Source organism: Pseudomonas tructae (assembly GCF_004214895.1).
Classification (GTDB): domain Bacteria; phylum Pseudomonadota; class Gammaproteobacteria; order Pseudomonadales; family Pseudomonadaceae; genus Aquipseudomonas; species Aquipseudomonas tructae.
In genome coordinates this window covers 1,083,795-1,141,465 of sequence record NZ_CP035952.1, presented here as the reverse complement: position 1 = coordinate 1,141,465, position 57,671 = coordinate 1,083,795, and the positions used below count along the sequence as shown (strand labels likewise).

At 62.6% G+C, this 57,671-nt stretch carries 49 protein-coding genes and 3 pseudogenes (2 of these 52 cut by a window edge); 18 read left to right on the top strand and 34 right to left on the bottom strand.

Annotated features, from left to right (window positions below):
• From yjiA to EXN22_RS05115, 3 genes and pseudogenes are all read right to left on the bottom strand, one after another.
• Positions 1–809, bottom strand: partial view of a GTPase gene (yjiA, locus tag EXN22_RS05125; RefSeq protein WP_130263047.1) — the 5' portion only. It extends 169 nt beyond the left edge of the window; 809 of the gene's 978 nt are visible here — the first part of the coding sequence; the start codon lies at positions 807–809; its stop codon lies off the left edge, out of view.
• A 90-nt stretch (positions 810–899) separates the two neighbouring features.
• Entirely contained in the window at positions 900–1,097 is a 198-nt protein-coding gene (locus EXN22_RS05120) for a YbdD/YjiX family protein (RefSeq protein WP_130263046.1), read from the bottom strand.
• Between the two features lie 18 nt (positions 1,098–1,115).
• Positions 1,116–3,182 (bottom strand): annotated as a pseudogene (locus tag EXN22_RS05115) (carbon starvation CstA family protein).
• A gap of 182 nt (positions 3,183–3,364) precedes the next feature.
• Here EXN22_RS05115 and EXN22_RS05110 point away from each other — a divergent pair.
• Positions 3,365–3,730, top strand: a complete 366-nt coding sequence (locus EXN22_RS05110; RefSeq protein WP_130263045.1) for a PilZ domain-containing protein — start codon at positions 3,365–3,367, stop codon at positions 3,728–3,730.
• A gap of 261 nt (positions 3,731–3,991) precedes the next feature.
• Positions 3,992–5,512 (top strand): nucleobase:cation symporter-2 family protein, encoded by a 1,521-nt coding sequence (locus EXN22_RS05105; RefSeq protein WP_130263044.1) that lies wholly within the window; start codon positions 3,992–3,994, stop codon positions 5,510–5,512.
• Positions 5,513–5,571: 59 nt separating this feature from the next.
• Here EXN22_RS05105 and EXN22_RS05100 read toward each other — a convergent pair whose 3' ends face one another.
• Positions 5,572–6,738, bottom strand: coding sequence for a Fic family protein (locus EXN22_RS05100; RefSeq protein ID WP_130263043.1), 1,167 nt, complete (start codon positions 6,736–6,738; stop codon positions 5,572–5,574).
• Between the two features lie 190 nt (positions 6,739–6,928).
• Here EXN22_RS05100 and EXN22_RS26600 point away from each other — a divergent pair, with 190 nt between their 5' ends.
• Complete coding sequence (locus EXN22_RS26600) at positions 6,929–6,988, top strand: hypothetical protein (protein ID WP_407691960.1); 60 nt, start codon at positions 6,929–6,931, stop codon at positions 6,986–6,988.
• Between the two features lie 2 nt (positions 6,989–6,990).
• On the opposite strand, the pseudogene EXN22_RS05095 reads toward EXN22_RS26600, so the two are convergent.
• The 14 genes and pseudogenes from EXN22_RS05095 to radA form a co-directional block, all read right to left on the bottom strand.
• Positions 6,991–8,238 (bottom strand): annotated as a pseudogene (locus EXN22_RS05095) (TolC family outer membrane protein); the annotation flags it as partial.
• A gap of 14 nt (positions 8,239–8,252) precedes the next feature.
• A complete protein-coding gene (locus EXN22_RS05090; RefSeq protein WP_130263041.1) occupies positions 8,253–9,587 on the bottom strand; it encodes an HlyD family type I secretion periplasmic adaptor subunit in 1,335 nt (444 codons plus the stop codon).
• Between the two features lie 2 nt (positions 9,588–9,589).
• Positions 9,590–11,359, bottom strand: a complete 1,770-nt coding sequence (locus EXN22_RS05085; RefSeq protein ID WP_130263040.1) for a type I secretion system permease/ATPase — start codon at positions 11,357–11,359, stop codon at positions 9,590–9,592.
• A 160-nt stretch (positions 11,360–11,519) separates the two neighbouring features.
• Positions 11,520–12,137 (bottom strand): heme acquisition protein HasA, encoded by a 618-nt coding sequence (locus EXN22_RS05080; RefSeq protein WP_130263039.1) that lies wholly within the window; start codon positions 12,135–12,137, stop codon positions 11,520–11,522.
• A gap of 82 nt (positions 12,138–12,219) precedes the next feature.
• Positions 12,220–14,910 carry a TonB-dependent receptor gene (locus tag EXN22_RS05075; protein WP_130266759.1) on the bottom strand — a complete coding sequence of 897 codons (2,691 nt, stop codon included), beginning with the start codon at positions 14,908–14,910 and terminating at the stop codon, positions 12,220–12,222.
• Between the two features lie 139 nt (positions 14,911–15,049).
• Positions 15,050–15,190, bottom strand: a complete 141-nt coding sequence (locus tag EXN22_RS26145; RefSeq protein ID WP_165392185.1) for a hypothetical protein — start codon at positions 15,188–15,190, stop codon at positions 15,050–15,052.
• 72 nt (positions 15,191–15,262) lie between these two features.
• Positions 15,263–16,261, bottom strand: a complete 999-nt coding sequence (locus tag EXN22_RS05070; protein WP_233281680.1) for a FecR family protein — start codon at positions 16,259–16,261, stop codon at positions 15,263–15,265.
• A 68-nt stretch (positions 16,262–16,329) separates the two neighbouring features.
• Positions 16,330–16,833, bottom strand: a complete 504-nt coding sequence (locus tag EXN22_RS05065) for an RNA polymerase sigma factor (protein WP_130263037.1) — start codon at positions 16,831–16,833, stop codon at positions 16,330–16,332.
• A 153-nt stretch (positions 16,834–16,986) separates the two neighbouring features.
• Positions 16,987–18,009: a calcium-binding protein gene (locus EXN22_RS05060; RefSeq protein ID WP_177413993.1), complete on the bottom strand. Its 1,023-nt coding sequence runs from the start codon at positions 18,007–18,009 to the stop codon at positions 16,987–16,989.
• Between the two features lie 353 nt (positions 18,010–18,362).
• Positions 18,363–19,007, bottom strand: a complete 645-nt coding sequence (locus EXN22_RS05055) for a hypothetical protein (RefSeq protein WP_130263036.1) — start codon at positions 19,005–19,007, stop codon at positions 18,363–18,365.
• Positions 19,008–19,091: 84 nt separating this feature from the next.
• Positions 19,092–20,513 (bottom strand): HlyD family type I secretion periplasmic adaptor subunit, encoded by a 1,422-nt coding sequence (locus EXN22_RS05050; RefSeq protein WP_130263035.1) that lies wholly within the window; start codon positions 20,511–20,513, stop codon positions 19,092–19,094.
• A gap of 4 nt (positions 20,514–20,517) precedes the next feature.
• Entirely contained in the window at positions 20,518–22,656 is a 2,139-nt protein-coding gene (locus EXN22_RS05045; RefSeq protein ID WP_165392184.1) for a type I secretion system permease/ATPase, read from the bottom strand.
• A 79-nt stretch (positions 22,657–22,735) separates the two neighbouring features.
• Positions 22,736–24,178 (bottom strand): TolC family outer membrane protein, encoded by a 1,443-nt coding sequence (locus tag EXN22_RS05040; protein WP_407691944.1) that lies wholly within the window; start codon positions 24,176–24,178, stop codon positions 22,736–22,738.
• A gap of 163 nt (positions 24,179–24,341) precedes the next feature.
• Positions 24,342–25,709, bottom strand: coding sequence for a DNA repair protein RadA (gene radA, locus EXN22_RS05035; RefSeq protein ID WP_130263033.1), 1,368 nt, complete (start codon positions 25,707–25,709; stop codon positions 24,342–24,344).
• A gap of 174 nt (positions 25,710–25,883) precedes the next feature.
• Between radA and mscL the strand changes: the two genes are divergently transcribed.
• Complete coding sequence (gene mscL, locus EXN22_RS05030; protein ID WP_130263032.1) at positions 25,884–26,297, top strand: large-conductance mechanosensitive channel protein MscL; 414 nt, start codon at positions 25,884–25,886, stop codon at positions 26,295–26,297.
• Positions 26,298–26,344: 47 nt separating this feature from the next.
• On the opposite strand, the gene EXN22_RS05025 is transcribed toward mscL, so the two are convergent.
• Positions 26,345–27,121: a ferredoxin--NADP reductase gene (locus EXN22_RS05025; RefSeq protein WP_130263031.1), complete on the bottom strand. Its 777-nt coding sequence runs from the start codon at positions 27,119–27,121 to the stop codon at positions 26,345–26,347.
• Positions 27,122–27,407: 286 nt separating this feature from the next.
• Between EXN22_RS05025 and EXN22_RS05020 the strand changes: the two genes are divergently transcribed.
• Positions 27,408–28,109 carry a LuxR family transcriptional regulator gene (locus tag EXN22_RS05020; RefSeq protein ID WP_130263030.1) on the top strand — a complete coding sequence of 234 codons (702 nt, stop codon included), beginning with the start codon at positions 27,408–27,410 and terminating at the stop codon, positions 28,107–28,109.
• Between the two features lie 90 nt (positions 28,110–28,199).
• Positions 28,200–29,324 (top strand): methyltransferase, encoded by a 1,125-nt coding sequence (locus EXN22_RS05015; RefSeq protein WP_130263029.1) that lies wholly within the window; start codon positions 28,200–28,202, stop codon positions 29,322–29,324.
• Positions 29,325–29,466: 142 nt separating this feature from the next.
• Here EXN22_RS05015 and EXN22_RS05010 read toward each other — a convergent pair whose 3' ends face one another.
• Genes EXN22_RS05010 through EXN22_RS05000 form a run of 3 tightly spaced genes read right to left on the bottom strand, consistent with a single transcriptional unit; the run spans position 29,467 to position 32,085 of the window.
• Entirely contained in the window at positions 29,467–29,622 is a 156-nt protein-coding gene (locus EXN22_RS05010) for a DUF2474 domain-containing protein (protein ID WP_130263028.1), read from the bottom strand.
• 12 nt (positions 29,623–29,634) lie between these two features.
• Complete coding sequence (gene cydB, locus EXN22_RS05005; RefSeq protein ID WP_130263027.1) at positions 29,635–30,642, bottom strand: cytochrome d ubiquinol oxidase subunit II; 1,008 nt, start codon at positions 30,640–30,642, stop codon at positions 29,635–29,637.
• A gap of 3 nt (positions 30,643–30,645) precedes the next feature.
• On the bottom strand, positions 30,646–32,085 hold the full coding sequence (locus tag EXN22_RS05000; protein ID WP_130263026.1) for a cytochrome ubiquinol oxidase subunit I: 1,440 nt from the start codon (positions 32,083–32,085) through the stop codon (positions 30,646–30,648).
• A 333-nt stretch (positions 32,086–32,418) separates the two neighbouring features.
• Here EXN22_RS05000 and EXN22_RS04995 point away from each other — a divergent pair.
• A pseudogene (locus EXN22_RS04995) lies at positions 32,419–32,607 on the top strand (hypothetical protein); the annotation flags it as partial.
• Between the two features lie 58 nt (positions 32,608–32,665).
• Here the strand turns inward: EXN22_RS04995 and EXN22_RS04990 are convergent.
• Entirely contained in the window at positions 32,666–33,214 is a 549-nt protein-coding gene (locus EXN22_RS04990; RefSeq protein ID WP_130263025.1) for a DJ-1 family glyoxalase III, read from the bottom strand.
• A gap of 230 nt (positions 33,215–33,444) precedes the next feature.
• Here EXN22_RS04990 and EXN22_RS04985 point away from each other — a divergent pair, with 230 nt between their 5' ends.
• Positions 33,445–34,740, top strand: a complete 1,296-nt coding sequence (locus tag EXN22_RS04985; RefSeq protein WP_130263024.1) for an NCS2 family permease — start codon at positions 33,445–33,447, stop codon at positions 34,738–34,740.
• Positions 34,737–35,822, top strand: coding sequence for a tRNA (uridine(54)-C5)-methyltransferase TrmA (gene trmA, locus EXN22_RS04980; RefSeq protein ID WP_130263023.1), 1,086 nt, complete (start codon positions 34,737–34,739; stop codon positions 35,820–35,822). The genes EXN22_RS04985 and trmA overlap by 4 nt, the downstream gene beginning before the upstream one ends.
• A gap of 41 nt (positions 35,823–35,863) precedes the next feature.
• Here the strand turns inward: trmA and EXN22_RS04975 are convergent, their stop codons facing one another.
• Positions 35,864–37,024, bottom strand: a complete 1,161-nt coding sequence (locus EXN22_RS04975) for an alkaline phosphatase family protein (protein WP_130263022.1) — start codon at positions 37,022–37,024, stop codon at positions 35,864–35,866.
• Between the two features lie 172 nt (positions 37,025–37,196).
• On the opposite strand from EXN22_RS04975, the gene EXN22_RS04970 reads away from it, so the two are divergent.
• Positions 37,197–38,057, top strand: coding sequence for a shikimate dehydrogenase (locus EXN22_RS04970; RefSeq protein WP_407691943.1), 861 nt, complete (start codon positions 37,197–37,199; stop codon positions 38,055–38,057).
• Between the two features lie 61 nt (positions 38,058–38,118).
• On the opposite strand, the gene EXN22_RS04965 is transcribed toward EXN22_RS04970, so the two are convergent.
• Complete coding sequence (locus EXN22_RS04965; RefSeq protein WP_130263021.1) at positions 38,119–38,787, bottom strand: TetR/AcrR family transcriptional regulator; 669 nt, start codon at positions 38,785–38,787, stop codon at positions 38,119–38,121.
• A gap of 77 nt (positions 38,788–38,864) precedes the next feature.
• Positions 38,865–40,775, bottom strand: a complete 1,911-nt coding sequence (quiC, locus tag EXN22_RS04960) for a 3-dehydroshikimate dehydratase QuiC (RefSeq protein ID WP_130263020.1) — start codon at positions 40,773–40,775, stop codon at positions 38,865–38,867.
• Positions 40,776–41,008: 233 nt separating this feature from the next.
• Here quiC and EXN22_RS04955 point away from each other — a divergent pair, with 233 nt between their 5' ends.
• A complete protein-coding gene (locus EXN22_RS04955; RefSeq protein ID WP_233281716.1) occupies positions 41,009–42,325 on the top strand; it encodes an MFS transporter in 1,317 nt (438 codons plus the stop codon).
• On the opposite strand, the gene EXN22_RS04950 is transcribed toward EXN22_RS04955, so the two are convergent.
• The 4 genes from EXN22_RS04950 to pcaH form a co-directional block, all read right to left on the bottom strand.
• Positions 42,322–43,200 carry a DMT family transporter gene (locus tag EXN22_RS04950; protein WP_130263018.1) on the bottom strand — a complete coding sequence of 293 codons (879 nt, stop codon included), beginning with the start codon at positions 43,198–43,200 and terminating at the stop codon, positions 42,322–42,324. The genes EXN22_RS04955 and EXN22_RS04950 overlap by 4 nt on opposite strands.
• 108 nt (positions 43,201–43,308) lie before the next feature.
• Positions 43,309–44,085 carry an IclR family transcriptional regulator gene (locus EXN22_RS04945; RefSeq protein WP_130263017.1) on the bottom strand — a complete coding sequence of 259 codons (777 nt, stop codon included), beginning with the start codon at positions 44,083–44,085 and terminating at the stop codon, positions 43,309–43,311.
• A gap of 119 nt (positions 44,086–44,204) precedes the next feature.
• Positions 44,205–44,810, bottom strand: coding sequence for a protocatechuate 3,4-dioxygenase subunit alpha (gene pcaG / locus EXN22_RS04940; RefSeq protein ID WP_130263016.1), 606 nt, complete (start codon positions 44,808–44,810; stop codon positions 44,205–44,207).
• 11 nt (positions 44,811–44,821) lie between these two features.
• Complete coding sequence (gene pcaH / locus EXN22_RS04935; RefSeq protein ID WP_130263015.1) at positions 44,822–45,541, bottom strand: protocatechuate 3,4-dioxygenase subunit beta; 720 nt, start codon at positions 45,539–45,541, stop codon at positions 44,822–44,824.
• 200 nt (positions 45,542–45,741) lie between these two features.
• On the opposite strand from pcaH, the gene ypfJ reads away from it, so the two are divergent.
• Both ypfJ and EXN22_RS04925 read left to right on the top strand, forming a co-directional pair.
• On the top strand, positions 45,742–46,626 hold the full coding sequence (gene ypfJ / locus EXN22_RS04930; protein ID WP_130263014.1) for a KPN_02809 family neutral zinc metallopeptidase: 885 nt from the start codon (positions 45,742–45,744) through the stop codon (positions 46,624–46,626).
• 210 nt (positions 46,627–46,836) lie between these two features.
• Positions 46,837–48,750, top strand: coding sequence for a methyl-accepting chemotaxis protein (locus EXN22_RS04925; RefSeq protein ID WP_130263013.1), 1,914 nt, complete (start codon positions 46,837–46,839; stop codon positions 48,748–48,750).
• A gap of 79 nt (positions 48,751–48,829) precedes the next feature.
• On the opposite strand, the gene ggt is transcribed toward EXN22_RS04925, so the two are convergent.
• From ggt to EXN22_RS04910, 3 genes are all read right to left on the bottom strand, one after another.
• A complete protein-coding gene (gene ggt / locus EXN22_RS04920) occupies positions 48,830–50,497 on the bottom strand; it encodes a gamma-glutamyltransferase (RefSeq protein ID WP_130263012.1) in 1,668 nt (555 codons plus the stop codon).
• Between the two features lie 118 nt (positions 50,498–50,615).
• Positions 50,616–51,512, bottom strand: a complete 897-nt coding sequence (locus EXN22_RS04915; protein ID WP_130263011.1) for a LysR family transcriptional regulator — start codon at positions 51,510–51,512, stop codon at positions 50,616–50,618.
• Positions 51,513–51,579: 67 nt separating this feature from the next.
• Positions 51,580–52,170, bottom strand: coding sequence for an NAD(P)H-dependent oxidoreductase (locus tag EXN22_RS04910; protein ID WP_130263010.1), 591 nt, complete (start codon positions 52,168–52,170; stop codon positions 51,580–51,582).
• Between the two features lie 191 nt (positions 52,171–52,361).
• Here EXN22_RS04910 and EXN22_RS04905 point away from each other — a divergent pair, with 191 nt between their 5' ends.
• Positions 52,362–52,676, top strand: coding sequence for a putative quinol monooxygenase (locus EXN22_RS04905; RefSeq protein ID WP_130263009.1), 315 nt, complete (start codon positions 52,362–52,364; stop codon positions 52,674–52,676).
• Here EXN22_RS04905 and EXN22_RS04900 read toward each other — a convergent pair.
• Positions 52,666–53,430: a sulfite exporter TauE/SafE family protein gene (locus EXN22_RS04900; protein ID WP_130263008.1), complete on the bottom strand. Its 765-nt coding sequence runs from the start codon at positions 53,428–53,430 to the stop codon at positions 52,666–52,668. The genes EXN22_RS04905 and EXN22_RS04900 overlap by 11 nt on opposite strands.
• 77 nt (positions 53,431–53,507) lie before the next feature.
• Between EXN22_RS04900 and EXN22_RS04895 the strand changes: the two genes are divergently transcribed.
• The 4 genes in view from EXN22_RS04895 to EXN22_RS04880 are tightly spaced (at most 46 nt apart) and all read left to right on the top strand, a layout consistent with a single transcriptional unit that may run on beyond the window.
• Positions 53,508–54,440, top strand: a complete 933-nt coding sequence (locus EXN22_RS04895; RefSeq protein ID WP_130263007.1) for a LysR substrate-binding domain-containing protein — start codon at positions 53,508–53,510, stop codon at positions 54,438–54,440.
• A 46-nt stretch (positions 54,441–54,486) separates the two neighbouring features.
• Positions 54,487–55,092 carry a CDP-alcohol phosphatidyltransferase family protein gene (locus tag EXN22_RS04890; protein ID WP_130263006.1) on the top strand — a complete coding sequence of 202 codons (606 nt, stop codon included), beginning with the start codon at positions 54,487–54,489 and terminating at the stop codon, positions 55,090–55,092.
• Positions 55,093–55,122: 30 nt separating this feature from the next.
• Positions 55,123–56,877 (top strand): bifunctional alpha/beta hydrolase/class I SAM-dependent methyltransferase, encoded by a 1,755-nt coding sequence (locus tag EXN22_RS04885; RefSeq protein ID WP_130263005.1) that lies wholly within the window; start codon positions 55,123–55,125, stop codon positions 56,875–56,877.
• Positions 56,877–57,671 carry the 5' portion of a phosphatase PAP2/dual specificity phosphatase family protein gene (locus EXN22_RS04880; RefSeq protein WP_130263004.1) on the top strand. Its footprint extends 525 nt past the window's final position, so the window shows 795 of its 1,320 coding nt (coding positions 1–795); the start codon lies at positions 56,877–56,879; its stop codon lies off the right edge, out of view. Before EXN22_RS04885 ends, EXN22_RS04880 begins: the two co-directional genes overlap by 1 nt.

The window sequence follows — 57,671 nt, the reverse complement described above, 5'->3', positions numbered from 1 at the left end:
TCACCGGCGATGCTCAACACCCCCTTGTAACGCAGCAGTTGCTTGCCGTGGTCTTCAAGCAACTGATTCATGAAGTCACTGAGGCGATCGATATCCAGTGGCGTTTCGCTACGCAGTACCAGGCTGGAGATGCGGTCCGGAGTTGCCGTCTGGCCGGCCGGGCGCAGGCGCAAGCCGCCGCCCAGGTCGGCATTGAGATTGAAACCGCGGACATCGAGCAGCTCGGCCAGATCGATCTTGCCGTTGTCCACCACACGAATCGGCGCCCGGCGGTTGATCCGCCCCAGGCGCTCGCTCAGGGCCTGGAAGCTGGCCTCATCGACCAGATCGGTCTTGCTCACCAGCAGGCGGTCGGCAAAGCCCACCTGGGCCTGGGCGATGGCCTGGGTCAGATGCAGCTCGGCATGCGCCGCATCCACCAGGGTGATGATGCCGTCGAGGATGTAGCGCTCGCGCAGCTCTTCATCGATGAAGAAGGTTTGCGCCACCGGTGCCGGGTCGGCCAAGCCGGTGCACTCGATCACCAGGCGGTCGAAGGCGATTTCGCCGCTGTCCAGGCGCTCCAGCAGCAGGAACAGCGCCTTGGTCAGGTCAGTGTGGATACTGCAGCAGACACAGCCGTTGGCCAGGGTCATGACCTGCACCGGTTCATCACCCAGCAGCTGGGTATCGATGCCGGCATCGCTGAATTCGTTTTCGATGACGGCAATCTTCAGGCCGTGCTCGGCCTTGAGCAGGTGGCGCAGCAAGGTGGTCTTGCCGGCGCCGAGAAAGCCGCTGAGCACGGTAACGGGAATGGGAGGTAACAAACCGAATACTCCTGAACGCTGAAAATGACTGTGGGAGCCCGGCGCTGACCGGGCTCCCACAGCTTTGTCACAGGCCTGGCGCGCTGTCTTTCAACAGCACTTGGGCCCACCCTTGCCGCCGTAACGGGCCTCCTGGCGTTCGCGGAAGAACGCCTCGTAGGTCATCACCGGCTTGTCCGGGTGCTTGGTCTGCATATGCTCGACGTAGTTGTCGTAGTCGGGCATGCCGACCATCAGGCGGGCTGCCTGGCCCAGGTACTTACCCAGTCGACCGAGATCGTTGAACATCACTGCATTCCTCTTGGCTTATGCATCCGGCAGGGCCTGGAACGGGGACTCTTTGTCAGTCCGCTCTTTTTTGTTCAAGGCGGCGATACCGACCTTGAGGGCAAAGAACAGAATGCTGAAGACCACGAACAGGAACAGCCCGGTCAGGGCCGCGTTGGTGTAGGCGTTGAAGATCACGTGCTGCATCTGGCCGATGTCTTTGGCCGGGGCCAGCACCTGACCGGCGTCGAGCGCCGCGCTGTACTTGTTGGCCAGGGCCAGGAAGCCGACGGCCGGGTTCGGGTCGAACAGCTTGATGAAGCCGGCAGTGGTGGTGCAGATCAGCAGCCAGACTGCTGGTAGCAGGGTGACCCACATGTAGCGCTGGCGCTTCATCTTGATCAGCACAACAGTACCGAGCATCAGCGCGATACCGGCGAGCATCTGGTTGGAGATGCCGAACAGCGGCCACAAGGTGTTGATGCCGCCCAGCGGGTCGATCACGCCCTGGTACAGCAGGTAGCCCCACAGCGCCACGCAGCCGGCCGTGGCGAGCAGGTTGGCGCCCCACGACTCGGTACGTTTGAGCGCCGGCACGAAGCTGCCCAGCAGGTCCTGGAGCATGAAACGCCCGGCACGGGTGCCGGCGTCCACTGCGGTGAGGATGAACAGCGCCTCGAACAGGATCGCGAAGTGGTACCAGAAGGCCATGGTGTTCTCACCCGGCAGCACCTGGTGGAGGATCTGCGCGATACCGACCGCCAGGGTCGGTGCACCACCGGCACGGGCCAGGATGGTGTGCTCGCCGATGTCCTTGGCCACCGCTTCCAGAGCGTCCGGGGTAATGGCAAAGCCCCAGCTGCTGACGGTCTGTGCAACCGAGACAACATCAGAGCCAACCACCGCAGCCGGGCTGTTCATGGCGAAGTACACCCCTGGCTCGATCACCGAGGCGGCAACCATGGCCATGATTGCCACGAACGACTCCATGAGCATGCCGCCGTAACCGATGTAGCGAGCGTTGACTTCGTTGTCCAGCAGCTTGGGCGTGGTCCCCGAGGAGATCAGTGCATGGAAACCGGACACCGCGCCACAGGCGATGGTGATGAACAGGAACGGGAACAGGGTGCCCTACCACACCGGGCCGGAACCGTCGGTGAACTGGGTCAGCGCCGGCATTTTCAGCTCTGGCGCGATGATCAGGATGCCGATGGCCAGGCCGACGATGGTGCCGATCTTGAGGAAGGTCGACAGGTAGTCACGCGGCGCCAGCACCAGCCACACCGGCAGCACGGCGGCCACGAATCCGTAGCCCACCAGCATCCAGGTGATCTGCACGCCAGTGAAGGTGAACGCCGGGCCCCACACTGGATCGGCGGCAACCTGGCCCCCCAGCCAGATCGACAGCAACAGCAGCACCACGCCAATCAGCGAGATCTCGCCGATGTGGCCCGGGCGGATGTAGCGCATGTAGATGCCCATGAACATCGCGATCGGGATGGTCGCCATCACCGTGAACATGCCCCATGGGCTCTCGGCCAGGGCCTTGACCACGATCAGCGCCAGCACCGCCAGGATGATGATCATGATCAGGAAGCAGCCGAACAGGGCAATGGTGCCCGGGATCCGGCCCATTTCTTCACGGACCATGTCGCCCAGCGAGCGACCGTTGCGGCGGGTGGACAGGAACAGGATCATGAAATCCTGCACCGCACCGGCCAGCACCACCCCGGCAATCAGCCAGAGCGTGCCCGGCAGGTAGCCCATCTGCGCTGCCAGCACGGGGCCGACCAGCGGGCCGGCACCGGCAATCGCGGCGAAGTGGTGGCCGAACAGAATGTGTTTGTTGGTCGGCACGTAGTCCAGACCATCGTTGTTAACCACCGCCGGGGTGGCCCGACGCGGGTCCAGCTGCATCACCTTGGTGGCGATGAACAGGCTGTAGTAGCGGTAGGCGACCAGGTAGATGGCCACCGAGGCGACGACGATCCACAAGGCGTTGATGGCCTCGCCACGACGCAGGGCGACCACACCCAGCGCACAGGCTCCTATGACTGCCAGCGCCAGCCACGGAATGTGGCGTAGCAGGCTATTATTGTTGTTCATGGTTTGCTTCCAGCTAGTGGATAAAAGACAGCCTTTCGAGTCTAGCGATACTGGCAGGAAAGGCCAGCCCCCACGTTGGTCTAGAGCCTTCAGCGTGGGCTGGACAGACCTCGTTATGCGCCCTTGCGTGGGCCTTGGCAAGTGCTGAGCTATAGTCAGGAAGAACCCCGGAGTGCCTGAACATGAGCGACCATCCAGATCGTCGACGTTTCCAGCGAATTGCCTTCGATGCCAGAACCCAATTGTGCCAGGGAGAGCGGTGCTGGCCGGTCGAACTGCTTGATCTGTCCCTCAAGGGCCTGCTGGTCAAGTGCCCCGAACCCTGGGACCCGGACCTGACCCAGGATTTCGAGGCCTACGTGTACCTGAGCGAGCAGGTCAAATTGCAGATGCTGGTCGAATTACGCCATGAAGAAGGCTGTCAGCTGGGTTTTGTCTGCTTGTACATTGACGTCGAGTCAATGAGCCATTTGCACCGTCTGGTCGAGCTGAACGTGGCCGACAGCACCGAAATGATGCGTGAGCTGCGGGAACTGATCGAAGATTAGAATCTGTTAGGCCCCTAACCACTCTTCACCCTCGCGCTTTTCTGTCCACCTGGACAGCTTTTTCAACCCTCCCACCTTTGTCACGCAGCCTTGCGAGGGCTGCGCGCGGCTGTTGCAACGATCTCTGCATCCAGCCCTGAAGCCAAACCATTGGTAGGACTGTTCCTACGCAAATCTAAAAATTGTATACAATTGTTCTGGCATTCACGTATAGGACTTGTCTACAGTAGCGCCACAACAATAAAACTGAGAACCAGCCCCATGAATACGTCCTCCCCTAGCACGTCTTCAGCCCAGCGTCCCGAAGACGAGAACCTGGGCCTTGGCGCCAACCTGGCTTATGGCCTGCAGCATGTTCTGACCATGTACGGCGGCATCGTCGCGGTACCTTTGATCCTCGGCCAGGCGGCCGGCCTGGGCCCTGCCGACATCGGCCTGTTGATCGCCGCGTCGTTGTTTGCCGGCGGCCTGGCGACCCTGCTGCAAACCCTCGGCCTGCCGTGGTTCGGTTGCCAGCTGCCGTTGGTGCAGGGCGTGTCGTTCGCCGGGGTGGCGACCATGGGCGCAATCCTCAGCAGTGAAGGCGGTGGCGGGTTGCCCGGGGTACTGGGCGCGGTCATGGCGGCTTCGCTGATCGGTTTTCTGATTACGCCGGTGTTCTCGCGGATCACCAAGTTCTTCCCGCCGCTGGTGACCGGTATCGTCATCACCACCATTGGCCTGACCCTGATGCCAGTGGCTGCGCGCTGGGTCATGGGCGGCAACAGCAAGGCCCCGGATTTCGGCAGCATGGCCAACATCGGCCTGGCCGGCCTGACCTTCCTGATCGTCCTGGTGCTGAGCAAGCTGGGTAGCGCGGCCATCTCGCGGCTGTCGATCCTCCTGGCGATGGTCATCGGCACCCTGATCGCCTGGTCGCTGGGCATGGCCGATTTCAGCAAGGTCCTCGACGGCCCGCTGGTCGCAATGCCGACGCCGTTCCACTTCGGTATGCCGACCTTCCACATCGCCGCCATCCTGTCGATGTGCATCGTGATCATGGTGACCCTGGTGGAAACCTCGGCGGACATCCTCGCCGTCGGTGAAATCATCGACACCAAGGTCGACTCCAAACGCCTGGGCAACGGCCTGCGCGCCGACATGGCCTCCAGCATCCTGGCGCCGATCTTCGGCTCCTTCACCCAGAGCGCCTTCGCCCAGAACGTCGGCCTGGTGGCCGTGACCGGGGTCAAGAGCCGCTACGTGGTAGCCACCGGCGGGGTCATCCTGGTGGTGCTCGGCTTGCTACCGATCATGGGCCGGGTGATTGCCGCGGTGCCGACCTCGGTACTCGGTGGTGCGGGCATCGTGCTGTTCGGCACCGTCGCCGCCAGCGGGATCCGTACCCTGTCCAAGGTCAGCTACAAGAACAACGTCAACCTGATCATCGTCGCCGCCTCCCTGGGCTTCGGCATGATCCCGATCGCCGCGCCGAACTTCTACGCGCAGTTCCCCTCCTGGTTCGAGACCATCTTCCACTCCGGGATCAGCTCGGCGGCGATCATGGCGATCGTGCTCAACCTGGTGTTCAACCACTTCACCACCGGCAACTCCGACCAGCAATCGGTCTTCGCTGCCGCCTATGAACGCACCATCCACTATTCGGACATCTCCGCCCTGCGCGATGGCGACTACTTCGAAGACGGCAAGCTGTTCAACGCCGAAGGCAAGGAAGTGCCGGTGATGAGCGAAGGCGAACATGGAGAGCCGCCGGCGCGACGAGAGGCGGTTTCGGAGCACTGAGGGAGGTTGCACAAGCATTAAAGACCGGGGCGAATGCCCCGGTCTTCGCTTTTGAGCGGCTACTGCCGCGCCGAAGACAACTGCTGGGTAATGAATCCTTCGGCCGTCAGGGCACGAATCACCCCGCGCAAAAGGTAGCTGTGCGAAAAACCCAGGGTGTATTGACGGGCGTTGGGTTTGATCGGTACCAGCATGCCACGCTCAACCAGCTTCTTGATCTGATACGTACGCTGAGGGCCCTTCAGTCCTGGCATCGCAGCGGCCAGATCACTTGACCTGGCAATGGCGCTATCACTGTCGAGCAGCAGCCGGAGTACGCCATACTCAAGGTCGGTCAGCAACGTCCGTTCACGGGCGTGGGCCAGTGCAGGTGACAGGATTGCCTGTTTCAGATAGCTGTAATCCAATAATCGATCAAGTTTCCTGAGTTCGTCCAGAATGCCCCGCAGAACGTACTCGCACCATCGCTCCAACCCTTCAGAGGTGCCTGCATCTGCTTGAGCAAGCATTTCGTAATAGCGCTCGCGGTCATTGCAAAACACCGCTGTCGGGTTGAGCAGACGCCCACCCGCCGCGACATTGAACCCATACTTGATCAACATTACGTAGGTCAGTAACCGGACCACACGGCCATTGCCATTGCTGAACGGGTGAATCCAGCCGAATCGATGATGAGCGATTGCCACCTTCATCAGATCGTACTTTTGCGGATCCCTTCGATTAATGAAGGCAACCAGTTCCTCCATGTAACCTTGAACCTGCACCGGATCGGGCGGGAGATGGTTCGACTGGGCGATACGTACGTGGCCCGCGCGAAAACTGCCAGGGGTTCGATCACCTTCCCTGTCGAGGTCATCAACGGTGATGGCATGCAGCTCACGCAGCAGATGCAAACCGACGTCTTCCGCCTCACTGAAGTGATCCTCGACGAACGTCATCGCCTTTTCGATATTGGATATCTCGCGAAGCTGGTCCGAGGTTGAATCGGTCCCCTCCACTTTGCTCTCGACATAGTCCGCAAGTGTGGTGTGGTTACCTTCGATGCGAGCCGAACCCAAGCTCTCCAGGAGGTGGAAAATGCTCTTGAGTTGGAAGAACAGACTGGAAGGCGTGGTGCCAGCAAGCCGGTAGCGACGCAGGTGCTCAAGCTCCGTCAAAACATCCACCAGTGGCGAGTCGAAGGAAGGATTAAGCAGTGCCAGTGCGTGGTGTTTGAAAGTCGGCATGTCCAATCATCTCAAAAGCATTTCCTCAGCAAGTCAAAACATAGCACATGAAAGACCAGTAAATACTGGACTTACCAAGAAATCAGTTCAGCAACTATGTCAAAACCTAGCGAGCTGCCAAGTCAAACGCCGGCTTGCTGTAAGTCAAAAGGCAAGCTGAACTCAGCGCGCAGCCAAGCCCGCCGACCGACTGGCAAAGTATCCATTCAATTGCTGCAAATCCTGCGGCTCCAGCACCCCGGCCAGATAGCGCAACTGCAACCAGGCACGCAGGTAGTCGTAGCGGGCCTGGGCCAGGTCGCGGCGGGCGCTGAACAGTTGCTGTTCGGCATCGAGCACATCGAGGTTGACCCGCTCACCACCGGCCACGCTCCTGCGGGTCGCTTCGATCAGGCCACTGGCCGATTTGACCGCCAGCTCATAGGCGCGAATCTTCGCCGTGCTGCTGGCGCACAAGTTGAATTGCTTGCGCAACTGGTTGAGCGTATCGGCAAGCTGCCCGTCCAGGCTGAAGCGCGCACTGTCCCGCTCGGCCGCAGCCTGGCGGGTAGCCGCCGAGACCCCGCCACCGGCGAACAACGGCAGGCTGACCTGGAGGCCGATGCTGTCGGTGTCATAGCGTTGGTCATAGCTGCTTTCGGAGCTGGAGCTGGATTTGCCGGTGCTGGCGTAGGCGCTCAGGGTCGGCAAGTGGCCGGCACGCTGACGCTCGACGGCATAGTCGGCGGCAACCAGGGCGTGGCGCTGGGAAGCCAGTTCGGCGTTGTGGGCCACGGCCAGGTCCCGCCAGCTTTCAAAGCGCAATGGCTGCAAGGGTTGAACCCGGAAATCGCCACTCAAGGGCGCAAGGTCAGCGACCTCCAGCGGCTCGCCGATGATCGCCTGCAGCACGCGCAGGGCGGCATCGAGGTTGTCGCTGGCTTCGATTTCCTGCGCCTGGGCCAGTTCGTACCGCGCCTGGGTTTCCAGCAGGTCGGTGCGGGTGCCCTCACCGCCCTTGAGCAGGCGCCGGTTCAATTGCAATTGCTCGGCATAGGCTCGGCGCTGGGCCTGGGCCAGGGCGATCTGCTCGTCAGCGAACAATGCCTCGCTGTAGGCGGCGAACACCCGCACCGCCAACTCCTGGCTGCGGCTGCGAAAGCGCTCATCGGCCAACAGCGCCTTGGCCACGCCCTGGCGGTATTCGGCCCAGGCACCATAGTCGAACAGTGGCTGTTGCAAGGTCAGGGTCGAGGAATAGCTGCGGTAGTCTCGCTGGCTGGTGACATTGCCGCGGACGTTGGTCTGGGTCACTTGCGAATCGTTGCGGGCATTGTTGTAGCGGTACGACAGGTTCGGCAACAGCGCCGCCCGGCCAATGGCGCGACTCTCAAGGCCGGCATCGCGCTCGGCGATGGCCGCATGGAAGGTCGGATCATTACGCAGTGCCAGAGCATAGGCATCACCCAGGTCCACGGCGGCGGCCGACAGGCTGGTGCCCAACAACAGCAGGCAACACATCACACGCATCGACATCATTCCTCCGCCAGGGCGACGTGCACCCGGTCGGTCAACGGCTTGAACAGATAATTGAGCATCGAGCGCTCGCCAGTGCGCACGAAGGCTTGCACCGGCATGCCGGGGCGGATGTCCTGGCCGGCCAGTTGCTGCAAGCCGGCATCACTGACCTTGGCGCGCACCTGGTAATACGGCTGCTGGGTTTTCTCATCGAGCAGGCGATCGGCCGAGACCAGGGTCAGCTCGCCTTCGACCCGTGGCGTCTTGCTCTGGTTGAAGGCGACGAACATGATTTCCACCGGCAGGCCCGGACGCAGACGGTCGACCAGTTCCACCGGCGCGCGGGCATCAATCAGCAAGGGCGTATCGCTGGGGACGATCTCCATCAGTTGCTGGCCGCGGGCGATCACCCCGCCATTGGTGAACACGCTAAGGCCTACCACCGTGCCACTGGCCGGTGCGCGCAGCTGGGTGTTGGCCAGTTCGAAGGCTGCGCTGCGCAGGCGGTTGCCGAGGTCTTCGGCATTGGACTGCATGTCGCTCAACTGCTGGCCGACTTCGCGCTGGTACTCTTGCTGGCGCTGGGCCATGCGCAGTTTCAGCTCCTGCACCTGGCGGCGAGTACGGCCGATATTGCCCAGGTCTTCGGAGATCGCACCGTTGATCTGCGCGTACAGACGCTCACTGTCGAGCAAGCGGTTGCGCGGGATGTAGCCGTCGCGGGCCAGTTCGCGCAGGCCTTGAAGTTGTTCGTCGAGCGCAGCGCGTTGTTCCTGCTTGTGGCTCATCGATCCCTGCACGCCGGCGAGCATGGCCTCGGCGCCAGCGATGTTTTCGCGCAGGCCGGCCAGCTCCATGTCCAGCGACTGACGCCGGCTGTTGCGCAACTGGCGCTGCAACTCCAGGGCGGTGGCGACCCAGGGTTCGCTGGCCAGGGCCTGCACATCGGCCGGGAAGCTGATACTTGCCAGCCCGTCACGCTCGGCTTGCAGGCGCGCTTCACTGGCCCGGGCGTTGACGTACTGCACCCTTAACGAATCATGTTGGGCCTGGGCCTGGGTGGCGTCCATCTGCACCAGCACCTGCCCGGCACTGACGCTGTCACCATCACGCACCAGCAAGCGCTCGATGGTACCGCCCGTAGGATGTTGCACCGCCTGGCGGCTGCCGGCGACCACCACGTTGCCCGACACCGGCACGCCCTTGTCCAGCGGCGCCAGGGCCGCCCAGAGGATGAAACCGCCAAAGCCGCCGATCACCAGCCAACGGCCCAGACGGCTATGGCGTCGGTCATCGAGGGTCAGCAGGTTGTCGGGAACGGCTTGCGCGTGATGCGACTGAGGAGCGGTCATGGTCAGGTTCTCGGGGTGCCGTAGCTCATGCTGACGCTGGCGGCGCTACGCAGTGCTGGAGTGGGGGTGGGAATACCGGTCGGCTTGTGGCTGCGCTGCAGGTCCTGCAACACCCGCGCGGTCGGGCCAAAGGCTTGCATCTGGCCGTTCTGCAGCACCAGCAACTTGTCCACTGCGGCCAGCAAGCTGGACTTGTGGGTGATCAGGATCAGCGTGCGTTGCTGTGCCTTGACCTGCTTGATCGCCTCCAGCAAGGCGCGCTCACCGAAGTCATCGAGGTTGGAGTTGGGCTCATCGAGCACGATCAGTGCCGGCAGGCCATACAAGGCCCGGGCCAGGCCGATGCGCTGGCGCTGGCCGCCGGACAGCCCCGCCCCGCCTTCGCCCAATTGGGTGTCATAGCCGTTGGGCAGCTTCAGAATCATCTCGTGCACACCGGCCAGTTGCGCGGCGGCCACCACCTGCTGCGAGTCGACCACGCCCAGGCGAGCGATGTTGTCGGCGATCGTACCGGCGAACAGCTGGACGTCCTGGGGCAAGTAACCGATGTGGGCACCGAGCAGGCCCTTGTCCCATTGCTGCAATTGGGCGCCATCCAGGCGCACCTTGCCGGCAGTGGGGGTGGCGGCGCCGACCAGCAAACGCGCCAGGGTCGACTTGCCCGAACCGGATGCGCCAATGATGCCGAGGCTGTCGCCAGCCGCGAGCTCGAAACCCAGGTTGACCAGGCACGGCTTGCGAGTGCCCGGCTGCACGGCGCTGAGCTGCTCGACCAGCAGGCACCCGGTCGGCGCCGGCAGCGGCATGCCAAGCGCTCGCGCGGGTTGCTCGCTGAGCAAGGTATGCAGGCGCTCATAGGCCTGGCGCGCCGAACCCCATTGGCGCCACACGGCGATCAACTGGTCGATCGGCGCCAGCACCCGGGCCATCAGAATGGAACCTGCGATCATCATCCCCGGGGTGATCAGTTGCTCGATCGCCAGCCATGCGCCCAGGCCCAGCACCAGCGATTGCAAGGCCAGGCGCAGGCTCTTGGACACGGCCGTTACCGCCGCCGTGCGCTCGCTGCCCAAGTTCTGGCGCAACAGAAAACCGTGGTGCAACGTGGCCCAGCGCTGGCGGACTGCCGCCAGCATGCCCATGGCCTCCATCACTTCGGCGTTGCGCAGGTTGGCCCCGGCCTGTTGCCCGGCCTGCTGCGACAACTGCCCGGCTTCGGCAAACGGCGCCTGGGTCAGGCGCTCGTTGACCCAGGCCAGGATCGTCAACAGCACCGCGCCCACCAGTGCCATCAGCCCCAGCCATGGGCTGAACAGGAACATCACCAACAGGTACACCGGGAACCACGGCGCGTCGAAAAAGGCGAACAGCGCCTGGCCCGTGGCGAACTGGCGCAAGGTGGTCAGATCGCTCAGCACCTGGTTCGCCGCGCCCTTGTGACCCGCCAGGCTGGCCTGATAGGCGGCTTCGAACACCCGCGGGTTGAGGCGCATGTCCATCTGCGTGCCGAGGCGGATCACCACCAGGCTGCGCACCCACTCCAGCAGGCCCATGAAGGCGAACAGGCCCAGCACCATCAGGCTGAGCATCACCAAGGTCATCTCGTTGCCAGAGGACAGCACCCGGTCGTAGACCTGCAACATATACAGCGCTGGCGCCAGCATCAGCAGGTTGATCACCGCAGTGAACAGGCCGATGTTGGCAAAGCCGGCGCGGCAGGCTTTGAGCGCCTGCAACACCTCGTTGCCAGGGCGGGAGCGGGTGGCTTTCATGATGGTCCTCAACAGAGCAAGCCTGCGGACGATTGACCTCGCCGACGCAGGCTCGCAGAATTCGCACCACCACCGTCTGGGCCCGGCAAAGACGCAGACGGTGGGGTAAGCAAGCAGCGAATGGAGGAGCGATCTTCCATTCGCTTTTTTTTGCCTGGGGTCAGGCGGCCAGGGCGAAGTCCTCGGCCAGGGCCTGGACACCCACCACATCGGCCGCAGCCACGCTCAGCGGGCCGCCGGCCAGCGCAGCGCTGACCACGTCGAAGCTGTCGTCGGTGGACACGCCGTAACCGGCCAGCAGGTTGTCCAGCACGCCTTCCAGCGCCGAGGTGTTGCCCTGCATCAGGCCGTAGATCACGCTCTGCACTTCGTTGCCGGCACGACCGGCGCCCAGCACCGAGTCCAGGTCCAGGCCGTTGAAGTTGACCACGTAGTTGTTCAGGGTGAAGTCGCTACCGCCACCGCCACCCAGCACTTGGCCCAGGGAAACGTTGTCCAGTTCGCCCCACAGGTAGTGGTTGAGGTTGTCACCGGCTGGCAGGCCACGGTCGAACACGTAGTGCAGGCCATTGCTGGTGTTGCTGTCGGCGATGAACGCGTAGTCGGAGCCCTGGCCACCGTGGGTTGCGTACTGATCGCCGCTCAGGCGGCCGTTGCTGAAGCCGCCGGTATTGCTTTGTCCATGACCTGCAGTGGCGAAACCCGCGGTCCAGAACGCCAGGTAGTCATCGATCGACGAGCTGGAGAAGGCGGCATCGTAAGTAACGGAAAGAGTCATAACGGTTCCTCGTTGCATTGCGTGATTGCGAAGGCGTGTTCCCTGCCTTCGTGTCGCCCGAGATGGGCAAACCCGGTGTGAATCAGAATTTGTATTCGAGCATCCCGCTCAAGGTCCGGCCGCGGGCCAGCGACAGGTTGTCGGTGTCGCCCATGGCCACGAAGTAGGCTTCGTCGGTGGCGTTCTCCAGCGACAGCGCCAGGTTCAGGCTCGGCGTCATCCAGTAGCTGGCGTACAGGTCGTAGACCTTGTATTTAGGCCACTGCGCCTGGTCGATCAGGCGATAGCCGTGGTCATTGAGGTTCTCGCCATTGCCTTTGCTGTAGCGCAGACGGGCGCCAACATCGAGGGTGCGGTCAAGAAAGCGCATACCGACCGTCAGCGAGCCACGGTCTGCCGGCATGTAGCTGGCGTTGCCCATGATGTGGCCGCAGTTGACGGTCTGGTCGAGATCGGTGGCGTCTTCGGCACGCGAAACCTGCACTGGCAACATAATGATGCGGTTGCCAACCCGAACCGGGCGCATCACCCTTCCGGCGTCAACCAGGCGCTGCCCGCCGCCCATGTAGAGTTGCTTCGAACAGAAGTCATTGCTGCCAATCATGTGGGTGTAGGCAAGTTGGCCGTAATAACGACCCGCGTCATAGTCGAGGCTGTACTCGACGCCTCGAAAGCGCGTCTGCTCAAGGTTGTTCTGATAAGCCGAGCGGCCCAGGGACGTGCCAAGTACAGAGCTTCCCGGAAGGTCAGCATTGACATCCATGAATGAAAAATTATCGATTCGGGTATCGAAATAGGCGACCTTGGCGCCGAAGCGATCACCTTCCTGCAGCAGCGACTCCTTGAACAGGTTCACCCCCAGTTCCCAGTTGTGCGACTCTTCCGCCTTGAGGAACGGGTTGGGATAGAGCATCTCGCTGCCTCCGCCATGGGGGCGGCCGCTCATGAACACTTCGGTCACTGACGGCGGACGCCAGCCACGTCCCCAGCGGGTATAGACCTGCATCCAGTCGACTCCCGGTTTCACCGCGATGCCGAAGGTGGGCGAGAAGCGGCCCTGCTCCTGATCCTCATCGAAGATCAAATGCGTCTGGACCCGGCGCAGGTTGGGCTCGGTGACACCGCGCGGATACATCCAGGCAGTGATACCTGTCTCACCTGTCAGGCGGTAGCGGTCGTAGCGCAGCCCGGCATCAACTTCCAGCCAGTCTCCATGCTCATATTTGGCGTCAGCAAAGAGGCTGGCCATAATGCGCTTACCTTCCGGCGTGGCGCCCTGGACATAGGGCAGGTTGGTTTCGAAAGCCGCCGGAACACGGTTTGTGCTGGGCTTGAAGCGGTCCTGAAACAGTTCGGTACCGTAGTTGAGGGTGACCTTGTCCGAATCGTTGAAGTAAAAACGCGAGCTGTTCTGCAATTGCAAGCCCCAGGTATCGGTCTGGAAGCGGTCGTCATACGCTGCAACCCGGTTGCCAGCCACCGAACTGTCATCGTTACCCACATTCCAGCGATCCTGCCGGGTCGAGACGAAGTACAGCTTGGCCTTCAGATCGACCAGGTCGTTGTCCGGGCTGTAGCTGTAATCGAGCGAGGCATTGCGAGCGTTGAAGTCACTGCTGCCGGTGCGTTTGTAATAGAACTGGCGGGTCTGATTGTCGTAATAGGTCCAGGCGTCCTTGCTGTCGGTGTCGGTTTCCATGTAGTTGAGCTGCAGGCGCTGGTCATTGGGCAGGTTCAGGCCGAGCTTGAGCAGTTGCGAACGGGTGACGCTGCCAGTCTCGCCGACTTCGGAGTGCAGCCAGTCTTTCCAGGCTTCGGGATAGCTGGTCTTGCCGCGGATCTGGGTGCCGAGGTTGTCGGCGTTGTTGGTCCCGGCGCGGTAGTCACCGAAGTGCCGCTCGCTGACGCCCAGCAAGACGTCGCCCAACTCGTTGCCGAAGGCAAACAGTGCACTGCCATTGAAGTTGGTACCGTTGCCCAGCTCACCGATGCCATTGCCTGCGCGCAACCGGCCACCGTACTCCTTGTCGGGGCCGAGAAAATCACTGGCCTGCACCGTGTTGAAACTGGCGATACCACCAATAACGCCAGCACCGCCCATGCCCGCCTGGGTGCCTTTTTCGATCTCGATGGAGCTGATGAACTCCGGGTCGACGAACATCACCCCGTTGCGCTGCTGGTGGCCGTTGACGTTGAAGTTCTGGCGCATGCCGTCGATGTTCATGTTGACCCGGCCATAGTCCTGCACGCCGCGAATGTTCACCGACAGGCCGGGGTCTCGCTGGTTGACGGCGGTATAGACGCCGGCGGTCTCTTCGAGCATGTCGGCGGCATGACGTGGCGGGCGCTTGTCGATCTGCTCGCGGGTGATGACGCTGACCGAGCGGGGCGTCTGGTAGACCCAATCGGCATCGCTGCTGGAATCGACATGGGTGGTGCCCAGCTCCATCGTCTGGCCATCGTCGCTGATGCGCTCAAGGCCAACCCGGTCAGTGCCAGTGAAGCGATAGCGCACGGGCGAGCCGCGCAACAACAGGCCAAGCCCTTGCTCTGCCGAGTGCTCACCGCGCAAGCCTTCGCTGCGCAGGCCGGCCAGCTTGCGGCTGTCGAAAAACACCTGGACCCCGGCCTGTTCGGCAAAAGCCAGTACAGCGCTGTCCAGGGCCTGGGCGGGAATGTCGAAGTGAATCAATGCGGAGCGCTGGCTTGGGGATGCGGCCTCGGCCGCCTGCACGCTGGCGATCCCCATCGGCAACATCCAGGGGCCCAACATCAGGCTGCTGGCAAGGGCGACCCGAGCCAATGGCCGGGTGCTTCGTTGTTGTTGATTGCTCACGTCTGGTGCTCGCTGTGTTGGCATTTTCTAGTAATGAAAATCAATCTCAACAAACAGACGTGCAACCCAGGAAAAGTCAGTAAAGAAAATTCAAAAGAATTTGCAGCGGTGAATTTCTGATGCCACAGGTGAGCGCCGACAGCCCTTGTTCGCGCGCTTTGTCGCTGGTTTCGATGATCGAGGCCGTCACCGCGACCTCATCATCGCTGGCCGACATGTCACCGTCTTCGGCCACGCGGTAGCCCAGTTGAAAAGCACCGCTACAGACAATCCAGCGTTCGCCCAGCGATCAATAGATCAGGGTCAGCCCCGGAAGATCGAGGCGACTGGCCTTGAGTTCATCGGTCAGCATGGCCAGCGCGGCGTCCAGGTTATCCAGGCGGAACATGCCGCTGACTTCACGCCGGGCCAGGGCCTGGTCGGTGATCAGCAGATGGCCGGCACGGTAGCGATTGAGTCGCGCGGCCACCTGCGCCAGTGATTCTCGCTCGAACACCAGCACGCCGCGCTGCCAGGCGCTGGCGCGACGTACGTCCTGTTCGGGCCACAAGCGAATACCGTGGCGTGTGTCGTAGCGCAGACTCTGACCTTGCTTGAGCACCTGCTCGGCGCTGCCGGCTGACGGGGCAGCCTGCAAGGTCACGGCAACACTGTGTTCGAGCATGCCGACCCAGGTGCCGCCACCAGGCTCGGGGCCCACCACGAAACGCGTGCCCAGGGCACGGCTGCTGCCCCCTGCCCGCTCGACCACGAACGGCCGTTGTTCATTGCCCGAGAGTGGCGCGACGGTAAATACCGCTTCACCGGCCAGCAAGCGCACGCGGCGTTCGCTGTCGCTGTAGGCCAGTTCGATGCCGCTCTGACTGTCCAGATCGACCTGACTGCCATCGGGCAGGGACACCTGGCGCACCTCGCCTTTGGCCGTGGCATAGTCGGCACGCAGCGCCAGCGAAAGGCTGGGCGCCTGCTCCACCCCGACCACCGCCAGCACCAGCATTGCCGCGGCACTCAAGGTCCAGCGCAGGCGTGAGCGACGGCGTCGCCCGGCCAGTGGACGGGCTGCGGGCAATGACGCAACAGGCGCCAGCGGGTCCATGGTGCCAAGGCGGCCAAGATCGGCCCAGGTTTTCTGGGCAAACGTCAGTGCCTGAGCATGGCGCGGATCACTGGCCAGCCATCGCGCCAGCGCCTGTTCCTGCTCGGGGGTCAAGGGGCCGGCGCTGCGCAGCACCGCCCACTCGGCGGCCTGCTCGCGAATGGCTTGCTCTGGCGAGTTCTGGCTGGTCACACGGTTCTCTCGAATTCTGGTTATGTGAGTGCTGACGTCTGAAGGCGCATTTCCCAGTAAACCGTTCGTCATCCTGGTTCCTGCAGACACTGCATCACATAGGCCAAGGCCTTGGCCAGATGCTTCTGTACTGAGCTGTCAGAAATGTCCAGCGCCCGCGCCACTTCGGCGTGGGTCATGCCCTCAAGACGATTGAGACGGAACACTTGCTGGGTTCGCGGCGGCAAATCAGCCAACGCCCGGCGCAGGCGACGCATGTGCTGTTCGGTGGCAGCACTTTCATCCAGGCCTGGGCTGTCTTCGACAATGGTTTCCAGTGCTTCGTGCGGTACCGAGTCGGTTTTGCGCCGCCGTTGCTGACGGACATGGTCGATCATCAGGTTATGCGCAGTGCGGTAGAGGTAGGCCGGGGTGTTGTCGATGCGTTCACGGCCCTGTTGCTCGGCCAGGCGCAGGAAGCTTTCCTGCACCAGGTCAGCGGCCAGCTGCGGGTCACGGACCTTGCGCGTCAGCAATCCCTGCAAGGTTTTGGCGTGCTTGAGGAACAGCCGCTTGAGGTCGGACTCCGCCACGCGAACTCCATGTGGATGGTCGGAAAGGAGGCGGTATGCTACTCGCTACTGAGAATCAGTAGCAATAAAATAAACCCCGTCCACTCCCAGGAGTGGACGGGGTCCGTTGCGCCGATTCGCTCTTGCCTGTGAACAGGCAAGCGCGACAACAGCTTACTTCCAGCTAGCCGCGATCACCGGCGCCAGGGCATCCTGGTAAGCCTGTGGCAGCGAGGTCTGGCCTGGCGCAGGTGGCGCGAAAGCAGCCATTGCAGCCACCAGTTGATCGACCTGGCCTTCGAGCAGAACACGACCGTCCGCCGTGCGGAACTCATCAATGCGCTGGGCCGTCTGGAAGTTGCCCGAGCCCCAGAACGACCACTTGTCGATCGTCACCTTGTCGCCGGTGCCAATCACGCTGACTTCCAGGTTATGGCCATCCTTGCGCAACCACAGCTGGTTGGCAGAGATGCCTGCGCCAAACTGCAACACGTCGGTGGCAAGCTCGGTGTCGAAGTTTTCGATGACATCCTGGCCGTCGCCGCGGCCGAACAGATAGGTGTCGGCACCGCCCCCGCCCTCGAGGCGATCATTGCCTTGCCCGCCCTCAAGACGATCGGCACCGGCACCACCCACCAGACGGTCGTTGCCCGCCCCTCCGAACAACTGATCGTCACCGGCCAGGCCGACGAGCAGATCATCGCCCCCACCGCCGCTCAGCGTGTTGTTCTGCTCATCGCCGAACAGCTCATCGGCCAGCTCGCTGGCGCTGCCACGGGTTGCACTGCGAATGTAACCGGCATCCCAGACCGTGCCATTGTCGAAACGAATCTGCTCGACCAGGTTGCTCGGGTTGGAGAACCAGCCCGACACCGTGAACTGCTCGGTACTGCCCTTGATGCCGACATACAGGTCGGACTCGCTACGCCGCAGGCTCACCTCAGCCGGCGCAATGCCGGCAGCCACCTTGATGACGTCGAGGTTACCGGCCGCGTTGTCGTAGTCGCTGATCCAGTCCTGGCCCATGCCGCGATAGAACAGGTAGGTATCGTTGCCGGCTTCGCCATACAGATAGTCGTTGTCTGCACCGCCGTCGAGCACATCGTTGCCGGCACCGCCGAACAACGTATCGCGCCCGGCACCGCCATCGAGCAGGTCGTTGCCCGACAGGCCGTAGAGCTTGTCGTCCCCACCCAACCCGAACAGCCGGTCATGGTCATGCGGTCCGAGGAGCCGCGTATTTCCATGATCAGGTCGGAGTCGGTCCGGCTCAGCACAATATCGGCCGGGCTGATGCCTTGCGCCACGACGATACGGTCAAGGCCGGGGAAGCTCATGCCCATGTCGGTGATGGTGTCCTGGCCCATGCCACGGTAGAACAGATAGGTGTCGCTGCCAGTGTAGCCGTACAGCGTGTCGTTACCCGTTTGTGCCGAGACCTTTTTGGCCCAGTCCCCGTGCTGTGCCGAAATCGTCGAGTGTTTTCTCCACATCAGGAGTAGAGCCGGTTGGGGATGCAGTTGGCGACTGGGCCATGGCGAAGATCCTTCTTACTTGAGAATTGAAAGTACAGCGGGCAGGCTGGTCAGGTAGGCTGCTTGCGCGGAATGCTTACCTTGCGCCAGCGCGAGCAGATACCCCAGGTGAGCCAGGTAGGCCCTTGCCATGAACGGTTTGTTGACGAAGTAGGTTTTGCATTCGGCCGAGTCCAGCACCCCCAGCACGCCGCCAGGCGCCTGGAACTGGGTGAAGGCTTGCTGGGCCGAGCGGGCACGCTCATCGCCCTGCAGGGTCAAGGCCTGACTGGAAGCCCGGACCAGGGCTGAAATCTCCTCGACTGCCGGACACCCCTTGCCCCCCTGGCTTTTCCAGTGGTTGATATAGGCATCGAGGGTTCCCAGGGTTGAAAACTTGCCCGGCATGTCGAGCATCATGAAGTTGAGCATGCCCAGGTTGACCAGGGCACAGTGCTCGTCCATGCTGCGGCAAATCTCGGGGTTCAGGACCCGTTCCCGCACGCTCGGCGTCGGGTTCAGCGACAACGCCTCCAGGAAGCGTTGTTCGTCATCGTCAGGTTGTGGCCGGGTGTCCTCAAGCACGGTATTGCCGCCAACCCGCTCGATGGCCCACTGCACGTGTTGCGCCTGGACCTGCAGCCAGCCAAACCAGGACAGCAGCCCCAGACCGACTGCCACACCCGTCACCAGCAACCCAAACAGGTACCTTCTTCTAATCCCTGACACTGCACAGACTCCTTTCTTTCGTTCGCTCGCCGGCTCTTAACGCTCGCGCAGACTCTCATCCACATACTGCTGCAAGGGGCTGAGGAAATAATCGATGACTTTGCGTTTTTCAGTCTTCACTTCCGCCGTCACCGACATGCCCGGCGACAAGCGAATTCGCTGGTCCTTGACCACGATGTCGTCGCGCAGCAGGCGAATGCGGCTGCTGTAGATCAGGCCGCGCTTCTCGTCCTCGATGGCATCGCTGGAGACGCTGAGCACTTCACCATCAACCGTCCCGTACTTGGTGAAGGTGAAGGTCTCGACCTTGACCGTCACCGCCTGCCCCGGGCGGACGAAGCCAACGTCCTTGTTCTCCAGCATTGCCTCCACCTCCACCGGCTGATCGGCGGGTACGACGACCATCAGCGGCTGGGCTGCGGTCACCACGCCGCCGACGGTGTGAATGGCCAACTGTTGTACCGTACCGTCCACCGGCGCGGTCAGGCTCATCAACTGGTCGCGCTGCTCGGCCTTGTTCAGTTCCTGCTTCAAGGCCGCAGCCTTCTGCAGCGATTGCTGTTGCAGGTCGAGCATGGCCCGGCGGTTCTGCGCCAAGATGCCCTGCCGTCGCCGTTCGGCCTCACGCCTGGACGCCTGCACTTCAACCAGCCGCGCATTCTGTACCGCCAGGTCACGCTCCTGGTCCAGTAGCGCCTGCTGCTTCTCCAGGTAGGCATGACGGGGTACGTATTGCTGCTGCAACAGCTCCTGGTAGTCATCCGCCAGGCGCCGGCTGATGGGCAAGGTTTTCTGCAAGGACGCGATCATTGCCCTGGCCGACTGGATTTCTGCGGCGCGCTGTTCGATCTCGGCATCGACTTGCTCCAATGCGCTGCGCATCTCCAGGTACTGGCCCAGCAACCAGTGCCGGGCTTCGCTTTGCTGGTGCTCGGTTGCGCCGACCGACTGCAGCACCAGGGTGGGCTCACGGCCCGTCTGGATCGACTCGAGCATGGCACCGGCCCTGGCCGCATCGACTTCGGCGGCCAGCCAGTCGACCTGCAGGCGCTTGACGTCCGCCCCGGTCATGCTGGTATCGAGCTCCACCAGCACATCCCCAGCCTTGACCTGCTGCCCGTCATAGACCCGGATCGAGCGCACCACTGCCACTTCGCTGGGCTGGATGGTCTTGCTCTTGCCACTGGCGACCACCTTGCCCCGGGCCGTCGCGACGACCTCGATCTCGCCGACACAGGCCCAGACCAGCGCCAGCACCGCGAACAGCAGAATCCCCCACTGGATATAGCGTGGCGCCGGGTGCACCGGTTGATCCTGCACCGCCAGCGCCGCCGGCAGGAACTCGACCTCATGGTCCAGGCGTGCCGGGCTGTCCATCTCCCGGCGGCGGCCCCAGGCCTCTCGCCAGGCCACAGCATAGCGCTGCAGGAGTGCGTGTCCCGCGGATAGTCGACTCATGAAATTATCCCTGTTGCAGGCGGTGCAAATGCGCGTAATGCCCACTGTCGCGCATCACTAGCTCAGCATGAGTGCCCTGCTCGACAATCTGGCCGCGGTCCATGACAACGATGCTGTGGGCATCGCGCACGGCGGACAGCCGATGGGCAATGATGATCACCGTGCGTCCTTTGCAGATCGCCTGCATGTTCTGTTGAATGATGCGCTCGGACTCATAGTCCAGGGCGCTGGTGGCTTCGTCGAAGATCAGGATCCGCGGGTTGCCCATCAGCGCCCGGGCGATCGCGATACGCTGGCGCTGGCCACCCGAGAGCGAGGCACCATGCTCGCCGACCATGGTGTCGTAACCTTCCGGCAGCTCGAGAATGAACTCGTGGGCCCCCGCCAGCCGGGCCGAGCGCATGACCGCTTCCAGTGGCGCTCCAGGGTCGGCCAGGGCGATGTTTTCGCGAATGCTGCGGTTGAACAGCATGTTGTCCTGCAGCACCACGCCGATCTGCCGACGCAGCGACGCGACATCGGCCAGGGCCAGGTCCATGCCGTCGACCAGCACGCGGCCACGCTCGGGCACGAACAGCCTCTGCAGCAGCCGGGTCAAGGTGCTCTTGCCCGAACCGGAGCGGCCGACGATGCCGATAACCGTGCCGGCCTGGATCTTCAGGCTGACGCCACGCAGGACTTCCGAGCCATCCGGACGATAGCGGAACTGCACCTGGTCGAACTCGATGTTGCCTTGCAGCGGGGGTAACGCACTGCGGGTGGCTTGGGCGATTTCGCTGCGGGTGTTGAGAATGTCGCCCAGGCGCTGGACCGACACCCCGGTCTGCTGGAAGTTGGTCCACAACTGGGCCAGGCGCATGATCGGCTGTGCCACGCGCCCGGCCAGCATGTTGAAAGCAATCAGCTGGCCAACGCTGAGCTGGCCATCGATCACCAGGCGTGCACCCAGCCACAAGGTGGCGACGGTCACCAGTTTGCCGATCAGCGAGACGCTTTCATTGGCGATGGTCGACAAGGTTTGCGTCTTGAAGCCGGCGCTGACGTAAGCGGCCAACTGGTTATCCCATTTGCGGGTGATCTGCGGCTCGACCGCCATCGACTTCAAGGTGTCGATGCCATTGACCGTCTCCACCAGGAACGCCTGGTTCTCCGCCCCGCGGGCGAAGCTTTCGTTCAGCCGCGCACGCAGCAAGGGGGTGATCAACACCGACACCAGGACATACAGCGGCAAGGACACCAGCACCACCAGGGTCAGCCAGCCGCTGTAGAACAGCATCACCGCGATGAACACCACCGAGAACAGTACATCCAGCAACAAGGTGATGGCATTGCCGGTGAGAAAGTTGCGGATGTTCTCCAGCTCCCGCACCCGGGCTACCGAGTCGCCGACCCGGCGCGCCTGGAAGTAGGACAGCGGCAGCATGATCAGGTGGCGGAACAGCCGCGCCCCCAGCTCGACATCGATACGGCTGGCGGTATGGGCGAATACATAACTGCGCAGGCCGCTGAGCACGGTCTCGAACACCATGATGCCGAGCAGGCCGATGGCGATCACATCCAGGGTGGTCAGGCCATGGTGCACCAGCACCTTGTCCATCACGACCTGGAAGAACAGCGGCGTCAGCAGGGCGAATATCTGCAATACCAGCGAGACCAGCAGAACCTCGCCAAGCAGTTTGCGGTACTTGACGATGGCCGGAATGAACCAGGTGAAATCGAACCGCGACATCTCGTCGGCCTGCGAGGCCTGCGAGCGCAACAGAATCATCTCACCGCCCCAGCGTTCGTCCAGGGCAGTCAGATCGATGCTTTCAGGCCGCTGGCTGAGCGGGTCATGGATCAGCGCTTTGCTCTTTTCCACCCGGGCAACAATGAAGAAGCTGCCGTCACGGGCGCGGGCGATTGCCGGCAAGGGCGTCTGCTCAAGCCGGTCGATGCGCGTGCGAATCGCCTTGGCCTTGAGTTTGCACTGGCGTGCAGCCAGGAGGATCTCGGCTGTGGCGAAGGCCTTGCCTTCAGCCAGGTGCTCGTGAGCCAACTGCTCCGGTGATACCGCCACGTTGTGATAACGCGCCAGCATCGCAAAGCAGGCAAGCCCGGTGTCCACGGGAGAAGACTGGAGGGAGGCCAGGGGATCTTGCATACACACATCCATGCCAGAAAAGGGATCGTTCAATCAACACGACGAACACAGCGACTTTCACGCCCATGGCGCCGCGCCGTTACCCTGAATGCTCACGTGCGCGCAGCTCGGGCGGAAGAAAATCCCGGCTCGGCTGGTAGTCGGTTTTCAGGTAGCCAGACAGCAGGATCAGGTCGCGTTCACTGAGCGTCCCCGCCACCTGCTGCAGTCGCAAGGTGTTGAGGATGTAGTCGTAGCGGGCGTTGTTGTAGTCGCGCACCGAGCGGTACAACTGCCGCTGGGCGTTGAGTACGTCGACGGTGTTGCGGGTGCCGAGGTCGGCCCCGGCCTTGGAGGCACGCAGCGAGCCCTGGCTGGAAAGGATGGTCTGGCGTCGCGCGCTGATCTGTTCAATGTCGGAATTGACTGCGCGATAGAAGTTGCGGGTATTGAAGACCACCTCCCTACGGCGACCTTCACGCACTTCCTCGCTCTCTACCAGCCGGTCATAGGATTCACGCACCCGTGAACTGACACGCCCACCGCTATAGAGCGGCAAGGTCACTTCCAGGCCGATGGAGCCCTGGGCGACAGGGCTGCGGTAACCGTCCCGGCCGAAGTCACTCGGGTTGCTGTAGCCGAAACTGTCATTGTCGCCTCGACGGTAGGAGGCTACGGCGTCCAGTGTCGGCGCATGGCCAGCACGTTGCTGACTGATGCGCTCTTGCGCGGCCTGAACGGCAAAGTTGCTCGCCAGCAGCGCCAGGTTCTGCCTGGCGGCCGCGTCGACCCAGGATTGTGCGTCCGCCGGAACCGGCGCCGCCACTGGCATTTGGTGCTGTATGCCCTCGATACTCAGGTAGCGGGCATTGGTCAGCCGGGTCAGCAGCTCGAACGCATCTTCCACCTTGCGCTCGGCAAGCTTGCTATTGGCCTGGGCATTGTCATGGGCCGACTGCGCATCGAGCACGTCGGTAATACTCGACAGGCCGCTCTTCAGACGCGCCTGGGCCTGATCGAGCTGCTGCTTCAGGGCGATTTCCTCCGCCTGCGAGGCGGCCTGCTCATCGGTGGCCCGCAATGTCTCGAAGTAGGCCTCAGCGGTCTTGAGCACCAGTGCCTGCTCTTTGTCCGAGAGCTCCAGCGCCGCCTGGGCAACGCTGGCATGGGCCGCCGCCAGGTCGTACCAGAAGGCCAGGTTGACCAGGGGCTGTTTCAGGTTCGCCTGCAAGGTCGTCTGGCTACGGGTACGCGCCAGCTCCGGCTCATCCCGGGACAAGTGACTGGACTCGAAGGTCGCGCTGGAGCTAAGGGCCGGCAGCAGGTTGGCCCGGGCCTGGGGCACCGCCTCCTGACGGGCGGCGTAGTCAGCACGGGCAGCGCGCAATTCGGCATCGTGCAGTTGAGCCTGGCGATAGACGGCAAGCAATTGGGCGCGTTCGCCCGAGGTGCCAGCCAGCACCGTCGAGGCAGCCAGCGCCTGGGCAACCACGACAGCGCAGAGCAACAGGCAGTGCCGTGGGGCAAGGATGCTCAAGCGCAATGAGCGGCACCGGCGAGTGGCCAAGCACAACGAAAACCACGTCCCTTGGCCCACCGGCAGCATGTCCAATCCTTGGATTCAGCAAAACGTGGCGAGATATTAGATAGCCATTATTTAGGCGTCAATTAATAATCAAACCTTGCTACGCAATCCTGTGAGCACCTCATTCGAACAGGGCATCCAATGCCTGTTCCAGGCGAGTCACGGCAATTACCTGCAAGCCGGCCGGGGCCTCCTTGGGCGCATTGCCCTTGGGCACGATGGCACGCTTGAAGCCATGCTTGGCCGCTTCCTTCAAACGCTCCTGGCCACTGGGCACCGGCCGCACTTCGCCCGACAAACCGACCTCGCCAAACACCAGCAGGCCGTTATCGAGCGGGCGGTTGCGCAGGCTGGACATGATCGCTGCCATCAACGCCAGGTCCGAGGCGGTCTCCAGGACCTTGACCCCGCCAACCACGTTGAGGAACACGTCCTGATCATGGGTTGGAATGCCACCATGGCGGTGCAGCACCGCCAGGAGCATGGCCAGGCGATTCTGATCCAGGCCCAGGGTGACCCGCCGCGGGTTGGACAAGTGGCTGTCGTCGACCAGCGCCTGGACCTCGACCAGCATCGGCCGGGTGCCTTCCCAGGTGGCCATGACCACGCTGCCCGGGACCTCTTCCTGGGCACGCGTGAGAAAGATCGCTGAAGGGTTGGAGACTTCCTTCAGGCCACGGTCGGTCATGCCGAACACGCCTAACTCGTTGACCGCGCCAAAGCGGTTTTTCACCGCGCGTAGCAAACGCAGGCGCCCATCGGATTCACCTTCGAAATACAGCACGGTATCGACCATGTGCTCGAGCACCCGTGGCCCGGCCAGGGCACCTTCCTTGGTCACGTGACCGACCAGGAAGATCGCCGTGCCGCTCTGCTTGGCGTAACGCACCAGCAAGGCCGCACTTTCGCGCACCTGGGAAACCCCACCGGGCGCTGACTGCAACTGCTCGGTGAAGATGGTCTGGATCGAGTCGATGACCATGACCTTGGGCTTTTCGACCCGGGCAGTGGCGATAATGGTCTCGATGCAGGTCTCGGTCATGACCCGCAGCTTGTCCTGGGGCAGGCCCAGACGCCGGGCACGCATGGCCACCTGCTGCTGGGATTCTTCGCCGGTGACGTACAACGCCGGCATGCGCGTGGCGATGTTGCACAAGGTCTGCAGGAGGATGGTCGACTTGCCGATGCCCGGGTCGCCACCGATCAATACCACCGAACCGTCGACCAGGCCACCGCCCAGGACCCGGTCGAGCTCGGCACTGGCGGTGGTGAAGCGCGGGATCTCTTCGACGCTGACTTCGGCCAGGGTCTTGATCTGCGCCTGTTGCCCGGCCCAACCGGTGCGCCCACTGGGGGCTGCTGCCGCACCGCTTTCCAGCACGGTCTCGACCAGGGTGTTCCAGGCGCCGCATTCACCGCATTGCCCGGCCCATTTCGGGAAGGTCGCGCCGCACTCGGTGCAGCCGTACATGCGCTTGGCCTTGGCCATGGGACGGTCCTCTGGAAAAAGGCACCATCATAGCCGACCTCAGGCACCTGGGCGGCCACAGAAAACGACAAAACTATTCGGTATAACCGCAGTCTGCTGCAGCAGCGCGGAGCATGAAGCGCGTAGCTGATTTACACTGCATTTACCAAACTCATCTGTTACAAGGAATAAACCATGGGCGTGCTCAGTGAATTCAAGGCCTTCGCGGTCAAAGGGAATGTCGTCGATATGGCTGTCGGTATCATCATCGGCGCCGCCTTTGGCAAAATCGTTTCATCGTTCGTCGGTGACGTGATCATGCCGCCGATCGGCTTGCTGATTGGCGGCGTCGATTTCAGCGACCTGGCAGTCACCCTAAAGGCGGCCGAAGGCGACGTCCCTGCTGTGGTCATGGCCTATGGCAAGTTCATCCAGACCATCCTCGATTTCATCATCGTCGCCTTTGCGATCTTCATGGGCGTCAAGGCGATCAACCGCCTCAAACGTGAAGAGGCGCAGGCGCCAACCCTGCCGCCGGTGCCAACCAAGGAAGAAGAGCTGCTGAGCGAAATCCGCGACCTGCTCAAGGCGCAGAATCGGCAACCCTGAGCACAGCGATAAGAAACGGCGCCTGCGGGCGCCGTTTGTCTTGTGCCTTACCAGTAGGTCTCGACCGCCACCTGGCCTGGCCTACGACTCAGGCTCAGGTTCATGTCGCGCAGTTTGAGCACCTTGCGGGTGTCGTCGACCATCTGCGGGTTGCCGCACAGCATGACGCGCGAATGCTCAGGCGTCAGCGCCAGGCCCGCCGCACGCTCCAGCTCGCCATTCTCGATCAGGGTAGTAATGCGCAGGCTCAGGGCACCGGGGTGCTGCTCACGGGTGACGACCGGAATGAACTGCAGTTTGCCGACATATTCGGCCAGGTAATCACGTTGTTCCAGGCCGGCGATCAAGTCCAGGTACGCCAGTTCCCGAGCTTCGCGCACCGAGTAGACCAGCTTGATCGACTCGAACCGCTCCCACACCTCAAAGTCCTGCAGGATCGACAAAAACGGCGCGATCCCAGTGCCGGTAGCCAGCAACCACAGGTCGCGACCGTCGACAAAGCGGTCCAGGGTCAGGTAGCCGAAAGCCTGGCGATCGATCAGCAGGCTGTCACCTTCTTTCAGGCGGCTCAGTTCGCTGGTGAATTCCCCTCCCGGCACCACGATGGAAAAAAACTCCAGGTGTTCGTCGAAGGGCGACGACACCATCGAATAGGCGCGCCAGACCACACTACCGTCGGCTTTGCTCACCCCCAGGCGGGCAAATTGCCCGGCACGAAAACGAAAGCCCTGGTCGCGGCTGGTACGCAGGCTGAACAGGCTGGGGGTCAGCGGCTGGACGTCAAGCAGCGTCTGGCGGGTGAACTTTTCAGCGCTGGCAGTCATGACTTACTCCAAAGAACAGATGCCTCAGTGTGGCGCAAACACCGTCGCAGAAACACCGCTGGTTTGTAGTGGCATCGGTCGCAGGTGAAATTGAAACAGCAGTGCGTTAGTAACCAAGTCAATGATTTCAAATCGATATCACATAGCCAAGGTCATGGCTTTTAAAGAACAGCGTTGTAGAAATGTTTACATTTCTATAGCCAAAAAACCCAACAAAATCGTCGGACATTTCCTACACTACGGTGCACCCGCTGGGTAATGGATCCACCCACTTGAGATTGCTCCCATGCCTCATTGGAAAGAACAGCAGCTTGAACAGTTGCTTGCCGAAACCGACGAACAGCGGATGTTCAACATTGCGGTTTCGCTGGCCGAGGACCTGGACATGGAGTTCCTGGCATTCGGCATGCGTGTGCAGATAGCGACCCAACTGCCTCAGCTGCGGTTTTTCAACAATTATCCCACCGCCTGGAAAGAACGCTATCAAGAGCACTACCTGGGGCACGACCCCACGGTAGTGCACTGCCAGCGCTCTCTGATGCCGCTGCTGTGGAGCGACGAGGTGTTCCGAGAGGCACCACAATTGCGCAAGGAGGCCAAGTCCCATGGCGTATGCCATGGCTGGAGTCAATCGGCACACGATATGCGCCATAACCTGAGCATACTCAGTATCGCCCGCAGCCAGATGCCAATCAGCCTCGAAGAACATTACGAAAAGGCCGGTCAGATCATCTGGCTGTGCAATCTGCTGCATACGCTGATGCTCGACCGGCGATCCGGGCAAAGCAAACCGGCCTGCAACCTGTCCGAACGTGAAAGCGAAGTGCTCAAGTGGTCCGCCGCCGGCAAGACTGCTGCCGACGTCGCCTGCATCCTGTCGCTTTCGCAGAGTACGGTGAACTTCCACATCCGCAGCATCATCAGTAAAACCAACGCGAGCAACAAAGCCGGCGCAATCGCCATTGCGGTGATGAACGGCCTGATCTGAGCCATCCCCCGCAGCCCCTCAAAGCACGGTAGAATCACGGCCCTGTAAAGCGCGCCGTACGCGCACGTCAATGCCCCAGAGCCATACACCATGCCCCTGCTGACCAGCCCCTTCGCCGAACTCGATCTGCTTCGCCAGCCCGAGCAAGCCAACGATCCTCTGCAAGCCTTCGATGCTGCCGACGAGTATTTGCTGGAACACCTGGCCGAGCAGACACTCTCGGCAACGACTCGGGTGCTGGTCCTCAATGACAGCTTCGGTGCTCTGGCCATCAGCCTGGCGCCCCATGTTTGGGTGCTGAGCAGCGGCGACTCGCACCTGGCCCATCTGGCCCTGGAAAAGAACCTGGTGCGCAACGGCCTGGCCTTTGACTCGGTGCCGTTCGTGGCGGCCAGCCATCCCTGGCAGGGCCCGTTCGATCGCGTGCTGGTACGCGTGCCCAAGACCCTGGCCTTGCTCGAAGAGCAACTGATTCGCCTGCAAGGCCAACTGGCGCCCGGCGCACAAGTGGTTGCCGGCGCCATGATCAAGCACCTGCCCCGCGCGGCGGGTGACCTGCTGGAGAAATACATCGGCCCGGTCCAGGCGTCGCTGGCACAGAAAAAGGCCCGCCTGCTGATTGCCACCTTCCAGACAAAACCGGCATTCGTCTCGCCCTACCCGACCCGCTATCAACTCGACACACCACGCCTTGAGCTGCTCAACCACGCCAATGTGTTCTGCCGGGAAGGCCTGGATATCGGCACACGGGCGTTCCTCCCACACCTGCCCAAAGACCTCGGCAACGCCCGGGTCGCGGACCTGGGGTGCGGTAATGGCGTGCTGGCCATCGCCAGCGCCCTGGCCAACCCGCAGGCGCAGTACACCCTGGTGGATGAGTCGTACATGGCGGTGCAGTCTGCCTGGGAGAACTGGCAGACGGCGCTGGGTGAGCGGCAAGTGACGGTGCGCCCTGACGACGGCCTGGCCGGGCAAGCGGCGCAGTCACTGGATGTGGTGCTGTGCAACCCGCCGTTCCACCAGCAGCAGGTGGTCGGAGATTTTCTCGCCTGGCGCATGTTCCAGCAGGCCCGCGAAGCCCTGGTGGTGGGTGGCGCGCTGTACATCGTCGGCAATCGTCACCTGGGTTATCACAGCAAGCTGGCGCGCCTGTTCCGTGGGGTTGAACAGGTGGCGGCGACGCCTAAGTTCGTGGTGCTCAAGGCGCGTAAGTAGGAGCGGGCTTGACCCGCGATAGCATTCTGTCAGCCACATTGCATCGCGGGGCAAGCCCGCTCCCTCGGAGCAAAAAAAACCCTCCGCAGCTGACGCTGCGAAGGGCTGTAAATCCGCCGCAAGGCGGGATGGGAAATAACGTTTAGTGCGTGCTCAGTCCGGCCGCACTCATGAACAGACGCATCAGCCAGGCGACCAGTGCCAGACTCACCACGCTGGCGGCCCAGATCAGTGCCAACCAGCCCAGGCGCTGCCAGAGCGGTTTCTTCTCTTCGTCAATCGAGCCTTTGCCAGTCATTGCCATGCTCCCCTAGTGGTAGCCATCTTCGTGGGTCACCTTGCCGCGGAATACGTAGTAGCTCCAGAAGGTGTAACCGAGGATGAACGGGATGATGAACAAGGTCCCGACCAGCATGAAGCCCTGGCTCTGCGGAGGTGCCGCCGCTTCCCAGATCGAAATCGACGGCGGGATGATGTTCGGCCACAGGCTGATACCCAGGCCGCTGTAGCCGAGGAAGATCAGCACCAGGGTCAGCAGGAACGGGGTGTAGTGAGCATTACGCGCAACGGCCCGCAGCAAGCCGTACAGGGTCACCAGTACCAGGATCGGCACCGGCAGGAACCAGAACAGGTTCGGCAGACTGAACCAGCGGGTGGCAATATCCGGATGCGCCAGCGGCGTCCAGATACTGACGATACCGGTCACCGCCAACAGCACCAGGGCCAGCGGACGCGCCAGGTCATGCATCTGCAATTGCAGCTTGCCTTCGGTCTTCATGATCAGCCAAGTGCAACCCAGCAAGGCGTAGGCGACAACCAGACCAAGGCCGCAGAACAGGCTGAACGGGGTCAGCCAATCGAGGCTGCCGCCAACGTAGTTGCGATTGACCACCTCGAAACCTTCGATGAAGGCCCCCAGGGCTACGCCCTGGAAGAAGGTTGCCACCAGCGAGCCGCCGATGAACGCCTTGTCCCACAAATGGCGCTTGGCCGCCGTCGCCTTGAAGCGGAACTCAAAAGCCACGCCGCGGAAGATCAAGCCGACCAGCATCAGCATCAACGGCAGGTACAGCGCCGAGAGGACCACGGCATAGGCCATCGGAAAGGCGCCAAACAGCGCCGCGCCGCCCAGCACCAGCCAGGTTTCGTTACCGTCCCAGACCGGTGCGACGGTGTTCATCATCACGTCGCGGTCCTGCTCGGCCTTGACGAACGGGAAGAGGATGCCAATGCCCAGGTCAAAGCCGTCCATGACCACGTACATCATGATGCCGAAGATGATGATCACGGCCCAGATCAGCGGAAGATCAATACCCATGATTCAGTTCCCCTTGTTCAGGCTGGCGTGATCGCCATGTTCATGCGCCTCATCGGCGGCCGACAGCGGCCGGGCCGGCGTGCGTTGCTGGCCAGGGCCACCTGGCGTGGTCTCGTCCCCTTCACCGGTCTTCGGCCCTTTGCGCACCAGGCGCATCATGTAACCCAGACCGGTACCGAACAGCGCGAAGTAGACCACCACGAACATCACCAGCGTCAGGCCGAGCTGACCGTAGCTGTGGTTGGAGACACCATCGGCGGTGCGCATCAGGCCGTACACCACCCAGGGCTGGCGACCGATCTCGGTAGTAAACCAGCCGGCGAGGATGGCGATCAGGCCGGACGGGCCCATCCACAAGGTCAGGTACAGGAACGGGCGCGAACTGTAGAGCTTGTCGCTCTTGCGCAGCCACAGGCTCCAGAGGCCGACAAAGATCATCAGCATCCCTAAGCCAACCATGACCCGGAACGACCAGAACACGACGGTCGAGTTAGGCCGGTCTTCTTTCGGGAACTCCTTCATCGCCGGTACTTGCTTGTCCAGGCTGTGGGTCAGGATCAGGCTGCCCAGCGCCGGGATCTCCACCTTGAAGCGCGTGGTTTCGGCCTCCATGTCGGGGATGCCGAAGAGAATCAGCGGAGTCGGTTCGCCCGGCTTGTTTTCCCAGTGGCCCTCGATCGCAGCGATTTTCACCGGTTGGTGCTTGAGGGTGTTGAGGCCATGGAAGTCGCCGATCACGGCCTGCACCGGCGCCACGATCAGGGCCATCCACATGGCCATCGAGAGCATCTTGCGGATCGCCGGGTTATCGCGGCCGCGCAACAGGTGCCAGGCTGCCGAAGCGCCGACGAAGAACGCAGTCGCGACAAAGGCGGCCGTGGCCATGTGGGCCAGGCGGTAGGGGAACGACGGGTTGAAGATCACCGCGAACCAGTCGACCGGGATCACCACACCGTTGACGATCTCGTAGCCTTGGGGGGTCTGCATCCAGCTGTTGGAGGCGAGGATCCAGAAGGTCGAGATCAGTGTGCCGATGGCGACCATCACCGTGGCGAAGAAGTGCAGGCCACGGCCAACACGGTTCCAGCCAAAGAGCATGACACCGAGGAAACCGGCCTCGAGGAAGAAGGCGGTCAGCACTTCATACGTCAGCAGCGGCCCAGTGACGGAGCCGGCAAAATCGGAGAACTTGCTCCAGTTGGTGCCGAACTGGTAGGCCATGACCAGGCCCGAGACCACCCCCATGCCGAAGTTGACGGCAAAGATCTTTGACCAGAAATGGTAAAGGTCACGGTAGACGCTGTTGTTGGTTTTCAGCCACAGCCCTTCAAGAACAGCCAGGTAACTCGCCAGGCCGATGGTGATGGCCGGGAACAGGATGTGAAAGGACACGGTAAACGCGAACTGAATTCGGGCGAGATCTAGAGCCTCTAATCCGAACATAGTGCTTCCTCTGTCAGGTAATCCGGCGTCAGGTGGTGGCCTGGGCGCCAACTGCCCCCACGGTAGTTGAGTGCGGCAAGTTGGAATTGTTCTGTAGACATCACATCGCAGGGAATTCGGCCGTCTGGCCCTACCGTTGCAAATGAAACTATTGATCCAGATCAACGGTTGTCTGAAAGGATAGTCCTGAACGGCCTTGGCGCTTGTGTGGTTGATTGCCGCGTGACCGGTTGTCTCACCCCCTTTACCTCGCCCCAAAACAGTGCGCTTGCGCCGCTATAGCGAGATTCTTCGCAACCCGTTGTTACAAAGTGGTAATAACCTGCTCCGCCGCCGGCGGTGGGCGGCTTGTTGATGTCACTGTGGCTGGCGCGCTTTGCGGTGGAGCGCAAGGTCGGGCGGGTGATGTGTGCCGCCGACATGATCAGCATGGTGATCCGCGGCCGGGTGAATGCGGTGAACGGGGTGTGGATCAAGCTGTTCCCGACCCTGGCCGGGCGCGATCATATGCACAAGCAGTGAGGGCCTCATCGCGGGGCAAGCCCGCTCCCACTGTGGGAGCGGGCTTGCCCCGCGATAGCTACACCCCCAGTTCAGCCGCCACCCGCTTGCACACCGCCCTGCCCGCCACCTGCTCAACCAGCGCCAAGGCGAATTGCAACGCCGCCGCCGAACCCTGCGCGGTGATGCAGTTGCCATCCAGCACCACCGCCTGATCGACAAAGTTGCACCCGGACAACTGCTGGCTGGCGTCCGGATCACAGGTCATGCGCCGCTGGCGCAACACGCCATAGGCCTGCAGGGCCAACGGCCCCTCGCCGATCGCAGCGAAAAACTTCCCGGCCCTGGCCTGGTCCTTTACCTGCTGGCCCAGCGGCTGGTGTAGCTCCATGTGCTGCACACCCTTCTCGCCCCCTGGCAAAACCATCAGGTCAAACGGCTGGGCCAGCAGATCAACCAACATGCCGTCGGCGGTCAAGCGTGTGCCTCGGGCGCAGGTGAGCATGCGCCGGCCTTCGATACTGGCCACCACCACCTCTATCTCGGCGCGGCGCAGCACGTCGATCAGGGTCACGCTTTGCAGATCATCCACGCCTTCGGCAACTACGATCAGGGCTCTGTGGGTCATCGACTGCTCTCCGCCGGGGTCTCCCGTAAGTCTAGTCGCTCACCGCGCCAGGGCCGCGTGACAGTCTCGGGATGCCGGGATTGCGACATTAATTACCGCAGCGCGAGCATGCTGGTATGATGCGCGGCTTTTTTCCGGCCCAGGGAAAAACCACAGTCTCCCGGTACAGTCTGTGCTTTGCTAACTGGGTCGATACATTCACGGCGCCGGGAGCGCCACGGGGAGCAGGCATGCTGGAAAGGCTGTTTCAACTAAAAGCACACGACACCAATGTCCGCACCGAGATTCTCGCGGGCGTGACCACCTTCCTGGCCATGGCCTACATCCTGTTCGTCAACCCGAGCATCCTCGGCGAAACCGGCATGGACAAGGGCGCGCTGTTCGTCGCCACCTGCCTGGCAGCGGCCATCGGTTCGACCACCATGGGCCTGATCGCCAACTACCCGATCGCCCTGGCACCGGGCATGGGCCTGAACGCCTTCTTCACCTACACCGTGGTCCTGCACATGGGCCACACCTGGCAGGTGGCCCTGGGCGCGGTGTTCATCTCCGCGGTGTGCTTCTTCCTGCTGTCGATCTTTCGCATCCGTGAATGGATCGTCAACAGCATCCCACTGCCGTTGCGTTCGGCGATTGCTGCCGGTATCGGCCTGTTCCTGGCGCTGATCGCCCTGCACAACGCGGGCATCGTCGTCGATAACGAAGCCACTCTGGTGGGCCTCGGTGACCTCAAGAAGCCGGCGCCGATCCTCGCCACCCTGGGCTTCTTCCTGATCGTCGCGCTGGAGGCCATGAAGGTCCGTGGCGCGGTGCTGATCGGTATCCTGGCGGTGACAGTGGCCTCCATCGCCCTGGGCGTCACCCCGTTCAACGGCGTGGTATCGATGCCGCCGTCGCTGGCACCGACCTTCCTGCAACTGGACATCAAGGGCGCCCTGGACGTTGGCCTGATCAGCGTGATCTTCGCCTTCCTGTTCGTTGACCTGTTCGACAACTCCGGCACCCTGATCGGCGTCGCCAAGCGCGCCGGCCTGATGCGCAAGGACGGCCACATGCCGAAAATGGGCCGCGCGCTGATCGCCGACAGCACCGCCGCCATGGCCGGCTCCCTGCTGGGCACCTCGACCACCACCAGCTACATCGAGTCGGCTGCTGGCGTGAGCGCCGGTGGCCGCACCGGCCTGACCGCCATCGTCGTGGCCATCCTGTTCCTGCTGGCGCTGTTCTTCGCCCCGCTGGCCGGTAGCGTGCCAGCGTTCGCCACGGCCCCGGCGCTGTTGTTCGTCGCCGTGTTGATGGCTTCGGGCCTGGCTGAAATAAACTGGGACGACATTACCGAAGCCGCACCGGTGGTAGTCACCGCCCTGGCCATGCCGCTGACCTACTCGATCGCCAACGGCATCGCCTTCGGTTTCATTGCCTGGACCGCGATCAAGCTACTCTCCGGCCGTGCCCGTGACCTCAACGCGGCGCTGGTGATCCTCTCGATCCTGTTCGTCATCAAGTTGGGCTGGTTCAACGCATGAGTGCTGCCTTCGACCCTTCGACCTACACCCAGCAGCTCGACGCCAAGGTCGCCCGCCTGCGCGAGCTACTGGCGCCATTCGCGGCCCCCGAGCCTGCGGTATTCGACTCGCCGCGCGAGCACTATCGCCTGCGCGCCGAGTTCCGCCTGTGGCGCGAGAACGAGCAGCGCTTCTATGCGATGTTCGCTCCGGGCGAGAAGTACACGCCGATCCTGATCGAAGACTTCCCGATCGCCAGCCGGCAGATCAACGACCTGATGCCACGGCTCAAGGCCGCTTGGCAGGCCAGTTCGGCGCTGAGTTTCAAGCTGTTCCAGGTGGAGTTCCTCACCACCCTGGCGGGCGATGCGATGATCACCCTGTGCTACCACCGTCCGCTGGACGAGCATTGGCAAGCCGCCGCGCAGCAACTGGCCAGCGACCTGGGCGTGAGCATCATCGGCCGCTCCAAGGGCAAGCGCGAGGTCATCGGCCGCGATTACGCGGTCGAAGAACTGCAGGTTGCCGGACGCACCTTCCGCTATCGCCAGCCCGAAGGCGCCTTCACCCAGCCCAACGGCGCGGTCAACCAGAAGATGCTCAACTGGGCCTATGAAGCCCTGGGCGAGCGCCAGGACGACCTGCTCGAGTTGTACTGCGGCAACGGCAACTTCACCCTGCCCCTGGCCACCCGGGTACGCAAGGTGCTGGCGACTGAAATCAGCAAGACTTCGGTGAATGCCGCCCTGCACAACCTCGACGACAACGCGGTGGACAACGTGCGCCTGGTGCGTCTGTCGGCTGAAGAGCTGACCGAGGCCCTTAACGAGGTTCGCCCGTTCCGCCGCCTGGAAGGTATTGACCTGAAGAGCTACCAGTTCGGCAGCGTGTTCGTCGACCCGCCGCGCGCCGGCATGGACCCGGACACCTGCGAACTGACCCGGCGCTTCGACAATATCCTGTACATCTCCTGCAACCCGGAAACCCTGGCGGCCAACATCGCCCAGTTGAGCGACACTCATCGCATCGAGCGCTGCGCGTTGTTTGACCAGTTTCCGTATACCCATCACATGGAGAGTGGGGTGTTGCTGGTTCGGCGGTGAGGCTATCGCGGGTCAAGCCCGCTCCCACCGGAGCGGGTCCTTCAATACATCAACAACGGCACCCGCTGATCCTCATCGGTCAACGCCCCATGGTGCCCCCGCCACTGACTGGCATGCTGCTCCATCTCACTGCGAATGATCCCCCCGGCACCCGTCGGGATCACGATCAAGTCACCAATCCGCGCTTCAGCCTGGCTCAACAGCACATCGCCAAACAGCCCCTTGGCTATCGCCTGCCCCTTGCTCAATACCTGGTAATTGTCCCCTAGACGATTCTGCCAACGCTGGTGCACACGGTCTTGCTCAGACTCGTGGGTATACAGGTAGCGCGCACGGATATCCCCGGCGATTGCTCGAACACCCTCCTGCAGGGCTGGATCCTGATCAAAGTCGTGTACCTGCTCGTGGTCCAGCGCCAGCATGCCGTGGTCGGCAATCACCATTAGCCGGGCCTGCTTTGGCAGGTGTTGGGCGATGGCCTGGGCCAGTTGGTCGGCAATCTGCAGTTGTTTGAGCCAGCCCTCGGAGCCAGGGCCGAACAGGTGCCCGGCAAAGTCCAGATCACCAAAATAGGCGAAGCAGAATGCCGGGGCTGGCTGCGAAAGTGCCTCATTGACCAGCTGTGGATAAGCGACATAAGCCGGAGCAGGGAGGATCTTGCCAGCCTTGTAGATCGCCCGGGTGAAATCGGAGTTGGCATAGCGCCCGAGCATCACCGTGCTGACTGCGATGCCCTGCTTAACGGCCAGGCTCCAGGCATCAGCGGGCACGATAAAAGTGTCCGGCAGCGGTGCCACATTGGGCTGCGCCTCGACCTGCAAGGGCGAAGTGGTCCAGGACAACGGCGACAGTTCAGTCTGCTCATCCAGGGCAAAACCGCAGCCAACGATACCGTGGGCGCCGCAGCCCAGCCCGGAAGCCACCGACGCCAGGCTGGTGGCGGTGGTGGCCGGGAAGCCCACCTTGAAGTGGCTGTCCGGCTGCATCAATGAGGCAAGAAACGGTGCATGCCGGGCATGGGCCTGCAGCAGGTTCCAGCCCAGGCCATCGATCAGCAGCAGGCAGGTGCTACGCGAATGGTCGAGGCGAAAGGCATTGCGAAAGCCATGGCCACCCAGGGCGGCGAAGATTGACTGGGTCAGGTTGGCCAGGCCGGGCCAGGTCTCCCCCAGCGACTGCAGGTCGTTGATCGGCGTTGCCATGTCGCCCTCCATGGGCAGGTGCAAAGCAACAGGTGTAGCACAGGCTGTGCGATCAGCGCACAGAAAACACGCGGACAGGCCCAGCGGCAATTGACCAAATTAACCATTCGGTACATTTTCTAATCTGACGCGCTCCCGCTTCATTTCCAAGAACAACAACGGAGTTTTCAGCATGGCTTTGGCCTCTTCTCCCAGCATCCTCGCCGGCCTTATCGGTGCAGGCATCCAGGCTTCGCGCACCCCGGCGCTGCACGAGCACGAAGGTGCCGCGCAAGGGCTGAACTACCTGTACCGGCTGATCGATCTGGACGCGCTCAAGCTCGACAGCAGCGCCCTCGAAGAACTGCTGACGGCGGCCGAGTACATGGGTTTCACCGGCCTCAACATTACCTTCCCGTGCAAGCAAGCGATCCTGCCGCTGCTCAATGAACTGTCGCCGCAAGCCTGCGGCATCGGCGCGGTAAACACCGTGGTGTTCAAGGATGGCAAGCGCATCGGCCACAATACCGATTGCCTGGGTTTTGCCGAAGGCTTTCGCCGCGGCCTGGCGGATGCCAAGCGTCGGCAAGTCGTGCAAATGGGCGCTGGTGGCGCCGGGGCGGCGGTGGCTCATGCGCTGCTGGAGGAAGGGGTCGGTCAACTGACGGTGTTCGATGTCGAACTGGCCCGCGCCCAGGCCCTTGTGGATAACCTCAATCAGCAGTTCACAGGCTGCCGGGCCCGGGTCGGCCATGACTTGCCAAGCGCAATGGCCAGCGCCGACGGCCTGGTCAACACCACGCCCATGGGCATGGCCAAGCTGCCGGGCATGCCAGTGCCCAAGGCATTGCTGCGCGCGCAGTTGTGGGTGGCGGAGATCGTGTATTTTCCGCTTGAAACCGAGCTGCTGCGCGAAGCGCGGGCCCTGGGTTGCCGTACCTTGAGCGGGGCGAACATGGCAGTGTTCCAGGCGGTGAAGGCGTTCGAACTGTTCAGCGGGGTGAAGGCGGATACCGCGCGGATGATCGAGCACTTCAACAGTCTGGGAGACTGAGAAGCATCGCGGGGCAAGCCCGCTCCTACCAAGTGGGAGCGAGCTTGCCCCGCGAAAATGCTCAAGCCTGCAAGAATCTGAGCACCGACTCGCAAATCATCTCCCGATGCCGTTCCTTGACCGCCGCCTCTTCGAAATCCACCTGGAAGATCTCGCCAAAGGTATGCCGGTTCGATACCCGGTAGAAGCAGAACGAGCTGATCAGCAGGTGCACATCCAGCGCATCCAGCCCCTGGCGGAACACCCCTTCGGCAGCCCCGCGCCTGAGCACTTCATCCAGTGCCGTCAGCACACTCTTGTTCATCGAGCGAATGGCCGACGAGCGCTTCACGTACTCGCCGTGGTGCATGTTCTCGTTGCAGACAATGCGCACGAAATCGACATTGCGATCATGGTGATCGAAGGTGAACTCCACCAGTCGGCGGATACCCAGGCGCGGCTCGAGCTCGGCAAGATGCAGGCTGCTTTCGGTACTGCGGATATCGCCGTAGAGCTTCTCCAGCACCTCGACGTACAGCTGCTCCTTGCTGTTGAAGTAGTAGTAGATCATGCGCTTGGAGGTTTGCGTGCGCTCGGCGATCGCATCGACCCGGGCGCCGGCCAGCCCCTGCTGGACGAACTCGCTGATCGCCGCCTGGAGAATGTTCTCGCGGGTCTTTTCCGGGTTGTTTTTGCGGCCCTTGCGCGGCGCCGGTTCAGGGGCTGCGCAGGGTGCTGGGGTAGTCGTCATACGGGACTCATGGCCATCGGTTAACCCGGCGATTATGAGCCCCGGGTGCGGAGTAAGGAAGCCTCGCTGCCTGCGCCCTACAACCTGGCCTGCCCTGGCCCGCCCGCGCGCGCCTTGGCCATGGCGGCCAGGCGCACGGCGACGTTGGCCGCGCCATAGCCGCTGTAGCCGTTACGCCGTTGCAGCACTTCGAAGAAGAAACGCTCTTCGAACGGCTCGGTGTACACATGAAACAGCTCACCGCCCTGGGCATCGCGGTCATATAGCACGTTGTAGTAGGCCAGTTCGCTGAGGAACTGATCGTCGAAATCAAAGCGCGCGGCAAGGTCGTCGTAATAGTTGAGCGGGATGTCGAGCAAGGCCACGCCCGACTCTTTGGCCTGTTTGACCGCAGTAAAGATATCGTCGCAATCGAACGCGATGTGATGCACGCCCGAGCCCCGGTAATGCGACAAGGCATGGGCAATCGCCGTGTTGCGGTTTTCCGAAATGTTCAGCGGCAGGCGTATCGAGCTGCATCGGCTGCGCAGGGCGCGGCTCTTGACCAGGCCATAGGGGTCGGGCAACACCACCTCGTCATCGGCGCTGAAATCCAGCACGCTCTTATAGAACAGCGCCCAACTGTCGAGGCCGTCGGCCGGCAAGGCCAGGGCCATGTGGTCGATGCGGGTCAGGCCCAGGCTGCTGCCTGGTTGCGCCTGCACATTGAAGTCGGTGTCGTAGATGGTCAGGCCCTGGGCGTCCTGCTCAACCAGGTAGATCAGGCTGCCGTCCGGTGCGCGCACCGCCGCAAGCTCGCGCTCGTTGGGGCCGACCAGGCCGCGGTAGGGCTGGCTATGGTAAGCCACGGCGCGGGCCAGGGCCTGGGTGCTGCCCTTGACCCGGATCGCCGTGGCGCACAGCGACGGGCCATGGCTTTCGAAGAAATTGTGGGCAAAGGAATAAGGTTCGGCGTTGAGGATCAGGTTGATTTCGCCCTGGCGCAGCAGGCTGACGTTCTTCGAGCGGTGCACACCGGCGCGGGTAAAGCCCAGGCGCTCCAGCCAGTTGCCCAGCTTGGCCCCCGAGGCGTCGTCGACGGCAAACTCGAGGAACTCGACTCCGTCGTAGTTGCTGGCAGGCGGTGGCGCGAACAACAGCTCTGGGGCGGCGAGCTCAACGCGGTCCTGCCCGAGGCGCTGACGGGTCTTTTCTTCCAGGTACAACAGCGAGCGCAACCCATCGGCGGCATTGGCCCGTGGCGGCGCCGCGCGAAACCCGTCATTGAAGACCTCCAGCGACAGCGGGCCACGGTAACCGCTGGCCAGGATCGGCGCGAGAAAGCCCGGCAGGTCAAACTCGCCTTGCCCCGGAAAACAGCGAAAATGCCGACTCCACTCCAGCACATCCATGGCCAGCAGAGGTGCATCGGCCATCTGCACAAAGAAAATCTTCTCTCCCGGCACCTGGGCGATTGCCCCTGGATCACCCTTGAGCGACAACGTATGGAAACTGTCGAGGATCATCCCCAGGCTTACATGGTCGGCGGCTTTGACAATCTCCCAGACCTGCTCCCAAGTGTTCACATGGCGTCCCCAGGCCAGGGCCTCATAACCGATACGCAGGCCACGGGCCCCGGCACGCTCGGCCAGCAGGCGCAGGTCATCCACCAGCAACGGGCGCTCCCCCAAAGCATCGGCGGCAACGTTGCTGCACACCAGCACCAGGTCAGTGCCCAGCTCCTGCATCAGATCGAACTTGCGTTCGGCACGGTCCAGGTTGCGTGCCAGGCGTTCGCGCCGGCAACCTTCGAAGTCGCGGAAGGGTTGGAACAGGGTTATCGCCAAGCCCAGATCAGCGCAGCGCTGGCGAATTTCGCGCGGGCTGCCGGCGTAGTACAGCAGGTCATTTTCGAAGATCTCGACACCATCGAAACCTGCGGCGGCGATGGCATCGAGTTTTTCTGGCAAAGTACCGCTCAAGGACACGGTGGCGATCGAACGCTGCATTATTCTGGCTCCGATGGGCAGGCAAAACCGGGTGGAGCAATTATTGGCGTTGAGCAAAATTTGCTCAATTAAAAAGGTACGAACTAGTTAGTTTTGTGTTCGATTATCGCCCAAAACAACGCTCGGTGAATTGACCCTTTTTTGACCACAGGCGCACCATTTCCGAACCAAGGCTTGACCCATAAACATAAAAATACGGGTAACCCGCGATGATCCACACTCAACCCACCCGCATGGCCCAGCCCCTGGGCAGTACTCCACACGCCGGAATCGGCGACAAGCTGCGTGGCGCCATGGCCGTCGGCAAGACCCGCTGGGTCATGCTCGCCCTGGTGTTCTTTGCCACCACCTTGAACTACATCGACCGCGCCGCCCTTGGGGTGATGCAGCCGATCCTGGCCAAGGAAATGAGCTGGACGGCGATGGACTACGCCAACATCAACTTCTGGTTCCAGGTCGGTTACGCCATTGGCTTCGTGCTCCAGGGCCGCTTGATCGACCGGGTCGGGGTCAAGCGTGTGTTTTTCTGTGCCGTCCTGCTCTGGAGCCTGGCCACCGGCGCTCATGGCCTGGCCACTTCGGCGGTGGGCTTCATGGTCTGCCGGTTCATTCTGGGCCTGACCGAAGCGGCCAACTACCCGGCCTGCGTCAAGACCACCCGCTTGTGGTTCCCGGCCGGTGAGCGCGCCGTGGCCACTGGTATCTTCAACGCCGGTACCAACGTCGGCGCCATGTTCACGCCCATGCTGCTGCCGTTGATCCTCAGCGTCTGGGGCTGGCAAGCGGCGTTCATGGGCATGGCCGCACTGGGCCTGGTCTGGGCGGTGTTCTGGGGCCTGAAGTACTTCAACCCGGAAGATCATCCGAGCGTCAGCAAGGAAGAACTGGCCTACGTGCAAAGTGAAGCGGAACCCGATCAGGCCCGCGTGCCGTTCTCACGCATCCTGCGCATGCGCGGCACCTGGGCCTTTGCCCTGGCCTACTCGCTGACGGCGCCGGTGTTCTGGTTCTACCTGTACTGGCTGCCGCCCTTTCTCAACCAGCAATACAGCCTGGGCATCAGCGTGACGCAGATGGGCATCCCGCTGATCGTCATTTACCTGAGTGCGGATTTCGGCAGCGTCGGCGGCGGTATCCTCTCCTCGTTCCTGATTGGCCGCGGCATGGCCCCGGTCAAGGCGCGGCTGCTGTCGATGCTGCTGTTTGCCGTGACCATCGTCGGCGTGACCTTCGCCGCCGGGGCCAGCAGCCTGTGGGTCGCGGTACTGGCGATTTCCCTGGCCATCGCCGCGCACCAGGCCTGGACCGCCAATATCTGGAGCCTGGTGATGGACTACACACCCAAGCACATGATGAGCACGGTGTTCGGCTTCGGCGGCATGTGCGCGGCCATCGGCGGCATGTTCATGACCCAACTGGTCGGCTACATCCTCACCACCACCCACAACAACTACACCCTGTTGTTCACCCTGATTCCGGCCATGTACTTCATCGCCCTGGCGTGGATGTACTTCATGGCCCCGCGCAAAGTGCCGAAGGTCGAGGCCTAACGGCGACGCTGCAACCAAGCGGCGCCCAGGCCGCTCAGGCAGATCAAGGCAATCCCCACCAGCCCGGCCATGTCCGGGCTGTGTCCGAACAGCACCAGGCCAAGAATCCCGGCGAACACGATCTGACAGTAACTGAATGGCGCCAGCATGGCCGGCGGCGCATGACGAAAGGCCTGGGTCAGGAACAGGTGCGCGGTCATCCCGCAGGTGCCCAGGGCCACCGCCATCAATCCGTGGACCAGGCTCGGTGTCTGCCAGAACATCGGCACCACAGCGCTCATCACCAAGGTGTTGAGCAGGCCGGTGAAGAAGTTGCTGGTGGTCGGGCTGTCGGTGCCGCTGAGTTTGCGCGTCAGCAGTTGGTAGAAACAGAAGCACAAGGCCGAGCCGAATGGTAGCAACACCGCCGGGGTGAACAAGGCACCGCCCGGATGAATGATCACTGTCACGCCGACGAAACTCACCAGCACCGCCACCCACTGCCCACGCGTGACCTTCTCGCCCAGCAGCGGCAGCGACAACGCCGTGACCAGCAACGGCGCAAGGAAGTTGACCGCTGTCGCCTCGGCCAACGGGATGTACTGCAAGGCCGTGGTGAACAACAAGCTGGTGCCCAACAGACACAGCGCGCGCAGGGTCTGCAGCCCGGGCCTGCGGGTACGCAGCACGCGAAGGCCCGACTGCGGCAGGAAGATCACCATCATCAGCAAGGTGTGCACCAGATACCGCGCCCACACCACCCAGAGAATCGGATAGAAGCCGGCCAGGTACTTGGACAGGGCGTCGTGGCTGGCGAACAGCAACGTCGCCAAGACCACCAGGGCGATGCCCTTGAGCGGTTGGCTGACAGCGTCGAGCGCAGTGGGACGTGGCATGAATATAGGCTCGCAGGTTCAGCGTGGGCGGAGCGTCTGGGGAATATTTAGAACCATGTTCCACTTTCAATGCAAGCGAAAAAAGCCGTGCAAGACAGTTGCTCCCACCTAAACGAAAAGCTCGGACGCGGGGCTGGCCGCCGACAACTCCGCCGCTGCCGCCAGCAACACCGGCGCCAATGCGTGCATGCGTGCCTCACTCATACGCGCACTGGGCCCGGCCACGCTGAGCACCCCCACCGCGTGCCCGTCGAGCGGGTGGCGCACCACTGCGGCCAGGGCCGAAGTACCCAACGCCGAACTCTCCGCCACCCAGGCATAGCCATGCTCGCGGGCGATACGCAGGCGTTCGAGCAGTTCGGCATTGGACTTCGGCGCATTGGGGCCGAAGTCCGCAGGATTGGCAATCCCCTGGCGCTCCACCAGCAGCAACGCCTGGGCATCACTCAGGCTCGACAGCCAGGCATGCCCGGAAGCGGTGTAGAACAGCGGCGCATCACGGCCCATGTCCGGGTCATAGCGCAAGCCGGAGCGAGCGCCCTGGGCCTTGGCGATCCAGGTCTGGCGTTCGCCGTCGATCACACCCAGGCGCACCAGTTCACCGGTTTGCTGGGCCAGTTGATCGAGAATCGGCTGGACAACATCGGCGCCGCTGCTGGCCAGGTAGCGAAAGCCCATGGCCACCAGGCGGGTACTCAAGAGGTAGCGGCTGCTCTCGGCATTCTGGCGCACATAGCCCAGGCGCATCAGCTCGGCGAGCATGCGATGGGTGGCGCTCTTGGGGATCTCCAGCTCTTCGGCCAGGGACTGCAGGGGCAGCCCGCGCGGTTCGCTGGTGAGGCGTTCGAGAAGGCTCAACGCACGTTCGATCTGACTGCCGGCCATGGTCATGGTCCCTGAAATGTGTGCCGGGGTAATCCCACAAACGGCACAATATGAAATCAGGTTCCAAAATACCGCAGGGCGACGTTCAGGTACATCGCCCCGCAGCAGAGGCAGCGCAATCAGAAATCGAAGAACACCGTCTCGCCTTCTCCCTGAATGCGGATATCAAAGCGGTATGCCAGCTTGCCGTCCACTTCGCAGCGGGTCGCCACCAGCGTCTCGCGTCGCTGCGGTTGCTCGATCAGGTTGAGCACCGGGCACTGGGCATTGGCCTGGGCTTCGTCATCGAAGTACAAACGGGTCTGCAGGTGAATGTTGATGCCACGGGCGAACAGGCTGACATTTATATGTGGCGCCATCGGCACGCCGGCGGCGTTAAGGGCCACGCCCGGCTTGATGGTGTACAGGGCCCACTCACCGGCATCGAAGGTGGTGGCAGTGCGGCCAAAGCTGTTGAACGGTTTTTCCAGATTGAATTCGCTGTGGTAGTCACCCTTGTGGTCGGCCTGCCAGAACTCCAGGAACGAGTCGCGCACCAAGTGGCCATTGCCGTCATAGACATTGCCGAACACCAGGATGTGCTCACCCGGCGCTTGAGCCTGGGCCATGCGATTCCAGATTTCCTGGTCGCGAGTCGGATTACCGGCAGCCTCCAGGGCCAGGCCGATATGCACGTAAGGGCCGGCGGTCTGCGAAGGGGTTTCCGGCAGCAGTTCAATAGGCATGGGGCGCCTCCTCAGCAGTTTTCAAAGTGGGTCTTGCGCTGCCCGCGCAACACGATGTCAAAGCGATAGGCCAGGCAGTCCATGGGGTTGGCATTGCTCATGTCCAGGCGGGCGATCAGGCTCTGCACCGCGTCAGGGTTGGCAATCGACTTGACGATCGGGCACATCGGGATCAACGGATCGCCTTCGAAGTACAACTGGGTAATCAAGCGCGTGGCAATCGACGGGCCGCTGATCGACACATGGATGTGCGCCGGGCGCCAGTCGTTGGGGCCGTTGCGCCAGGGGTACGGGCCCGGCTTGATGGTGCGGAAGCTGTAGTAGCCCTGGCTGTCGGTCAGGGCGCGGCCGACACCGCCGAAGTTGGGGTCCAGCGGCGCCAGGTAACGGTCGTTCTTGTGCCGGTAGCGGCCACCGGCATTGGCTTGCCAGATCTCTACCAAGGTGTGCGGGATCGGCTTGCCGTGCTGGTCGCAGACGCGGCCGGCCAAGACGATTCGCTCACCGATCGGCAGCCCGCCGTTGTTGAAGTTGAGCAGCAGGTCGTGGTCGTGGGGGCCGAAGGCAAGGTGCGAAAAATCCGGCCCGGTGCTTTCGCTGACCGACTGCGCGATGCTCACCAGGGCCTGGCGCGGCGAACGGGCGACGGAGGTCTTGTAGTCGGGGGTGAAGGCTTTCGGGTGCCAGTTGCGATCACGGATAGCGAAGCGACTGTTGTCTTGCGCAGACATGCCGTTCTCCTGTCTTGGAATTATTGGAGGGCCTGGGCGTGGCAGGCGAGCAGGCAGTTTCCGGCATGCGGGGCCCGGCGAATACTGAAAAGAACAGCGCCAGACATAACCAAATGGTTATGGATAGATCAGGAACCTGACAGCCCCCCGCACGGTGAACTAATCTTTGACTTCATGTTTCCAAGCTCCGGAGAGCACTCATGCAATGGCGAAAAGGCAGGCGTAGCGACAATGTGGTCGATGCCCGTGGCGAGGGTGGTGGCGGCATGCGCTTCGGCGGTGGCAAAGGCCTGAGCCTGGGGGCAATCCTGTTGATTGTCGGGATTGGCTGGATCACCGGCCAGGACCCGCTGCAGATCCTCGGCCAACTGGCCGGGCAGATGGGCCAGGAGCAGACCGCGCCGGTCAGCCCCGGCAGCAGCAAAGCACCACCGGCCAATGACGAGCAGGCCGAGTTTGTCCGCTCGATCCTGGGCGACACCGAAGACACCTGGAAAGCCATCTTTGCCCAGGCCGGCCGCCAGTACAAAGACCCCAACCTGATCCTGTTCAGCGGCCAGATCAACTCGGCCTGCGGTTTTGCCTCTTCGGCGGTCGGGCCGTTCTATTGCCCGGCCGACCAGAAAGTCTACCTGGACATGAGCTTCTTCCGCGAAATGGAACAGCGCTTCTCGGCCGCTGGCGATTTTGCCCAGGCTTATGTAATCGCCCACGAAGTCGGCCACCATGTGCAAACCCTGCTCGGCGTCTCGGCCAAGGTCCAGGCTGCCCGCCAACGTGGCGAGCGCATGGAGGGCGACAATGGCTTGCTGGTACGCCAGGAGCTGCAGGCCGACTGCCTGGCCGGAGTCTGGGCCTACCAGGCGCAAAAACGCCTGAACTGGCTGGAGCCGGGCGATATCGAAGAAGCCCTGAACGCCGCCAACGCTATCGGTGACGACCGCCTGCAGCAGCAGGGCCAGGGCCGCGTGGTGCCGGACTCGTTTACCCACGGCACCTCACAGCAGCGCCAGCGCTGGTTCAAGACCGGCTTCGCCAAGGGTGATATCAACCAGTGCGACACCTTCAGCGCACGGGCACTCTGACCCACCTTTGCCGCCGTTTCGCGGCCGCCTGAACGCTCAGGATGGCCGCAGAAACGCGCTGTTACTTACCGTTGGTCATTTTTGCTGAAATAGCGTTTCAGCTCCGGCGCAAGCCGCCGATAAACCCTGCTCAGAACATCGGCTGGCCATGAATAACAACAACCTTCCACCGATTCGGATCAAGAAGCACAACGTTCCTGGAGGGATTGCATGAATAGCTGGTTTGCCAACATCAGCGTCAACCTGAAACTCGGCCTGGGCTTTGGCCTGGTGCTGTTGCTTACCGGCCTGCTGGCCCTGACCGGCTGGAACAGCCTGGGCAGCCTGATCAATCGCAGCAACTGGATGAGCGACATCACCCAGCTGAACGGCGACCTGACCGACCTGCGCATCTCCCGCCTGCAGTACATGTTGACCAATGGCGACGACGCAGCGGCCGGCAATGTCCAGGTCAAGCTCAATGCCTTCAGTGAACAACAGAAAAAGCTGTTGAAGAGCTTCAAGAGCCCCGAGAACATCAAGCTGCTCCAGGACCTGGGGCAGACCATTGGCGAGTACCAGGTGTCGATCAACAAGATGCGCGCCGGTTACAAGACCAGCCTGGCCGCGCGCGACTCGATGAACCAGGCCGCAAGCCGCGCCATCGAGCTGATCGAAGCGATCAACCGCGACGTGCTGGCCCTGCCCGAGGGTGACCGGCTGGCGCAGTTCCGCACCATCACCCAGACCAAGGAACAACTGCTGTTGGTTCGCCTGGCCGTGCGCAGCTACATCGCCGACATCAGCAGCGAGACCGAGCAACTGGCCCTGCGTCAGCTCGATACCGCCCTGGCCGAAATCGCCGGCCTGAACAGCCAATTGCCAGGCGAAGCGACGCGCATCAAACAGTTCGAAAGCGCCGTCATGGCCTACCGTGACGCCGTACGCCAGTTCCGCGACGCCACAGCCGATGTTGCCGTGGCACGTCAGGAGATGACGGTCCAAGGGGCTGACATCGTCAAGACCAGCGACGCCCTGTACCAGATCCAGCTCGAGCGTCGTGACGCCGAAAGCGTGCAGGCCCGTAGCTTGCAACTGACCGCCACCCTGCTGGCACTGCTGGTCGGCGTACTGGCAGCGTGGATCATCACCCGGCAGATCACCCGCCCGCTGCGTGAAACTCTGGCAGTAGTCGAGAAAATCGCCGCCGGCGACCTGACTCACAACCTGCGTGTCACCCGCCGCGACGAACTGGGTGTGCTGCAGCAAGGCATCCAGCGCATGGGCTCGACCCTGCGCGACCTGATCACCGGCATTCGCGACGGCGTCACCCAGATCGCCAGCGCAGCTGAAGAGCTGTCGGCCGTCACCGAGCAAACCAGCGCCGGGGTCAACAGCCAGAAAGTTGAAACCGATCAGGTCGCTACCGCCATGCACGAAATGGCCGCGACCGTACAGGAAGTGGCACGCAACGCCGAGCACGCCTCGCAAGCGGCCACCGATGCCGATAGCCAGGCCCGTGCCGGTGACCAGGTGGTTGCCCAAGCCATCAGCCAGATCGAACGCCTGGCAGAAGAAGTGCATCGCTCCACCGAAGCCATGGGCCAACTGCAGCAGGAAAGCCAGAAGATCGGCAGCGTCATGGACGTGATCAAATCGGTGGCTGAGCAAACCAACCTGCTGGCCCTCAACGCCGCCATCGAAGCGGCCCGTGCCGGTGAAGCCGGGCGTGGTTTTGCCGTGGTCGCCGACGAAGTTCGCGGCCTGGCCCAGCGTACGCAAAAATCCACCGAAGAGATCGAAGAGCTGGTGGCTGGCCTGCAGAGCGGTACCCAGCAGGTCGCCAATGTGATGCTCGGCAGCCGCAACCTGACGGCCAGCAGCGTCGAGCTGACTCGCAAGGCCGGTTCCTCGCTGGAAAGCATCACTCGCACAGTGTCGAACATTCAGTCGATGAACCAGCAGATTGCTGCAGCGGCGGAACAGCAGAGCGCGGTGGCCGAAGAGATCAGCCGCAGCATCATCAATGTGCGCGATGTGTCCGAGCAGACGGCTGCGGCCAGTGACGAGACCGCGGCCTCCAGTGTTGAACTGGCGCGCCTGGGCAACCAGTTGCAGACGATGGTCAGCCACTTCCGCGTCTAAAAGCATCGCGGGGCAAGCCCGCTCCCACAGGATTGCAATTTTCTGTGGGAGCGGGCTTGCCCCGCGATCGACTCAACACTTACTTAACGATCTGCCCCACTCCCCGCCCACGCGGATCGGAAGCGGTTTCCAGCACCTTGCCATTGACCCGGATGGCCTGGATGTCGCCCATCTCCCAACCCTGATCTTCCAGGGTGTAACCCATCTTCTTCAGGTCTTGCGCGACCTCGCCGGTAAGCGGAGCAAAGGCATCGAAGTAGATCGTGTCCTTGGGCAGCAACTGGTGATGCACGCGCTGCGCAGCCACGGCTTTTTCCAGCGGCAGGTTGTAGTCATACAGGTTGTTCAGCACCTGAAAGATCGAGGTGAAGATCCGCGAGCCACCCGGGGTGCCCAGCACCAGGGTGACATTGCCATCGCGGGTTACCAGGCTCGGGCTCATCGACGAGAGCATACGCTTGCCCGGCTCGATCGCGTTGGCATCGCCGCCGACCACACCAAAGGCGTTGGCCACACCTGGCTTGGAACTGAAGTCGTCCATTTCGTCGTTGAGCAAAAAGCCTGCACCCTTGACCACTACGCCACTGCCGTAGTCCCAGTTCAGGGTGTAAGTGTTGCTGACCGCGTTACCCTGCCGGTCGACGATGGAGAAGTGCGTGGTCTGGTGCGGTTCAAGGCCCGGGCGGACTTTCTCGGTTTCCGAGATGGCAGCCGGATTGACCTCCTGAGCGCGCTTGGCGATGTAGTCCTTGGCGATCAGTTGCTCAACCGGCACCTTGGAGAACGCCGGGTCGCCCAAGTAGTCGGCACGGTCGGCGAACACGCGTTTTTCGATTTCGGCCAGCAGGTGAATGTAACGCGCCGAGTTCAGCTCGACACCCTGGAAGTCAGCGGCGCGCGCTTGCTTGATACCCAGCAGTTGCGCCAGCGCGATGCCGCCCGAGCTTGGCAGTGGCGCGGTGTAGACGACGTTGCCGCGCCAGTCGATCTTCATCGGCTCACGCCATACGGCCTTGTAATCCTTGAGGTCGTCCTTGCTGATCAGGCCCTTGTCGGCCTGCATCTGCGCCACCAGAAGGTCGGCGGTCTTGCCCTGATAGAACTCGCTGACGCCCTTGTCGGCAATGCGCTCCAGGGTCTGCGCCAGCTCTGGCTGCTTGAAGGTCTCGCCGACTTTCATGCTGCCGAAATAGTCGTTGAAGTTGGTGCTGTCCTTGAACAGGCCCAGGGCATCTTCGCGGTACTGGTACTGTTTGGAGGCAACCTTGAAGCCGTTCTTGGCGTAGCCGACCGCCGGGGTCAGCAGCTCGGCCCAGGGCAGCTTGCCAAACTTCTGATGCGCCTCCCACAGCCCCATCACCGTACCGGGTACGCCGGCGGCGCGGGAGCCGACCAGGCTGAGGTTCTCGATGATCTCACCCTTGTCGTCCAGGTACATGTTGCGGCTGGCGGCCTTCGGCGCGGTTTCGCGGTAGTCGAGGAAGTAGGCCTTGCCGTCGACATAGAGGGTCATGAAACCACCGCCGCCGATGTTGCCCGCCTCGGGGTAGGTGACCGCCAGGGTGAAGGCGGTGGCCACCGCTGCGTCCACCGCGTTGCCACCCTTCTTGAGGATATCGGCAGCAACCTGTGCACCATATTGATCAGGGGCGGCGACCGCACCGCCTTCCAGCGTCACCGCGTAAGCCGCGTTACTGGCGAGGATTGCGGCGCCCAGAGCCAGGGATCGGAACATCACAACGCGCATGAGAGCTTCCTTAGTGTTGTTTTCGTTGAACAGCCATTAAGGCTGAAGTCAGACGAGTTATCAAACACCCCAGGAAATTTCGCCGCGCATGGACAGAAGCTGTCGCGAATGGAAACGCTCAGCAGGCGTAGATCGCCAGCTTCTTCTGAATGAAGTCGAGAAAGCACTGGATGCGCAAGGCCAGCTGGGTGTTGCGGTAGTACACCGCATTGATCGGCTGGCGATAACCACTGTTGTGCTCGGCCAGGATCACCTGCAGGCGCCCGCTGCGGATGTCTTCATGGGTCATGAAGTGCGACAGGCAGACGATGCCCTCGCCGGCCAGGGCCAATTCGCGCAGGGTTTCCCCACTGGACGCCGACAGGCTCGGGCGGATCAGCAGGCGATCGCCTTCGGCATGGCGCAATGGCCAGTGGTTGAGGGTCTCGGTCTGGGTGAAGCCCAGCAGCACATGCTGTTGCAAGTCTTCGACACGCTGTACGGCGCCGTGACGGGCCAGGTACTCAGGACTGGCCAGCACGTTCAGCGGGCTGCAGCCCAGCGAACGGGCATGCAGACTGGAGTCGGCCAGCTCGCCAATGCGGATGGCCACATCAGTGCTTTGCTCGATCAGGTCGATGATCAGGTCGCTGGTGTTGAGCTCCAGCTGGATCTGCGGATACAACGCACGAAACTCACCGACCCAGGGCACGATGGCGTGCAGCATGAACGGCAGCGCCGCGTTGATGCGCAACCGCCCCGACGGCGTCAGGTGGTGCAGCGACAGATGCTCCTCGAGTTCGTCCATCTGCTGCAGGATCGCCTTGGCCCGCTCGAAGAAGAACCGCCCTTCTTCGGTCAGGTCCATGCGCCGGGTGGTACGGTTGATCAGCGTGGTGCCAAGCTTGGCCTCCAGGCGCGACAAGGTCCGGCTGATCGCCGAAGGCGTCTGCCCGCCCTGCTCGGCGGCTGCGGAAATCGAGCCGAACTCGATCACCGAGACGAACACCTGCAATTCATCGGACCTGGCTTTCACGGCGGTACCCCGGGGTTGGCGACAGCCGTGATTGATAGCCGCTTGCCGCTGCCAGCGCAAGGCTTGATCAGGCTTGAGCCTGGAAAACCTCGGCCAGGTGCTGCTCGTAGGCGACCACGGCGGCTTCGACATTGGGGCGCTTCATCACATCCACGGCAAGGTAAGTCGGCAGGCCGCTCATGCCCAGAAACTGGTTGGCCTTGTGGAACGGGAAGTACACCGCGTCCACGCCCTTGCCTTCGAAGAAGTCGCTGGGGTCATCGAAGGCCTGCTGCGGTGCGTTCCAGGTCAGCGACAGCATGTACTGCTTGCCCTGGATCAGGCCGCCGCTGCCGTACTTTTGCGAGGCATCGGAGCGGGTGCGGCCGTCGTTGGCATAGAGGCTGCCATGGCCGGCGGTGAAGACTTCATCCAGGTACTGCTTGACGGTCCACGGCGCACCCATCCACCAGCCGGGCATCTGGTAAATGATGACGTCGGCCCAGAGAAATTTCTGCACTTCTTCAGCATTGTCGTAGCCGCCGTCGATATAGGTGCTCTGCACATCGAAACCGGCGCGATCAAGGAAGGCCAGCGCGGCTTCGTGCAGGGTCTCGTTCAGGCGGCCATCGGAGTGGGCGAACTTCTTGCCACCGTTGAGCAACAGGACTTTTTTCATGGGGTGCCTCATCTGTGTTCGATCAGGGGCAGGCAAGCCTGTGACCGAGTGAATTTGATGGCGGCAGGTTAGAGGTCGATCTCGCGGGGAAACAGCCGTGCCCGGGCAAAATACATTTGACCAAAAAGCACGAATCTAAGCTTTATTGTTGCCTTAGAATCGATTCACCCTTTCCTTTCAGAGGCCTCTACATGAGCGAGCAGTACGGTTTCATCCTCAAAGCCAAGACCCGCCCGGAAATGTCCGAAGCTTTCGAAGCGCTGTTTCGCGCCTATGTCGAGCCAAGCCGGCAGGAACCGGGTTGCATCGAGTACCACATGCTGCGCGACCAGCAGGACCCGAGCCTGTTCGTGTTCTACGAGATCTGGGCCAGCAAGGCTGCGCTGGATGTGCACTCGGCCCTGCCGCACATGGCGGCGTTCTTCGAAAAGCGCATGGACTACCTGGAGCGCGACTTCGATATCCAGCTGATCGACATGCTCAGCGCCTCCTCGGCTAGCCGTTGAGTAACAGGTGTACGCCGAGCAAAGCCAGGCCGATAAAGAAGCAGCGCTTGAACAGTACGGCGCTGATGCGCTGACGCAACCACTGGCCGCCGAGCATACCCAGCAGCGCCGGCGCCAACACCAGCAATGACGCGCTCAGGGCCTGGATGCCGAGCGCATCCTGGCCCGCCAGGCCGATCGCCAGGGCCAGGGTCGAGACGCTGAACGACAAGCCCAGGGCCTGGACCATTTCCTCGCGACTCAAGCCCAGGCCCTGCAGGTAAGGCACCGCAGGGATCACGAACACTCCGGTGGCCGCAGTGATTACCCCGGTGATCAGCCCGCAAAGCGGCCCGAGCCAGGTTTCATGTGCAGGCGCAAGGCTCATCCCGCGAGCGAACAGGCCGTACAACGCATACACCAGCAACGCCCCACCCAAGGCATGCGCCGCCCAGGCGCCACTGTTGATGCCTAGCCAGGCGCTGCCCAGCAAGGTTCCGGTGAAGACCATTGTCAGCATCGGCCACAGCCTTTTCAGCAGCGCCCGCAGGTGCCCGCCGAAGGCCAGTTGCCAAAGGTTGGTCAGCGTCGAGGGGACAATCAGCAAGGCGGCTGCCTGCGCCGGAGGCATAGCCATACCGAGCAGCCCCATTGCAATGGTCGGCAGTCCAAGTCCGATCACGCCCTTGACCGCACCGGCCAGCACGAAAGTCGCAACGACCAACAGCGACAGCGCTGGACCGATATCCTGATAGAAGCCAAAGAAGAGAGTCATGGCGCTATCCTGCACCTCGCCATCCCTTCTGAAAATCTGCCATATACTCAGACAGACTATTGCCCAGAAAGAGGCTTATGCATTTCGATCTGATTGACCTGCGCCTGTTCCAGCACACTCTGGAGTGCGGCAACATCACCGCTGGCGCCCAGCGCAGCCACCTGTCGCTACCGGCGGCCAGCGCGCGTATCCGCGCCATGGAAAGCTCGCTGGGCACGCCGCTGCTCGAACGCAACCGCCGCGGGGTGCAGGCCACGCCTGCGGGGCAAGCGTTACTGCAACATGCCCGGCTGATCGCCCAGCAGGTCGAGCGACTGCAGTTCGATCTCGGGCGATACGCCCAAGGCCTGCAGGGCCAGGTACGGCTATTTTGCAACACCGCAGCCTTGACCGAGTACCTGCCGGAATTACTCGCCAGCTTTCTCCAGCAGTACCCGACCATCGATATCGACATTCACGAGCTGCCAAGCCTGCGCATCGTCCAGGCGATCACCCAGGGCGTGGCGGATATCGGCATCATCTCCAGCGCAGTGGCCAGCGAACACCTGCAGAGCCTGGCATTTCGCGACGACCCGCTGATGCTGATCATGCCATCTGCGCACCCGCTGGCCGCTACCGCCAATCTGCGCTTTGCCGACACCCTCGGCCACGGCTACGTCGGTCTGCAGGCCGACAGCGCCCTGGCCCTGCACCTTGAAGAGCAAGCCCTGCACCTGGGCCGGCGCCTGCAGGTGCGGGTGCGCGCCGAAGGGTTTGACGGGGTGATTCGCATGGTCGCCCATGGCGCTGGTCTGGGTATCGTGCCGATGGCGGCCGTGCAGCGCTGGCAGGGGCTGCTGCCGCTGCACAGCCAGGCGCTGCACGAGCCATGGGCCAAGCGCCAGTTACGCCTGTGCAGCCGGGATTTTGCCAGCCTGCCCGGGCATGCGCGGGCCTTGCTCGACTGCCTGAGTGCCACTGCTATTGCTCCGGCAGGGGCAATCCACCGACAATCTCCCCCGCGCACCTAGCGGTTGCTGCACTGATCGCCAACCGAGTCGTAAAGGGAGTTTCACCGTGCCGTCGATCTACCAGCTCAAACCCCGTTTCCAGGCGCTGCTGCGCCCGACGGTCGAGCGCCTGTACCAACGCGGCGTCACCGCCAACCAGGTAACCTTGAGCGCGGCCGTGGTGTCTGTGTTGCTCGGCCTGTTGCTGGCCTGGCTGCCGCACGTCACCTGGCTGTTCGCCCTGGTGCCGGTGTGGATGCTGTTGCGCATGGCGCTCAATGCCATCGACGGTATGCTCGCCCGCGAATTCGGCCAGCAATCCAAGCTCGGCGCCTACTACAACGAACTCTGCGACCTGATCGCCGACAGCGCCCTGTACCTGCCCTTCGCGCTGCTGCCGGGCGTCTCCTCGGCGCTGGTGGTGATCGTCGTGCTGGCAGCGCTGATCAGTGAGTACGCCGGGGTCATGGGTCCGCTGGTCGGTGCCGAGCGCCGCTACGACGGGCCCATGGGCAAAAGCGACCGGGCCTTTGCCTTCGGCGTGCTCGGCGCCGGCGTTGCCAGCGGCCTGTTGCCGGCCAGCTGGATCAACGGCGCGCTGCTGGTGATCTTGCTGCTCTCGCTCTATACCCTCTACAACCGGGTCAGCCGCGGTCTGGCGCAAACCCGCTGAAGCTCTTTGTGCCAGATAAGGATATTTGCCATGCGCAACGCGCAATCGCTGCACTTCACCACCCACGACGGCGTCGAGCTGCACTACCGCCATTGGCCCGCTGACATTGCTGACGACCAGCCGCGCCGCGCCGTGGTGCTGTTCCACCGCGGCCACGAGCATGGCGGGCGCATGGCCCACCTGGCTGATGAACTGCAATTGCCCGACCACGATTTCTTCGCCTGGGACGCCCGGGGCCACGGCCAGTCGCCCGGGGCTCGTGGCGACAGCCCGAGTTTTGCCTGCAGCGTGCGCGACGTACAGACCTTCATCGAACATATCGCCCGCGAGCACGGCATCGCCGAAGAAGACATGGCAGTGCTGGCGCAAAGCGTCGGCGCCGTGCTGATCGCCACCTGGGCCCATGACTACGCGCCCAAGGTACGCTGCCTGGTACTGGCCTCGCCAGCCTTCAAGGTCAAGCTATACGTGCCTTTCGCAAGACCGGGGCTGAAGCTGATGCGCGCCTGGCGCGGCAACTTCTTCGTCAATAGCTACGTCAAGCCGCGCCTGCTCAGCCACGACCCCGAGCGCATCGCCTCGTATGAAAGCGACCCGCTGATCAGCCGGCCGATTTCGGTGACCATGCTGCTCGGTTTGTATGAAGCCGCCGACCGCGTGGTGGCCGATGCCCAGGCGATCCAGGTGCCGACCCAACTGTTGATTTCCGGCGCGGATTTCGTGGTCAAGCGCAAACCCCAGGAACAGTTCTTCGAACGCTTAGGCTGCGCGCACAAAGAGAAGCACATCCTCCCCGGACTCTTCCACGACACCCTGGGCGAGCGTGACCGCGGCCATGCCCTGGCGCGCATTCGCCGCTTTATCGAGCACTGCTTCAGCCTGGCGCCGCAGCGCCCTTCGCTGCTCGCTGCCGACCAACTGGGCGCCAGCTGCGCCGAGGCCGAAAGCCTGGCCGCGCCGCTGCCGCGCAACTCGCCGGCCGACCTTTACTGGCGCGCCACCCGCGCCGGCCTGCGGCTGGGCAAAGGCTTGTCGGACGGGGTCAAGCTGGGCTTCGATACCGGTTTTGATTCCGGTAGCACCCTGGACTACATCTACCGTAACCAGCCCACCGGCAAAGGTGCGATCGGGCGCATGATCGACCAGAACTACCTCAACGCCATCGGTTGGCGCGGCATCCGCCAGCGCAAACTGCATGTCGAGGAACTGCTGCGCCTGGCCATCGAACGCCTGCGCGAACAGGGCAAGCCGGTGGACATCGTCGACATCGCCGCCGGCCATGGCCGTTACATCCTCGAAGCGCTGCAGGGCCTTGAGCGCAAGCCGGAGTCGATCCTGTTGCGCGATTACAGCGAGCTCAATGTCCAGCAGGGCAGCGCGCTGATCGCCGAAAAAGGCCTGGCCGACATTGCCCGCTTCGTTCAGGGCGATGCCTTCGATGCGCAAAGCCTGGCCAGCCTCGACCCACGCCCAACCCTGGCAGTGGTCTCGGGCCTGTACGAACTGTTCGCCAGCAACCAGATGGTCGGCGACTCCCTGGGCGGCCTGGCCCAGGCCGTGGAGCCCGGCGGTTACCTGGTGTACACCGGCCAGCCCTGGCACCCGCAGCTGGAGATGATCGCCCGCGCCCTGACCAGCCACCGCGCCGGCCAGGCCTGGGTGATGCGCCGGCGCAGCCAGGTGGAGATGGATCAACTGGTGGAGGCCGCCGGCTTTCGCAAGGTCTGCCAGCGTATCGATGAGTGGGGCATCTTCAGCGTCAGCCTGGCCCAGCGGGTCGCTTGATGAATACTGCACGCGAGCCGGGACTGATCAAGCGCGGGGTGCTCTGGCTGCTGTTGCTCGGCCCGCTGTTCTTCCTCAGCTACGGCCTGACCAACACCTACACCGCCGGGCGCAACGATGTCGGCAGCCTGGTGTTCGCCTGGGAAGGCGGCATCCCGCTGTGGCCCTGGACCATCATCCCGTACTGGTCGATCGACCTGCTCTACGGGTTGTCGTTCCTGTTGCCGCGCAGCCGCCGGGAAATGGACCGCCATGCCCTGCGCCTGCTCAGCGCCCAGCTCATCTGCATCCTCGGTTTTTTGCTCTGGCCGCTGCGCTTCACCGTCGAACGGCCTGCGCTGGACGGCCTGTTCGGCTGGCTGTTCGATGTGCTGATGGGCTTCGACAAGCCGTTCAACCAGGCGCCGTCGCTGCACATCGCCTTGCTGGTAATCATCTGGGCGATGTTTGCCCGGCATATCCATGCAAGGCTGCCGCGCTTGCTGGTGCATGGCTGGATGGCGCTGATCGGTGTGTCAGTGCTGACTACCTGGCAACATCACTTTATCGACCTGCCCAGCGGCGCACTGGTGGGCATGCTGTGCGTCTGGCTATGGCCGGTGCAAGGCCAGCCGGTGCTACGCCGCAGGCCACTGGCCCGCGACCCGCAGCGCTGGCGCCTGGCCCTGCGCTACGGCGCCGGGGCGACATTGCTGGCAGGCCTGGCGCTGTACCTGGGCGGCGTTGCCCTGTGGTTGATGTGGCCGGCAGTGGCGCTGCTGCTGGTGGCACTCAACTACGCGCAATTGGGCGCC

Bases quoted from the DNA above. Each gene is read 5' to 3' on its own strand.
- EXN22_RS05025 (WP_130263031.1), bottom strand. From the start codon at position 27,121: ATGACTGCCAGCGCTGAAAAGTTCACCCGCCAGACGCTGCTTGACGTC.
- EXN22_RS05000 (WP_130263026.1), bottom strand. From the start codon at position 32,085: ATGTTCGGATTAGAGGCTCTAGATCTCGCCCGAATTCAGTTCGCGTTT.
- EXN22_RS05010 (WP_130263028.1), bottom strand. From the start codon at position 29,622: ATGACTGGCAAAGGCTCGATTGACGAAGAGAAGAAACCGCTCTGGCAG.
- EXN22_RS04990 (WP_130263025.1), bottom strand. From the start codon at position 33,214: ATGACCCACAGAGCCCTGATCGTAGTTGCCGAAGGCGTGGATGATCTG.
- EXN22_RS04975 (WP_130263022.1), bottom strand. From the start codon at position 37,024: ATGGCAACGCCGATCAACGACCTGCAGTCGCTGGGGGAGACCTGGCCC.
- mscL (WP_130263032.1), top strand. From the start codon at position 25,884: ATGGGCGTGCTCAGTGAATTCAAGGCCTTCGCGGTCAAAGGGAATGTC.
- EXN22_RS05120 (WP_130263046.1), bottom strand. From the start codon at position 1,097: ATGTTCAACGATCTCGGTCGACTGGGTAAGTACCTGGGCCAGGCAGCC.
- EXN22_RS04895 (WP_130263007.1), top strand. From the start codon at position 53,508: ATGCATTTCGATCTGATTGACCTGCGCCTGTTCCAGCACACTCTGGAG.
- quiC (WP_130263020.1), bottom strand. From the start codon at position 40,775: ATGCAGCGTTCGATCGCCACCGTGTCCTTGAGCGGTACTTTGCCAGAA.
- EXN22_RS04945 (WP_130263017.1), bottom strand. From the start codon at position 44,085: ATGGCCGGCAGTCAGATCGAACGTGCGTTGAGCCTTCTCGAACGCCTC.
- EXN22_RS05080 (WP_130263039.1), bottom strand. From the start codon at position 12,137: ATGACTCTTTCCGTTACTTACGATGCCGCCTTCTCCAGCTCGTCGATC.
- EXN22_RS05090 (WP_130263041.1), bottom strand. From the start codon at position 9,587: ATGACCGCTCCTCAGTCGCATCACGCGCAAGCCGTTCCCGACAACCTG.
- EXN22_RS05015 (WP_130263029.1), top strand. From the start codon at position 28,200: ATGCCCCTGCTGACCAGCCCCTTCGCCGAACTCGATCTGCTTCGCCAG.
- pcaH (WP_130263015.1), bottom strand. From the start codon at position 45,541: ATGTCTGCGCAAGACAACAGTCGCTTCGCTATCCGTGATCGCAACTGG.
- EXN22_RS04985 (WP_130263024.1), top strand. From the start codon at position 33,445: ATGCTGGAAAGGCTGTTTCAACTAAAAGCACACGACACCAATGTCCGC.
- EXN22_RS05085 (WP_130263040.1), bottom strand. From the start codon at position 11,359: ATGAAAGCCACCCGCTCCCGCCCTGGCAACGAGGTGTTGCAGGCGCTC.
- EXN22_RS04905 (WP_130263009.1), top strand. From the start codon at position 52,362: ATGAGCGAGCAGTACGGTTTCATCCTCAAAGCCAAGACCCGCCCGGAA.
- trmA (WP_130263023.1), top strand. From the start codon at position 34,737: ATGAGTGCTGCCTTCGACCCTTCGACCTACACCCAGCAGCTCGACGCC.
- EXN22_RS05020 (WP_130263030.1), top strand. From the start codon at position 27,408: ATGCCTCATTGGAAAGAACAGCAGCTTGAACAGTTGCTTGCCGAAACC.
- pcaG (WP_130263016.1), bottom strand. From the start codon at position 44,810: ATGCCTATTGAACTGCTGCCGGAAACCCCTTCGCAGACCGCCGGCCCT.
- EXN22_RS05100 (WP_130263043.1), bottom strand. From the start codon at position 6,738: ATGCCGACTTTCAAACACCACGCACTGGCACTGCTTAATCCTTCCTTC.
- ggt (WP_130263012.1), bottom strand. From the start codon at position 50,497: ATGCGCGTTGTGATGTTCCGATCCCTGGCTCTGGGCGCCGCAATCCTC.
- EXN22_RS05075 (WP_130266759.1), bottom strand. From the start codon at position 14,910: ATGTTGGGCCCCTGGATGTTGCCGATGGGGATCGCCAGCGTGCAGGCG.
- radA (WP_130263033.1), bottom strand. From the start codon at position 25,709: ATGGCCAAGGCCAAGCGCATGTACGGCTGCACCGAGTGCGGCGCGACC.
- cydB (WP_130263027.1), bottom strand. From the start codon at position 30,642: ATGGGTATTGATCTTCCGCTGATCTGGGCCGTGATCATCATCTTCGGC.
- EXN22_RS04965 (WP_130263021.1), bottom strand. From the start codon at position 38,787: ATGACGACTACCCCAGCACCCTGCGCAGCCCCTGAACCGGCGCCGCGC.
- EXN22_RS05050 (WP_130263035.1), bottom strand. From the start codon at position 20,513: ATGAGTCGACTATCCGCGGGACACGCACTCCTGCAGCGCTATGCTGTG.
- EXN22_RS05045 (WP_165392184.1), bottom strand. From the start codon at position 22,656: ATGCAAGATCCCCTGGCCTCCCTCCAGTCTTCTCCCGTGGACACCGGG.
- EXN22_RS04910 (WP_130263010.1), bottom strand. From the start codon at position 52,170: ATGAAAAAAGTCCTGTTGCTCAACGGTGGCAAGAAGTTCGCCCACTCC.
- EXN22_RS04925 (WP_130263013.1), top strand. From the start codon at position 46,837: ATGAATAGCTGGTTTGCCAACATCAGCGTCAACCTGAAACTCGGCCTG.
- ypfJ (WP_130263014.1), top strand. From the start codon at position 45,742: ATGCAATGGCGAAAAGGCAGGCGTAGCGACAATGTGGTCGATGCCCGT.
- EXN22_RS05110 (WP_130263045.1), top strand. From the start codon at position 3,365: ATGAGCGACCATCCAGATCGTCGACGTTTCCAGCGAATTGCCTTCGAT.
- EXN22_RS04970 (WP_407691943.1), top strand. From the start codon at position 37,197: ATGGCTTTGGCCTCTTCTCCCAGCATCCTCGCCGGCCTTATCGGTGCA.
- EXN22_RS05105 (WP_130263044.1), top strand. From the start codon at position 3,992: ATGAATACGTCCTCCCCTAGCACGTCTTCAGCCCAGCGTCCCGAAGAC.
- EXN22_RS04955 (WP_233281716.1), top strand. From the start codon at position 41,009: ATGGCCCAGCCCCTGGGCAGTACTCCACACGCCGGAATCGGCGACAAG.
- EXN22_RS26145 (WP_165392185.1), bottom strand. From the start codon at position 15,190: ATGTCGGCCAGCGATGATGAGGTCGCGGTGACGGCCTCGATCATCGAA.
- EXN22_RS04900 (WP_130263008.1), bottom strand. From the start codon at position 53,430: ATGACTCTCTTCTTTGGCTTCTATCAGGATATCGGTCCAGCGCTGTCG.
- EXN22_RS04885 (WP_130263005.1), top strand. From the start codon at position 55,123: ATGCGCAACGCGCAATCGCTGCACTTCACCACCCACGACGGCGTCGAG.
- EXN22_RS04950 (WP_130263018.1), bottom strand. From the start codon at position 43,200: ATGCCACGTCCCACTGCGCTCGACGCTGTCAGCCAACCGCTCAAGGGC.